Origin of the sequence: Salinicola halophyticus (genome assembly GCF_003206695.1) — a bacterium.
GTDB classification, from domain to species: domain Bacteria; phylum Pseudomonadota; class Gammaproteobacteria; order Pseudomonadales; family Halomonadaceae; genus Salinicola; species Salinicola halophyticus.
Map to the genome: position 1 here is coordinate 689,699 of NZ_PZJN01000006.1, position 57,671 is coordinate 747,369.

A 57,671-nucleotide genomic window follows, 5' to 3' on the forward strand; every position below is an offset into this window, starting at 1 on the left:
TCGCAGTCGGCCGCTTCGGCGGCGTCCTTGATCGACTGCAGCACGCAGCCGCCGTCGACGCTCATGGAGAAGTTGATGGGATCGACCTGGCGCACCGACGCCATTCGCTCGAGACTGACGACCAGTTCCGGATAGTCCGCGTCGGGTAGCGCCCCGCCCACCAGACCGCTGTGACCGCCCTGGGGGACCAGCGGAATGTCATGGCGATGACAATATCCCACCACGTCGGCCACCTGGCGGGTCGTTGTGGGGCGGGCTACTGCAAGCGGCTCGGCGCCGCGGTAACCCGGCCAGTCGATACGGTAGCGCTCCATGTCGTCGCCATGGGTCAGCAGCCCGCCCTTGCCCAGCAAAGCTGCCAGATCGTCGAGCACCGCGTTGTGCGTGGTCATGAGCCACCTCTCGAGACGTGATCGCGGCAGGCGTACTCGTCACGCGCACCATCGCGAGAGATCTCGCCACAAGAGGTGTCATCACAACGGGCGCCGGCGCAGGGGAGATTGTCGAAACCCTTCAGCATCATCGAAACACCTCGTCTCAGCGATACCACAGCACGATCTGCGGGAAGAGCAGGAACAGCGCCAGCAGCGCGATCAGCGTGAAATAGAAAGGCAGCAGGCTCTTGACCAGGCTCTCCATACCGACCTTGCCCACGCCGCAGCCGACATAAAGTACCGTCCCGACGGGGGGCGTGATCAGCCCGATCCCCAGCACGAACGACATCAGCACACCGAAATAGACCGGATCGATGCCCAGTTTGACCACGACCGGGGTCATCAGCGGGGCCAGAATTACCATCGCCGGGGTCAGGTCCATGAAGAAACCCACGACCAGCAGAAATGCGGTCAGTATCAGCAACAGCAGCAGCCGGTTCTCAGTGATGGTCGACAGGCTCACCACTAGCTGTTGCGGAATCATGTTGGCCGTCAGCAGCCAGGCCAGCACGCTCGCAAAAGCCAGCAGCAGCATCACGACGCCGGTGAGTTTGCCGGTAGCGATGCAGAGTTCGAAGAAGCGTTTCAGCGTCAGGCTACGGTAGATGAAGAACGACACCGCGAAGGCGTAGACCAGCGCGATCGCCGCGCTTTCGGTCGGTGTGAACACGCCCGACAGAATGCCGCCGACGATGATCACCGGCAGCAGCAGGGCCAGCAGCGATTCCTTCAGTGCGGCAAACAGTTCCGGCACGGAAAACGGCTGGCCGCGGCCGTTCTTGCGCGACTGTACATAGGTGGTGATCGCCAGGCCCAGCGTGATCAGGATGCCAGGCACGATACCCGCCATGAACAGCTGCGAGATCGAGGTATTGGTCACCACGCCGAACAGAATCATCGGGATCGACGGCGGGATGATGATGCCGACCACCGAGGCGGCGACCACGATGGCGGTTGCCAGCGGCGCGCTATAACGGTGCTGCTTCATCGGTTCGATCATCATGCTGCCCACGGCCGAGGCATCGGCCACGGCGGAGCCGCTGATGCCGCCGAAGAACATCGAGGTCAACACCGCGACCTGGCCCAGACCGCCGGCGACGAATCCGACCAGGGCGCTGGCGAGACGTACCAGCCGTGTGGCGATACCTCCGGCACTCATCACCTCGCCGACCAGAATGAACAGCGGGATCGCCAGCAGCGGGAAGGAATCCAGACCGTTGACCGCCTGAGAGACGATCGGCGACAGCGAGTAGCCGGATTCGAAGAAGATAAACAGGCTGATGGCCGCCAGACCGAACGAGATCGGCATGCCAATGACGATACAGACCGCCAGCCCTATCAGAATGCTCCACAGGATCATGGCGTCTTGCTCCGAAACAGGCCAACCAGGGCAATGGTGTTGGCGATCATGGTCAGAATCGCCATTACCGGCATGGCGCTATAGAGGAAAGTCTGCGGAATGCCCAGCATCGGGGTGGCGCTGGTGTAGCCCGAGATGACTTCATTGAACCCGAGCAGGATGCAGATGCAGACGATGTAGATGATGGCGATGCTCAGCAGCACGGCCGCCTTGCGCAGCCCGGCAGGGGCCTTGTCGCGGAAGAAGGTGACTGCCACGTGTTCGTTGCCGAGACTGCCGACACCGGCGCCCAGCAGCACCAGCCAGATGAACAGTACCCGGGACAGCTCTTCGGCCCAGGTATAGGAATAGTTGAGAACGAAACGGCCAAAGACGTTGGCCGTGACGCAAAAGACGACGCCCAGCACGAGAAGCCCGGCAGCGATTTCCAGCGTTTGACGCAGCCAGCCCAGGAGACCCCGGGTAGCAGGGGAGTCGGCACTCATCATGACCTCCGTCATCACACAAGGTTCGCCGCCAGCGCCCATGCGCCGGCGGCGAAGCGACACTTACTTCGAGTCGACCTTCGACTCGGCGCGGATGCGGTCGATCAAGTCGCCGCCGATCTTTTCACGCCAGTCGTCGTAGACCGGGGCCAGATCCTTCTGGAAGACAGCGACCTGTTCCGGCGTCAGCTCGGTGATCTTCATGCCGTCATCCTTCAGTTCCTGCTTGATCTGATCGTTCATGACGCGGCTGACGTGGCGCTCGTAGTCGCCCATCTGCTTGGCGGCATCACGCAGCAGCTGCTGATAACTCTCCGGTAGCCGCTTCCAGGTGCGCTCGGAGACCAGCGTAATGAATGGCGTGTAGACGTGGTTCGTCTCGGTGGCGTACGGCTGCACTTCGTTGAACTTGGAAGACTCGATGGTGATCCACGGGTTTTCCTGGCCGTCGACTACGCCCTGCTCCAGCGCGGTGAACAGCTCGGCGAACGACATCGGTGTCGGGTTGGCCCCGAGCGTACGCCAGATATCCAGATGGATCGGATTCTGCATGGTGCGGACTTTCAGGCCATCGAGATCGGCGGGTGAGGTCACGGCATGTTCGCTGTTGGTCAGCTGGCGATAACCGTTTTCTGACCAGCCGATAGCCACCAGCCCTTTGGTCGAAGCGTCCTTGAGCATCTGCTGGCCGATATCGCCATCGAGCACCTTGTCGGCGATCTCGGGCGTCGGGAACAGGAACGGCAGATCGAACACCGCGAACTGCGGGAACATGCTGACCATGGGTGAAGTGGAAGGCGCCGTCATGTCCAGCGTACCGGCCTGCAGTGCGCTGACCGACTGGAGATCGTCGCCAAGCTGGGCACTGTGGAATGTCTGGACCTTGATATGGTTGTCGCTGCGCTGCTCGACGATCTTCTTGAAATACTCCAGACCACGATACTGGGCACTGGACTGCGTCAAACCGATGTTGAACTTGATGTTGTAGTCGTTGCCATCGCCTTTGACGACATCACCGGTGACGTCCGGGAACGGAGGCATCTCGGTGGCAGCCACCGCCGACAGGCTGGTCAAGCTCAGCACCGCGGCTGCCATCAGCGTTGTCAGCGAGGAACGAGCGCGGGGGCGCGTACTGCGATGGGAAGGTGTGATTGTTGTCATCTTCAACTCCAGAGCGTGAATGGCGTGAAAAGCCTGTATGGCCTGCGAAAGGGCGCTGCCGTTTGTCGGCGGCGCCCCAATGCTCGGGGTGGCGGCGTGAGCGGCACCAAGGGTCGATCTTCAGGTGCCCGTGCCAGCAGTGCCTGAACCGCTATTGCCAGGCACTACCGCCGGGAAACTGGTGTGCGCTCAGCGATTCCGGCTTCATGGTGACGCCGTAGCCCGGGGCCTGCGGAACGAGATAGTGTCCGCGGCGCATCTGTACCGGATCGACGAAGTGCTCATGCAGATGGTCGACGTACTCGAGCAGCCGGCCTTCCAGCGAGCCGGACACCGCGATGTAGTCGAACATCGAGATATGCTGGGTGTATTCGCACAGGCCGACGCCGCCGCCGTGCGGGCAAACCGGAATGTCATACTTGGCGGCCAGCAGTAGCACTACGATCACTTCGTTGAGCCCGCCCAGACGGGCGGCATCGAGCTGGCAGAAGTCGATCGCATCGGCCTGAAACAGCTGCTTGAACATCACCCGGTTATGGCAGTGCTCGCCAGTGGCCACGCCAATCGGGGCCAGGCGATGACGAATCTCGGCGTGCCCCAGGATGTCGTCGGGGCTGGTCGGCTCCTCGATCCAGTGGGGGCGAAACTCGGCCAATCGGCGCATGTTGACGATCGCCTCGTCGACATCCCACATCTGGTTGGCGTCCATCATCAGCAAGCGCTCCTCGCCGATCTCCTCGCGCAGAATGCGCGCTCGTCGGCGGTCCTCCTCGATATCGCCACCGACTTTCTGCTTGAAGTGCTCCCAGCCCTCGGCGATGGCCTCGCGGCAGAGCACGCGCATCTTCTCTTCGGAGTAGCCCAGCCAGCCGGCGGATGTGGTATAGGCGGGATAGCCGTGCTCGCGCATGGCGGCTTCGCGCTCGGCCTTGCCCGCTTCACGACCCTTGAGCAGGCCGATCGCTTCCTCCGGCGTCAACGCATCGGTGACGAAACGGAAGTCGAGACAGCGCACCAGTTCCTCGGGGCTCATGTCGGCCAGCAGCTTCCAGACCGGCTTGCCTTCGCACTTGGCCCATAGATCCCAGACGGCATTGATCATCGCGGCACTGGCCAGGTGAATGACGCCTTTTTCCGGCCCCAGCCAGCGCAGTTGGCTATCGCCGCTGGTCAGTTCGCGCCAGTAGGCGCCCATATTGGCGGTGATATCCGATAGCGAGCGCCCTTCCAAGCGAGAAGCCAGCGACTCGACGGCCGCCACACAGATCTCGTTGCCGCGACCGATGGTGAAGGTCAGGCCATGGCCGGTGACGTCATCGCCGGCGTCGGTATGCAGGATGACGTAGGTGGCCGAATAGTCCGGGGCGGCGTTCATCGCGTCCGAGCCGTCCAGCTCGCGGGAGGTCGGGAAGCGAATATCTTGAACCTCGACCCGCTGGATCTTGGGCATGCTGAGAATATTCCTTGAAAATCATTACCGAATTGTAGAAAAAACAGGACGATCTGTTGGCGACGTAGTTAACGATAATACGTCCCGTATTGTTTGCTGATTTTCTCGTGATTCGGGATGAGTGCGCCGTTTTATCGCCAGCGATCGACGTCTGTTTTCTGATATATCGCTAGCGTAATTGGCGGTATAGTCCGGTGGCTAATCTTTTTTTATGTTACCCCGATAACCGGGGGTTATTATTTTAGACTAAAGCCTTATGCGGGTGATCACGATGTCCGACGATAGTCGTATACACGTCAAGGGTTGGATGCGTATCAAGCATCTGGTGCTGCTGGTAACGCTGGATGAAAGTCGAAATCTCCACGCCACGTCGCGCCACATGAATATGAGCCAGCCCGCGGCCAGCAAGATGCTCAAGGATATCGAGACGTTCTTCGGCATGACGCTTTTCTATCGGCTGCCCCGCAGCATGGAGATCACCGATTCAGGCCGCCTGTTGGTGCGCTATGCCCGCAGCATTCTCAATGATACCGACCGCCTGATCGACGAGCTGGTATCAATGCGGGAAGGGGGATACGGCAAGTTGGTCATCGGCGCGGTACCGGGGGCAGCGCCGCTGCTGTTGCCCAAGGCGATCAACACGATCAAGTCACGGCGGCCGCAACTGGCGGTGAGTCTGTTCGAGAACTCCAGCGATCGGCTGCTGGCGGACCTGGAATACAAGCGCCTGGATGTGGTGATCGGTCGCGTGACGGAAAACGCTCAGCACCAGCTATTCGATTTTCTGCCGCTGCAGGCGGAACCGGTCTCGATCGTGGTGAGAGCCGGTCACCCACTCTGTGAACGTTCGCCGGGGCTGAGCGAAGTCGTGCGCTGGCCATGGGTTCTGCATCCGATGAACAGCCCGATGCGGGGGCTGTTCGAGATCGCGCTGGCAGAGGAGGGAATATCGACACCGCGCAACGTGGTGGAAACCACCTCGACACAGACGACGCTGCAGCTGGTCAGCTCATCGGATGCTATCGCGTTGCTGCCGACATCGGTGCTCAAGACGGCCGTCTCGGCGGGGAAGTTCACGGCGCTGCCGCTGGTGATCGGTGAGCCGTTGGGCTACTACGGCGTGTTGACCCGAAAGGAAGAGGAAATTTCCGACGTGGTCGAAGAGTTCATCGACACGTTGCTGATGCGAGACCGCTCATGAATGGCGATCACCGTCACCGCTGTCATCGAGGAGCGGCGACGGTGATCTTGCTGCAGGTTTCCCGGAAGTCTTGCCTCAGCGCTGACTGAGATGGGCCAGCAGCGCGCGGATGCCGAAAGTCCAGGGGGGCAGGCGGTCGCTGCGATCGACGACGTTGGTCAGCGCTCCCAGCTTGGGCGTGGCGATGGTCACGCGGTCGCCGAGATGATGGGTAAAGCCCTGACCTTCGCCGTCGCGATCCTGGATCGGCGAGAACATGGTGCCGAGAAACAGCATGAAACCATCCGGATACTGGTGATGGGCGCCGTAGGTCTGCGCCACCAGATCCAGCGGGTCGCGGCTGATCTCGCGCATGTCGCTCTTTCCTTCCAGCACGAAGTCGTCGTCGCTGCCTTCGATGCGTAGCGAGACCTGGGCACTGCGCACGTCATCGATCCCGAAGTGATCATCGAAAAGGCGGATGAACGGGCCGATCGAGCACGACGCGTTGTTGTCCTTGGCCTTGCCCAGCAGCAGGGCGCTGCGACCCTCGACATCGCGCAGATTGACGTCGTTGCCGAGCGTGGCCCCGCGGACATGCCCTTCGGCATCCACCGCCAGCACGATTTCCGGCTCCGGGTTGTTCCATTCGGAAGCCGGGTGCAACCCGACGCGGGCGCCGTGGCCGACGGCCGACAGCGGCTGCGCCTTGGAAAAGACTTCGGCGTCGGGGCCGATGCCGACTTCCATGTACTGCGACCAGCCACCGCGCGCCTGCAGTTCTGCCTTGAGCGCCATCGCCTCGTCCGAGCCGGGCTTGATCCGCGACAGATCGCCACCGATCAGCGACTGGATCTCCTGACGCAGTTCGCCGGCGCGCTTGAGATCACCGCCAGCCTGCTCCTCGATCACCCGCTCCAGCAGGCTGACCGCGAAGGTGACGCCGCACGCCTTGATCGCCTGCACGTCGCACGGTGCCAGCAGGTAGGGCGCTCGTGGCGTATCGCCGTGACCATTGGCCAGCACCTCGTCAAGCGTGCCGATTGTCTTGCCCGGTGCCTCGCGAACCAGATAGGCGGCATCGTCGCGTTCCAGCAGATCGGCCATGGTCGAGACGTGGTCGGAGAGATCGATCAGCTCGTCGCCGCGCACTGCCACCACGGCGGGGCCGGCGCGGCCGATGGTGGACTCTGCGCCATCGGCGAGCCAGGCTCTCCCGACCAGCAGCGCTCGTTCGGCATCGTCGGGAAGGCAATGATCGTGAGTGGTTGAAGCCATGAAAAAACGAACTCCTTGGGAAAAGGGAAGGGATGGACGCTGAGCGGTCAGCCGAACGGTGTCGTTCCCGCCAGGGACGAGTCTGCCACGGCTTCGCGCATGGCATCGACAACATCCGTCGGCAACGGAATACCGTTGTCGAGATAGTCTCGGCGTCGGGCCAGGCCTGCCTGGCCAGGCAGGCGAACCGGCTTTTCGGGGTCGCGCGGGCGGCTGTCGAGGCAACGTCTGGCCACGTGATCGGTCTCGTCGAGAAAGGACTCCACGCCGCCGAAGCGTGCCGGATCGATCACCATGACCATCACCGACGCGCCCCAGCCGTCGGGTGAATCCTTGCGACCGAAGCCCGAGAGCGCCGAGGTCAATGCCTCGACCATCAACCCCAGTGCGAAGCCCTTGTGGCCGAACGCCAGCTCACCCAAGGGCAGGATACTCCCTTCGGGAGAAGCGAAGTAATCCTCGGGATCGTCGCTGACCGCGCCGTGGCCGGTCAGGATAGCCGGATGCTCGAGCCGGTCGCCAGCGGCGCGGGTCTTGCCGACGGTGCCGTTGGTGATGGTCGACATGCTGACATCGATCAGCAGCGGCTGCTCGCGTCCGGGGATGCCGATCGCCAACGGATTGGGCGTGTACACGCGATCCAGGCCGCCGTAGGGCGCCACCGAAGCGACCGCCGGGTCCGAGGTCAGGATCAACGGAATCAGATTGGCCTCGACCAGCGGCTGCAGATACGCGGCCAGACACGCGATGTGATGCGAGCGCTTGAGACTGACCATGCCGATGCCGAACGCGCTGGCGGCTTCCCGGCACTGGTCCAGGGCGCGCTGGACCAGATAGGGGCCCAGCAGGTAGTGGCCGTCGAACAGTGCCGCAACCGGGCTGTTCTGGTGAATCTCGATCCGCGTGTGGTCGCCACTGGCATGCCCCGCCTTGAGATCCTTGAGATAGCCGCTGGCCAGTTTCACCCCGTGGGTGTGATGCCCGAGCAGGTCTCCCTCGACCAGAATGCGCGCGGTGGTGTCCGCGACCTCGGGACTCGCCCCGTTTTCCGTGAACAGCGTGGTCAGTGTGGAGCGCAGATTGGCGGCGTCATAACGTGTCATGAAGACCTCGGCTAGCATTATTTTTCGGGACGGGCTTGCGGCGTGCCGCGCCGTCGGCGAAACAGCTTGATCAGAGACGGCAGCACCCAGATCAGAATGACCAACGCACCCAGCGCCGCACTGATCGGGCGCTCGAAGAAGGCCAGCAGATCGCCGTTGGATTTCAGCATCGAACTCATGAAGCTGTTCTCCAACGTACCGCCGAGTACCAGCCCGAGAATGGCGGGCGCCATGGGAAAGTCGTTGCGCGCCAGCACGAAGGCCACCATCCCGATGATCAGCATGATCCAGATATCGGTGACCGAATTGTTGATGGCAAAAGCGCCGACGATGCAGAAGCTCAGGATCACCGGCATCAACAGCTTGCGCGGGGTCAGGATGAAGACCTTCGAGGCGCGGATGGCGAGGTAGCCGATCGGCAGCATGATCAGGTTGGCGACGAAGAACACCGTGAACAGGGCGTAGACCTGGCCGCCGCCGTTCATGAAGATGGTCGGGCCGGGATTCATGCCCTTCATGTAGAGCACCCCGATCACGATGGCAGTGATGGTATCGCCGGGGATGCCGAACACCAGCGCCGGGACCCAGGCGCCGCTGATGCCGGAGTTGTTGGCCGAGCTGGCGTCGACGATCCCTTCGATATGGCCCGTGCCGTACTTCTCTTTTTCCTTGGAGCGACTCTTGCCTGCCGCGTAGGCGATCCAGGCGGCGATGTCCGCCCCGGCGCCGGGGAGCGCGCCGATCAGCGTACCCAGCGAGCTGCCGCGCAGAATATTGCGCCAGTAGGTTCTGATGTGCCCCGGCGCGCTGGCGAAGACGCTGTCCTTGGCCATCACCGGGACGCTGCGCGCTTCGGCCCGCGAGCCGTAGAACATCATGATCTCGTTGAGCGCGAACATGCCGATCATTACCGGAATGAAATTGACCCCGGCCATCAGGTCGGGCACGCCAAAGGTGAAGCGCGGCGCGCCGCTCATCATGTCTAGCCCCACGGTCGATAGCAGCAGCCCCACCGTCAACGACAGGAACGCTTTGACCCGAGAGCCGATGGCAATGAAGATCGAACTGCTCAGGCCCAGCAGCGCGAGCCAGAAGTATTCGAACGAACTGAAATTGAGCGCCATTTCGGCTAGCGAAGGCGAGACGAAGACCAGGACCAGCGTGCCGAACAGCCCGCCGATGACCGAGCACACCAGATTGGTGCCAAGTGTCTCGCGAGCGCGGCCTTTCTGGGCGAGGCGATAGGATTCCCCGACATAGGCCGCCGAGGCCGGCGTGCCGGGTATGTTGAGATAGGTGCCGGGGATGTCACCGGCAAAGATGGCCATCGCCGAAGTGGCCACGATGGCGGCAATGGCCGGGGTCGCATCCATGTAGAACGTGATCGGTACCAGCAGGGCGACCGCCATGGTGGCGGTCAGACCGGGAATGGCGCCGACGAACAGGCCGAACACGGACGCCGCGACAATGACCAGCATCGTCTGGGCGTTGAACACCATTGCCAGGCCTTGTAGAAAATCGTCCATGGGCGGTCACCAGGCTAAGGTAGGAGTTGGGAGAGCAGAATGCCTTCCGGCAACGGGATCAGCAGGTAGCGTGAAAACAGCAGATAGATCGCCGCCGCGATGACGATCGAGACGAGCAACGACAGCCATAGTTTGGCGCCTCGAAGCAGCATCAGAACCAGCATGCTCAGGGCCATGCAGGGCGCCGCGCCCAGCCACTCGCTGGTCAGGATATAGAAGACGATCAGCGCGCAGGGCAGCAGGGAAATCAGCAGGCCGCGGTAATCGTATTTCGAGGCCTGGGATCGGGGACCGGCGAACGCGCTTTTGAGCGCACCTACCCGGGTCAGGGTCAATACCAGCCCACCGATCACCATTCCCCCGCCGATCAGCGAGGGGAATAGTGACGGGCCGAACTGCAGCGCAGGCATGGTCGGGTAGGTCTGGGCGACGGCGATGACCACGCCGCCGCCGATCACGAACGCCAGCCCGAGCAGGAAATCTCTCATGAAGTCGTCTCCCGGTCGGGTCGTCGGGTCACTTGGCCAGGCCTACCTGTTCGACGATCTTGCCGAAGCGCTCGTCCTGTTCGGCCATGAGCTTGCCGAAGTCGTCCGCGTCGCGCCATTCGGTGCCGAAACCCTGCTTGGCCATGAAGTTCTGGTAGGTGTCGCTGTTATAGGCCGCTTCGACGGCTTTCTCGAGCGTGTCGACAACGGCCGGGTCCATCCCTTTGGGCCCTGCGATACCGCGCCACTCACCAATGGTGTAGTCGCTGCCGATAGCCTCTTTCAGCGTGGGAACGTTGGGGAAGCTGTCGAGGCGCTCCGGCGCCATGATCGCCAGGCTCCGCGCCTTGCCGGCATCGACCATCGAGCGGCCCTCGGGAACCGAACTGGGCACGATATCGATACTGCCGGCCGCCATTTCGGTCATGGCCGGTGCCGCGCCCTGGCTGGGGATCCAGGAGACGCGATCGGCTTCCAGGCCCTGATCGAGCAGGAAGCCGGCGAAGGCAAGATGCCACACGCCGCCCTGGCCGGTGCCGGAGGCGGTATAGGTTCGCGCGGGCTCGCTCTTGACCTTGTCGACCAACGACTGAACCGAGTCGAAAGGACCGTCGGCAGCCACTTGAATGCCGGCATAGTCGTAGTTGATCTGGGCGATGGGGGTGTAATCCTGGTAGGTCAACTGCGTCAGCCCCTGCCAATGCATCATGTTGATCTCGCCGGTGATCAGGCCAAGCGTATAGCCGTCGGGCTTGGCCATCGCCATGGCGGTGTGTCCCACCACACCGCTGCCACCGGTACGGTTGACCACGTTGACCGTCTGACCGAGTTCCTCTTCCAGTGCCGCGGCGATGGTTCGGGCGGTGGCATCGGTTCCGCCGCCGGCCGCCCACGGCACGATCAAGGTGATCGGCTTTTCGGGATAATCCGCCATTGCCGGCAGGGGAAGCAGCAACGACAAACCCAGCAATCCTGCGAGATGAGTACGGGTGATCGACGTCTTCATGGCGTGTCTCCTGAGGAGCGATATTTTATGTGGTTATTGGCAGGCTTTTCGCTCAATGAAGCTATGTTTTATGACTATTGAATGCAATAAGCGTATTGGCTAGACATTGGTATTACGCTTGAAGGCTTATCGGAACGATTTACCTGAAGAGATCCCTGGAATGCTTGCCGATAAATGGGTATTTGGCCTGATTTTTCAACGGTATTCGGTCGGGTTTCCGATAAGGGGCGGGCGCCGCAGATCGCTGTGATGTCTAGATTACGCCGGTTCGCGCCGGGCGTATTTGCTCCGAAAGTCTATGTTGTACTTATCTGCCATATGTTCAACATAGGCGCTAGTGTCGTCATGGGTGGTTGTTGCGCCGCATCCATCGGACGCGTTCGGTGACCGTGGCCACTGAACAGGAATGCCGCCGAGGGCTGTCAGCGACGGTGGCGAGAATCGTAGTCAACTCGAGGAGGTAGGTAATGCGCCTGATACAGTGTCTGAACGATGATCGGCTGACCGTGGCGATGGTCCTGAGCGAACGGGAGGTTCAGGTCGTCAATGCTGATGAAGGCGTCTACGGCCTGGCCAAGCGCGCCATCGACGAAGACCTGCCGCTGACGTCGGTGGTCGAAGCCGCGCTGACCGAAACCCGGCTCGACTACGCCAAGCTCATTGATGAGCGGCGTCTGCTGCCGCCACTGACGCACCCGGATCCGGCGCACTGTCTGGTGACGGGGACGGGGCTGACCCATCTCGGCAGTGCCGATACACGTTCGGCGATGCATTCGGCCGACAAGGTCGATGAGAGTGAACTCACCGATTCCATGCGCATGTTCCGCATGGGTGTCGAGGCCGGCAAGCCAAAGGCGGGAGAGGTCGGGCCACAGCCGGAGTGGTTCTACAAGGGAGACGGCGACTGCGTGGTGGCACCGGAAACCGAGATTCCGTCCCCGGCTTTTGCTCAGGATGCCGGCGAAGAACCGGAACTCGCCGGCCTCTACGTGATCGGCAGAAACGGCCAACCGTGGCGAGTCGGTTACGCCGTCGGCAACGAGTTCTCCGATCATGTCACCGAGCGTTTCAACTACCTGTGGCTGGCGCACTCCAAGCTACGCGCCTGCAGCTTCGGCCCGGAACTGTTCATCGGCGAACTGCCGGAAAATCTGGAAGGCACCAGCCGGATCGTGCGCGACGGGCGCACACTATGGGAAAAACCGTTCCTGACCGGCGAGGGCAACATGGCCCACAGTCTGGCCAACCTCGAGCATCACCACTTCAAGTACCGCAACTTTCGCCGGCCGGGCGACGTGCATGTGCATTTCTTCGGTACCGCCACGCTGAGCTTCGCCGACAAGATCGTGGTCGAGCCGGGTGATCGCTACGAGATCGACCTGCCGGCGCTGGGCAGACCCTTGCGCAACACCCTGGGTAGCGAAGCGGACTTCGGCTATTCAGCGGCGAAAGCGCTGTAACCCCGGCCCATCGGCGCCCCTGGCTGGCAGCTTCCACCGTTGCATTCACGTTACAGCGGGCCAGAGGGCGACTTTGCAGCTTCCACGACCATCAATTTGCTTGAGAGAGTTTCGAACATGCCCCAACGTCCCCGCCGAACCCCCGACCAGCTGCGGTCGCGCTGGTGGTTCGACAACCCCGAGCACGCCGGTACCACGGCGCTGTGTCTCGAGCGTTACATGAACTACGGCATTACCCTGGAAGAGCTTTCTTCGGGCAAGCCGATCATCGGTATCGCCCAGTCGGGCTCCGATCTGACACCCTGCAACCGCCATCACATTCAACTGGTGGAGCGGGTCAAGGCCGGCATCCGGGCAGCCGGTGGCGTGCCGTTCGAATTTCCGCTGCATCCGATTCACGAGAACGTGCGCCGGCCCACCGCCGCGCTGGATCGCAACCTCGCCTATCTGGGCCTGGTCGAAGTGCTCCACGGCTATCCGCTCGATGGCGTACTGCTGACCACCGGCTGCGACAAGACCACGCCGGCCTGTCTGATGGCCGCCGCCACTGCCGATATTCCGGCGATCGTGCTGTCCGGTGGGCCGATGCTCAACGGCTGGCGAGGCAAGGACCGCGTCGGCTCCGGCACCATCGTCTGGGAATTGCGCAAGCGGATGGCCACCGGCGAGATCGACTATCCCGAATTCCTGGCTCGGATCGCGGACTCGGCACCCTCGGTGGGGCACTGCAACACCATGGGAACGGCCTCGACCATGAACTCGATGGCCGAAGCACTGGGCATGAGCCTGCCGGGTTCGGCGATGATTCCCGCGCCCTACAAGGAGCGGCCGATGGTCGCCTACGCCACCGGCGCGCGCATCGTCGAGATGGTATGGGAGGATCTGCGTCCGAGCGACATCATGACGCGTGAGGCGTTCGAGAACGCCATCGTGGTCTGCTCGGCGCTGGGCGGCTCGAGCAATGCGCCCGTCCATATCAACGCGATTGCCCGCCATGCCGGAATCGAACTGACCAACGACGACTGGCAGCGACTCGGCCACGATATCCCGCTGCTGGCCAATGTGATGCCGGCGGGCGCTTATCTGGGCGAGGAGTTCTTCCGGGCGGGCGGTGTTCCGGCCGTGGTGCATGAGTTGCTGACGGCGGGGCGGCTTCACGGCGATGCGCTGACCGTCAACGGCCAAACGCTACACACCAACTGTTTCGGCCAGGAGACGCAGGACGAGGACGTCATCCTGCGCTACGACCAGCCGCTGGTGGAATCGGCGGGCTTCCTCAATCTCAAGGGCAATCTGTTCGACTCGGCGCTGATGAAGACCAGCGTGATCTCGGACGATTTCCGTCGTCGTTATCTCTCCAACCCCGGCGATCTCGACGCCTTCGAGGGCAAGGTCGCGGTGTTCGATGGCTCCGAGGACTACCACGCGCGCATCGACGATCCGGCGCTCGGGATCGACGCGAACACCATTCTGGTGATGCGCGGCGCCGGTCCGGTGGGCCATCCCGGTGGCGCCGAGGTGGTCAACATGCAGCCGCCGGAAGCGCTGATCAAGCAGGGTATCGAATCGCTGCCATGTCTGGGCGACGGCCGTCAGTCGGGAACTTCTGGCTCGCCGTCGATTCTCAACGCCTCGCCGGAAGCGGCAACCGGCGGTGGTCTGGCATTGCTGGAGAGTGGTGACCGGATTCGGATCGACCTCAAGCGGGGCGAAGCCAATCTGCTGATCGGCGACGACGAACTGGCGGCGCGGCGCGCGAAGCTCGAGGCCGAAGGCGGCTATCCCTATCGCGATCATCAGACGCCGTGGCAGGAGATCCAGCGCTCGATGGTCGAGCAGCTCGATCGCGGCATGNNAGCCACGAGCCACGAGCTGCCTGCAGCTGGCATTCGAAAAATCGACAACGCCGGGCTTTCGAGTCCGGCGTTTTGGGTACCGCAGCGCGGTGCGCAGAGGCTGGCCCCGAGGATCTGGACTTCAGCGCGCAGTGGATGGGCGATTTGGACGATGGCGCGGCTTCGGGCGCCCTAGAAGGTCCCCGGATAAGCGCCGCCGTCGAGCAGCACGTTCTGACCGATCATGTAGGCGGCCTGCTGGCTGCAGAGAAAGGCGCAGACCTGGCCGAATTCTTCGGGCGTGCCGAAGCGCCCGGCGGGAATGGCCTCCATGCGGGCTTGGGCCATCTCCTCGTGGGAGCGACCGCTGTTGCTGGCGGCCTTGTCGATGCCGCCTCTCAGCCGCTGGGTATCGAAGGCGCCGGGCAGCAGATTGTTGAGGGTCACATTGCGGCTGGCCAGACTCGATTGGCGCGCGGTGCCGGCGACGAACCCGGTCAACCCGCTGCGGGCGCCGTTGGAGAGCCCCAGCACATCGATCGGCGCTTTCACCGCCGAAGAGGTGATGTTGACGACACGTCCGAAACCGCGCTCGGCCATGCCATCGACGCAGGCCTGAATCAGCGCGATGGGGGTAAGCATGTTGGCTTCCACCGCCGCGAGCCAGTCCTGCCGGGTCCACTCGCGGAAATCCCCGGGCGGCGGCCCGCCGTTGTTGTTGATCAGAATGTCGACCTGGGGGCAGGCGGCGAGCAGGGCTTGCTGCACGGCCGGCGTACCGATATCACCGGCAACCGACCGCACTTCGATTGCGGGATCGAGTGCACGCAGCTCCTCGGCGACCGCCTCGAGCGTTTCCTCGCGACGGGAGTTGATGACCAGATTGACGCCTTCTTTCGCCAGCGCAATCGCGCAGCCCTTACCCAGCCCTTGGCTGGCGGCACAGACGATGGCCCAGCGGCCGCGAATACCGAAATCCATGGTGTTTTCCTCTCGTGAGATCAGGGCGGACATCGCGGGTGAGGCGTGCGAGTTCCACGGCGTACAGGATTTGGGCGATGGGTTCAGCGGGCGAGCGCCGCCGGCACCTCGCCCAGCAAGGTTTCCGGCATCTCCATCCCCAGTGCGTCGGCGGTGCCTTCCAGCACGGCTACCGACGCGAAGAAGGCGTCTCGAGGCCGCCGGGTGCGAATGCACTCCATCAAGTGGCGATGGCGTTCCAGGCTCTGCTCGGGATCGCTGGCGCTGACATTGGATGTCTGCACCAGCAGATGAATCGAGGGACGCAGAATATGCGACAGCTGGGTCCAGACGATATTGTGCGTCGCCTTGAAGATGGCGACATGGAACGCGACGTCATGGTCGCTTTGCAGTCGCCCCCGGTTGGCCGACGCCGGATTGTGGAAATCGTGGCCCATGCCTTCGAAAGCTTCTTCTATCGCCACCAGGTCCCGCGCCGTGGCGCGCTTGGCCGCCGTCATCGCCACATAGGGTTCGACGTCGAGCCGGAAGGTCAGGATCTCGCGCTGGATACCGGGGTTAGGCGTGGCGAACTGAACCATCCACTCGGTCACCTGCGGATCGAGAATATTCCATTTGGAGTAGGCACGGACCCGCGAGCCGTAGCCGGAGATACGCTCGATGATGCCGGCATCCACCAGCCGACGTAGATCGCTGCGCACCGCCGAACGGTTGAGCGCGAACTGTTCGCACAGATCGATCTCCTTGGGCACGAAATCGCCGGGCTGGTAGAGCCCGGCGAAGATCTCCTTGGCCAGCGCTTCAGCAACGCTGGGGCGTTGAGGGGAACGGGATGTTGGCGCGTCCTTCACGAAAATCGGTTCTCGGCAGTCGAAGTCGGTTGAGCCGTATGGTCAACATTGGCTGTCTCAACTCCATCTTACCCATCCCCTCACGCGCTTTGCGAACGGCAAAGGTCGACATACGCCCATGGTCGTACGCGAACGACTTCATTCGAGGCACCGCGTCGGGGTCAGAACACCCAGTTGGGCAGCGTCAGCGACACCGCGGGTACGAACGTCACGACCAGCAGCAGGGCGACCAGCAGCAGCCAGTAGGGCACGATCGCGCGAATGAAGGCGCCTATCGAAACACCGGTGATACTGCAGGTCGTGAACATCACCGTTCCCAGTGGCGGTGTGATCGTGCCGATCGAAGCGTTGAGGATAAACACGATGCCGAAGTGCACCGGATCGATGCCGAACTGGGCCGCCACGGGTGCCAGCAGCGGCGACAGCACGATCAGGATCGCGTTGCCCTCCAGAAACATGCCCAGGATCAGCAGCAGCGCGTTGGCGATCAGCAGAAACGCCACGGCGCTGCCGACGCTCGACGACAGCATCAGCGCGATCTGCTGGGGAATCTGCTCCCAGGTCAACACGCGCGCGAAGCCCGAGGCGACCGCGATGATGAACAGCACGTTGACCGAGGCCATCAGCGATTCCTGGGTTGCCACGGCGATACTGCCCAGCCCCATCTGCCGATACACGAATAGCCCGACGATCAGAGCGTAAAGCACTGCCATCGCGCCCGCTTCGGTCGGCGTGAAGACACCGACGCGGATGCCGCCGATCACCACCACGGGCAGCAGCAGGGCGATGATCCCGGCACGGGTGACGCTGATCCATTCGTGGCGCGATACGCGTTCGCGACGCGGCTTCTGATAGCCAAGACGGCGGCACTGGATCGAGACCAGCACCATCATCGCGACCGCCATCAGCACGCCGGGCACCACACCGGCGAGAAACAGCCGGCCGATGGAGACATTGTTGACGTAGCCGTAGACGATCAGCGCGATCCCCGGCGGAATGGTCGAGGTGATCAGCGACGACGAGGCCGTGATTGCACTCGAAAACGCCTTGGGATAGCCGGCGGCCGTCATGCTCGGTACCAGTAGCTTGGCGTTCATGGCCGCGTCGGCGATGTTGGAGCCGGAAAGACCGCCCATGAAGGTGCTCAGCAACACGTTGGCCTGGGCCAGGCCGCCATGCATGCGACGAGTCATCAGCTCGGCCAGCGTCAGCAGGCGCTCGGTGATGCCGGAGTGGTTCATGAACACCCCGGCCATGATGAAGAACGGAATCGCCAGCAGCGAAATCGACTCGAGCCCGCCGGCAAGGCGCTGGATCAGCGTCACCATCGGCTGGTCGGCGCCGATCAGAAAATAGGCCAGGCTCGACGCGAACAGGGCGAAGGCCACCGGCGTACCCAGGCAGAACAGAACGAAGAGCGCGACGAGCGCGATTCCAACGGCCATTGTTATCACTCCTTGGTGGCGGCGGTCTCGGGAATCGCTGCCGGGGACGCCATGTTTTGGTCACTGGTAACCAGCCGATCATTGGTGATCAGGCGTACCAGCCCGTGGTAGAGCATCATGGCGGCACTGATCGGGATGGCGACGTGAATCCAGTAGTAGGGAATCTGCAGCATCGGCGTGCTGCGGAAACGCGAGAACGGTAGTAGTTCCAGCCCCCAGAACAGCATCGCGGCGGCGCACAGCATGACGATGCCGACGTTGAAAATGCGGGTGTTCCAGCGCGCGACGGGTGCCGGCAATCGCTCGTTGAGCAGGCCGATCAGCACGTGTTCGTTACGCCGAACCAGCGCGCTTGCGCCGAGGAACGTCGCCCACACCATTAGCAGCTGCAGGATCTCCTCGCTCCAGGCCAGCGGCGACGAGAACAGGTAGCGCATGAAGACATTGGCGATGGCCACCACGAACAGCCCGAACAGCGCCAGGCTGGCGACGACCTCATCGAGCCGCATCACGCGGTCGATCGCCCTGAAAAGCGTTTGCATGGTCAACTCCATGGCGCCCCCGCTCGGCGTGGAGCGGGGGCGCTGTCATGCGAGGTTGGAGGCTCGATCAGCCGTTGATGATGTCGCTGACCTCTTGATAAAGCCCCTCGCTCCACTGCGGGAACTCCGCCGGGATCTCCTTCTGGGCGCGTTCGCGGAACGGGGCGGTGTCGACCTCGTGAACCTGAACGCCGGCATCCTTCAACTGCTGCAGCGACTTGTCGGTCTCTTTCTCGACCAGGCCACGCAGGTTCTTGGCCATCTCCTGGCCGGTCTCGGTGAGGATCTGCTGATCTTCCGGACTCAGTTGCTGCCAGAACGCTTGACCGGTGACGAACGGCGCGACGGTATGCATGTGCGCGGTCAGGTTGAGGTTCTTGACGACTTCGTAGAACTTGCCGCCATAAAGAACCGGCAGCGGATTCTCGACGCCGTCCACCAGCCCTTGGGCCAGCGCCGGATAGACATCGCCCAGTGACATTGGGGTCGGCACCGCGCCCATCGCCTTGATGGCGGCGACGTACATCGGCGAGTTCTGCACCCGAATCTTGACCCCGGCTAGATCTTCCGGCGTCGAGACCGCTTCCCGCGAGAGCAGATGACGGACGCCGTAGACGCTGTTGGGAATCACGATGTGGTAGCCGGATTCCTCGACTTTTTTCTCCTGGTCGGCGAACCAGTCGGAGTCGAACACCTTGAGCTTGCTGTCGAAATCGTCGGCCAGGTAGGGCGCATCGAGTACGGCGAGATCCGGCACCGAGCTCATGAAGTTGGAGTAGGCGGTGATGGTGATCAACGGCGAGCCGAACCGGGCCTGCTCCATCACCTCGGTCTCGCCACCGAGCTGGCTGGCGGGGAAGGCCTTCAGAGTCAGCTCACCGTCGCTGGCTTTCTCGACGCTTTTCGCCCACGCCTTGACCGCGACGTCGACCGGCTCGCCGGGCTGATTGCCATAGGCAACGCGAATCTCGGTGGCTGCCTGGGCCATGCCCGTCAGCGCAAGGGTGCTCAGACCCGCCAGGGTAAGCGAGGCGGTCAAGCGGAAGAATCGTTGGGTGATCATTGGCGTGCTCCGGATGTTGTCGTCTTGGATGCTTCGTGTTGTCGCCATCAGCTCAACGCCTCGTCGAGCCTGGGTGTGGCGCGCCCTTGAAGGCGTGCTTTATCCACCACCGGTTGCAGGCGTCGCTGTCGCTTGGCGGTGTGATTCTGGGCAATATCGCTGAGGCGATGATCGAGAAAAGGGTTGGCGAAGCGCTCCAGCGTCACGCCCAGATAGTCCTGCAGTCGGGCCATCGATATCTCGGCAGAGAGTGTTGGCAGGACTTCGTCTTCGAGCACGGCATGCAGTGGGTCGATCAGCGCGGCGTTCTCCATTGCCTCACGCACGAACTCGACCGGCTGGCCGGCGCGCTGCCATCGATCGACCAGATAGGTGTGGGCGAGATTGAGAATCTGCAGTTTGCACATCGCCTGCGGGCCCAGGTCATCGACTATCTCGACATCCGGGTGGACGCAGGGGATTGCCATGCCCGGCTGGCGCTGGATGGCCCATAGCGCATAGGGTTCGGCGATCGCGCCGAGCGGCTCGAGCGGGGCCGAGACGATGCGGTCGACCAGCGTGTCGGCCCACACGCATCGGTTGTCCAGCCAGTCGAGAAACGCCGCGTTATCGGCCATCGCCTCACCGTCGCGGCGGGCCATGGTCGTCACCAGCGATTTAAGCTTCAGGGCGTTCTGCTCGATCAGCTCGCAGGGCAGGATCGTCAGGCCGTCGTTGCCGGCCTCGAAGCGTGCGCGCAGCAGTTGCGTCACTTTGCCGGGAAAGCTCGTCGGCACTGGCGCGAGACTCGAGTCGTCGCCAGTCTCGTAGCCGTTGTCGGCGGTATTGGAAACGATGATGCGGGCGTGCTCGACCACGTGGCGCTTGAGCGCGTCCCACTGTTCGGCGGCAATCAGGCAGCCGGCGATGCTGTCGACGGTCTGCTCGCGATCGACCGTCTGGCCGTCGCGCCGGCCGCGAATCCGAACGGGATAGCGGCGCTGCTCGGCCAGCAGCCGCGCCTTGCGCTTGCCCTCTTCGCGAGTCGAACTCTGGACCACCAGAATGCGCTCGTCGCTGTCGCCATTTGCCAGCGATTCGGACACCAGCGCATCGACATGGGCGAGCAGAAAACGTCCGGTGCCGAACTGGACGATCCCGGCATCGCGGAAGTCGTTCGTGGGCTTCGAGAGACTCATAACGACACCCCGCGCTTCCACGGAATGAAGTCGTGCTGGGAGAGGCGCTGGGCGTGTGACCGGTGACGTCCTGAGGCGACCTCGATGCACAGCGCCAGCAGTTCCTCGGCCAGCTCGTCGATGCTGCGCTCGCCGCGCACGATGGGACCGGCATCGAAATCGATGATGTCGCGCATGCGCGTGGCCAGTTCGCTGTTGCTGGCGATCTTGAGCACCGGCGTCACCGGGTTGCCGGTGGGCGTGCCGAGCCCGGTGGTGAAGACGATCAGATTGGCGCCGGAGCCGGCCAGGGCGGTGGTCGATTCCACATCGTTGCCCGGGGTGCAGAGCAGGCTCAGGCCGGGGCGACGATGCGGCTCGGTGTAGTCGAGCACGTCGACCACCGGGCCATCGCCGCCTTTCTTGGCCGCGCCGGCGGATTTCATCGCGTCGGTGATCAGGCCATCGCGAATGTTGCCGGGCGAGGGATTCATGGAGAAATCGGCCCCCACGGCGGCGGCGTGGCGCTGGTAAGCCTGCATCAGATCGCGGAAGCGTCCGGCGACATCTGCGTCGGTACAGCGGGCGACCAGCTCGTGCTCGACTCCGCAGAGCTCCGGGAACTCAGCGAGAATGCCGCTACCGCCCAGCGCGACCAGGCGATCGACCACGCCGCCCACCAGCGGATTGGCGGAGATGCCGGAGAAACCGTCGGAGCCTCCGCACTCGACGCCGAGGGTGAGCTTGGCCAGCGGTGCCGGTTGACGCGGGATTCGGTCGGCGGCCGCCAGACCGTCGAAGATCGACTGCAGCGCATTGCGAATCAGCGCCTCCTCGCTCGGTGAAGACTGCTGGTCGAAATAGTCCACCGTTCGCAGCTGCTGCGGGTCGCGCGCGGCCACCGCCGCCTTGAGCATCTGAATCTGCGCCTTCTGGCAGCCAAGGCTCAGCACCGTCGCACCGGCCACGTTGGAGTGACAGATGTAGCCGGCGAGCAGCTGGCACAGTGCCTCGGCATCGTCGTCGGTGCCGCCGCAGCCCAGGGTGTGGGTCAGAAAGCGCACGCCGTCGACGTTGGGGAAGCGTGTTGGCGCGGCGGCGGCGAGCGGATCGCTCGCGTCGCGCTGCTCAGTATCTCCGAGACCGTCCAGCATCTGCCGCGCCATGCGCTTGTAGTCACGATAAGGGTCATCGCCCAGCGCATCGGCGACGCACTGGCGCAGCACCTCGATATTGCGGTTTTCGCAGAACACCAGCGGAATCACCAGCCAGAGGTTGGCGGTGCCGACGCTGCCGTCGGGTCGATGGAAGCCGTCGAACGTGGTGCCCTGGAAGCGGGTCACGTCCGGCGGTGTCCAGGGCTTGCTGCCGGGCTGGACGTCGTCGCTTTCGGTAGCATGGGCGACATTGTCGACGCTGATGACGCCGCCGACGGGAATGGCGCGTGTCGCCTTGCCGACGGTGACGCCGTACATGGTGACGATCTCCCCCGGCGACAGCGCCTCGAGCGTGAACTTGTGCTTGTGGCGAACGTTGTCGGCCAACGCGATCTCGCGATCGTCGACGACCACCTGGCGACCGGCGGGCAGGTCGGTCAGCGCCACCGCCACGTTGTCGTGCGGGTGGATGCGCAGGGTGATGCGAGCCGGGCTATCGGTGCCGATGGTGGCGCTCATGACTGGCCCTCCAGCGCGTCGGCGTGTTTCGTGCTTTCGAGCGTCACCATCGCCTTGACCACGTCGCTGCCGGGCGCGCACCACTGCGGCATCAACGCTGGCAGATCCTCGAGCCGACCCCGGTGGGTGATCAGCGGCTCGGTGAGAATGTCGCCACTGGCCATCAGCCGGGTGACGGTCTCGAAATCTTCCCGCGTGGCGTTGCGGCTGCCCAGCAGCGTCAGCTCCTTCTTGTGGAAATCCGGATCGCTGAAGGTGATGTCGGCCTTGACCACGCTGACCAGCACGTAGCGGCCGCCGTGGCCGGCGAAATCGAAGCCGCGGTTCATCGCACTGGGATTGCCGGTGGCATCGAATACCACATCGGCCAGGGCGCCGTCGTTGATCGCCTCGATCTCGGCCACCACATCGTCTTCGACGGCATGCCAGACGGCATCGGCGCCGAGTTCGTCACGACACAGCGCCAGCCGATCACGATTGGTATCGATCATCGCCACCCGCGCGCCGCGGCTCTTGGCCACCTGCAGCACGCCGATACCGATCGGCCCGGCACCCACCACCACGACCAGCTCATTCTTCTCGACCTGACCGCGACGGACGGCATGCGCGCCGATGGCCTGACATTCGACCAGCGCCAAAGCTTCCGCCGACAGACCCGGCACCGGCATGAGATGCGAAGCCGGCACGTTGAGCCACTCCGCCATGCCGCCGTCGCGATGGACGCCGATCACCTCCAACTTCTGACAGCAGTTGGTACGACCCTGACGGCACGCCCGGCATTCGCCGCAGTGCAGATAGGGAATGACGTAGACCGACTGGCCGACAAGGCCGGGATCGACATCCTCGGCAGTGGCCGCCACCTCGCCGCTTAGCTCATGACCCAGCACGCGCGGGTAGACGAAGTAGGGCTGATTACCGCCGAAGGCGTGAATGTCGGTACCGCAGATACCGATGCGGCGGATCGCCACCAGCGCCTCACCGGGCGCGCAATCGGGCACCGGCCGGTCGATGACGGCCATCTCGTTCGGTTTCGAACAGACGACGACTTGCATGAAAGCGCTCCAGTATGGCGATATCGAAAATTGACTATAGGCCCAATGGTCAGGCCAATTATGTTGTACCACCCCCTTCCGACACGGTCGGCAGCGGGTGGCGTCCTGCGTGTCAGCTCTCGACGCAGCGCTGCTGCTGTTCGCCGAGCCCTTCGATTCCCAGACGCATGGTCTGACCCGGCTTGAGGAAGACTTTCGGGTTCTGGCCCATACCGACGCCCGGCGGGGTGCCGGTGGAGATCACGTCGCCGGGCTGCAGGCTCATGAAGCGGCTGAGATAGGCGACCAGGTGCGGGACCTGGAACACCATGGTCTGGGTCGAGCCGTTCTGATAGCGCTTGCCGTCGACCTCGAGCCACATGTCCAGATTCTGCGGATCGTCGATCTCATCGCGGGTGACAAACCACGGGCCGAGCGGGCCGAAAGTGTCGCAGCCCTTGCCCTTGTCCCAGGTGCCGGAACGTTCGAGCTGATACTCGCGCTCGGAAACATCGTTGACGACGCAAAAGCCGGCGACGTGGCTCATGGCGTCGGCTTCTTCGATGTAGCGGCCGCCCTTGCCGATGACCACGCCGAGTTCCACTTCCCAGTCGGTCTTCTGGGAGCCGCGGGGGATCTCGACGTCGTCGTTGGGGCCGCAGATGGCGCTGGTCCACTTGTTGAAGATCACCGGCTCGGCGGGCACTTCGGCGCCGGTTTCCGCGGCGTGATCGGAATAATTGAGCCCGATGCAGATGAACTTGCCGACGCGGCCGACGCAGGGGCCGAGGCGCGCCCCTGCTGCCACTTCAGGAAGACTGTCGATGTCGATCGTGGTCAACTGGGCCAGGCCCGCATCGGAGAGCACGTCGCCAGCGATATCGTCGATCTTGCCGGACAGATCGCGGACGGTGCCATTGGCATCGACGATACCGGGCTTTTCCTGACCCTTGGGGCCGTGGCGTAGCAGTTTCATGCGTTTTCCTTTTCTGTATGCATTAGCGAATAGACTCTAGTTGGGAGCTACGAGCTACGAGCTACGAGCTACGAGCTACGAGCTACGAGCTACGAGCTAGGAACTACGAGAACTCAAGAGATCAATTGGACCAGCCCCCATCGATCATCTGCACCGTGCCGGTAATGAACGAGGCTTCGTCGCTGGCCAGATGTGTCGCCAACGCGGCAATCTCCTCGACCTTGCCCAGCCGACCCATGGGCTGACGGGCGATGAATTCGGCAAAGACTTCATCCGTGGTGCGGCCCTGCTGGCGCGCCTGCTCGGCGACGCGCTCGCGCAGGGAGGGGGAGTCGACCGTGCCCGGGCAAATCGCGTTACAGCGAATACCCCGGGTCATGTAATCGGCGGCGACGGATTTTGTCAGCCCGACCACGGCCGCCTTGGTGGTGCCGTAGGCGAAGCGATTGACCACGCCCTTGGCGCTGGAAGCGAGCGACGCCATGTTGATGATGCTGCCGCCGCCGTTGTCCAGCATCGCCGGCAGCGCCGCGCGAATGGTGTAGAACATCGAGTCGACGTTGAGCCGTTGGGCGAAGGCCCATTGGTCATCGTCGCACTCAAGGATCGAACCGCTCGGCACCGTGCCAGCGCAGTTGAACAGGATGTCCAGCGGCGGCAGCGACTCGATCAGCGTGCGCACGGCCTCGGCATCGGTGACATCGAGGGCGTGGCACTGAGCGTCTTCCAGCCCCTCGAGCTTGGCCGCATCGATATCGGTGGCAATGACTCGAGCCCCCTCGGCCAAGAATCGCTCGACGGTGGCACGGCCGATGCCCTGACCGGCGGCGGTGATCAAAGCGGTTTTGTTGGCGAGTCGCATGACCGATGGCTCCTGAAAGCGGTTTTGATCTGCACTTTTCTGCTTCTGGGCTTTTTGCTTCTCAGCACAGGTTTGGTTCTAATGTCTAAAGGCCTGACCTTTGATCCAAGTATTATCCTTTGTGGAAACGGCTCGCAAATCGCCAAACGTCTAATAGCCCCGGCCAGGCCGGTGAAAACGTTCGAATTTGCGACCAATGTCTAACTCGTCCTGCTCATGAAACCGGGAGATCGATGGATGCCGATCCAGACTATTCGCGCGCAGCGGCTCTATCGACAGATTGCCGATCAGCTATTGGTATTGATTCAACAGGGTGAGTTCCCGCCCGGCAGCCTGCTACCGCCGGAACGGGATCTGGCCCAGCAGCTTGGCGTCAGCCGGGCATCGGTGCGCGAGGCGCTGATCGCGCTGGAGGTAGTGGGGCAGGTCGAGGTTCGCGTCGGCCATGGCGTGCTGGTGCTGGAGCGTTCGGGCGAGGTCGAGTCGTCAGTGATGAGTGCGGCACGGCGCCTGGAGGGGTGGGCGCTGGACCCGGAGTTCGCCAGCGAGATCGAGCTGGATCTGGATCAGGAAATCCCGCCGTTCTCACTGCTGCAGGCGAGACGCTATCTGGAACCCGAAACCGCGGCGCTGGCGGCGATCAACGCCAGCGAGGACGATCTCGCGGCGATGCGTGCCGCCTACGCGCGCAACGTCGAGGACAACCGCCACGGCGGTCGCAACCAGGCGGGCGACCGGTTGCTGCATATTCGGATTGCCGAGGCTTCGGGCAATGCCGCTTATGCCATGACCATCAAGCATCTGCTCGGTCACCAGTACGGCAAGATGTTTCGTCGTCTGCAGGAGCTGTTCATGGAGACCGACATGCCGCGTCAGTCACAGAACGATCATCAACGTATTCTCGACGCGATCGAAAATCGCGATCCCGACGCGGCAAGACAAGCGATGGAAGTTCACATGGACCACGTGCTGAAAGTGTTCTTCGATGCGTGACTGCTGGTGGCGGGAAAAACCCGGGATCTACGCCACCATAGGCCAGCCGCCCTGGCGGATTACCGGGCAGCCCGCGACGTCGCGATTGTACAAGTAGAGCCAGGCGGGGCCGAACGCGGTGTCGTGAACGGCGCGATCGTAGTCGCCGGATTTCGGGCGGCGTACTCGATAGTCTTCCAGCCGGTCCAGTCCCTTCAGGCAGACCGCGTCGACGCGGAAGACTTCGATCTCGATGCCCCGTGACGGTTCGGCCTTGGCGCCTGGATAAGGGCCGATATCGTAGAGCGTCGCGGTGGTGATGACATCGCTACCGACGAACTCGGCGCCATCGAGCCAGTGATGATTGCGCAAGCCGCGCTTCAAGGTCCCGTAGACGGCAACCAGTGCGGTGCGGCGAACGGCGAGGGCGGGCGTGAGCATGAATCAGGGTCTCCGTTGGTCGATGAAAACGAGAGGCGGCAGCACTTATCTCGACAGCCGTTCGCCCAGTCGCTGCATGAATCGGTCGCCGGCCTCGAGCTGGCTGATCTCAATGTACTCGTTCGGCTGATGGGCCTGTTCGATACTGCCAGGGCCGCAGACGAGGGTCGGCAGGCCGACGCGCTGGAACTGGCCGCCTTCGGTCGCGTAGGCGACGCCGCCGGTCTCTAGGTTCGGGTCACCGAGGCATTCACGACACAGTTCGACGGCTGCGGCGTTGTCCCGATCGGCCAGCGCCGGCACGGTGTCGACCATTTGCTCGGTGACGATGCGAATCTCCGGCGCGCGCTGCTGGAGTTCGGCCTCGAGTGCTCTGGCGTAGCGCTCGAAACGCGCGAAGACGACGTCGAAGCCGTCGCTGGGCAGATGACGGATCTCCCAGTCGAACTGGCAGTGGCGCGCCATGATATTGATCGCGGTGCCGCCTTCGATCAGACCCACGTGCAGGCTCGAATGCTGGACGTTGAAGACGGATTCCAGGGCACCTTCGTCGACCAGTTCCTGCATGATCGCTTCGATCTGAGTCACCAGTCTCGCGGCGACGTGGATCGCCGATACGCCCTGGTTGATCTGGCTCGAATGCGACTCCTTGCCGGTCACCGTGGTGCGCATCGTGGTGATCCCTTTCTGCGCTACCACCGGCTGCATCGAGGTTGGCTCGCCGATGATGACCGCGCCGGGCAGCGGCTCGTCCGCCATCAGCCGTTCGATCATCGAAGGCGCGCCGAGGCAGCCGATCTCCTCGTCGAACGAGAACGCCAGATAGATTGGCCGCTTCAGATCCAGCGCCTGCCAGGCGGGTACTTGCGCCAGGGCACAGGCGAGGAACCCCTTCATGTCGCAGCTGCCGCGACCATACAGACGACCGTCGCCCTTGTCCGTGAGGGTGAACGGATCGCTGCTCCAGGGCTGGCCGTCCACCGGGACCACGTCGGTATGACCGGAAAGCACCACACCGCCTTCGACCGCCGGCCCGATGCGGGCCAATAGATTCGCTTTGCTGCCATCGGCGTTGCTGATGCGCTGTGACGCGACTTGGTGAGACGCGAGGTAGCGCTCGACGAAGTCGATCAGCTCGAGGTTCGAATGGCGGGAGACGGTATCGAAGCCGATCAGGCTCGTCAGCAGGTCGCGGGAAGTCGTCATCACTGGCTCCGATCCACCAACGTGGACCACTTTTGGGTGGGTGTGCCGACAGAATAGCGGCTAATCCTGTCTGCCAACAATCGGCTGAACCGACGGGCGTGGCGGGTGGAGTAGTGATCCCATGCTCGGAAAGCGTTCGATATCTTCGCGGGTTCCGGCGCAAAAAATGCAGTGGCCCGGTGATGGCATCGCCTCATCGCGCGGGCTAGCCTGAGAGGCGGTTCGTCGTAAAAACCCGATCTCTTCAGGAGAACTCCTATGAGCAAAGTGCTGGTGTTGTACTACTCGAGCTACGGCCACATCGAGACCATGGCCAAGGCTGTCGCGCAGGGCGCCGAAGGTGTCAGCGGTACACAGGTCGACATCCGTCGCGTGCCTGAATTGGTGCCGGAAGAGGTGGCGGTGAAATCCGGCTACAAGGTCGATCAGGAGGCGGCGCTGATCGAAGGGCCCGATGCCCTGGCACAATACGACGCCATCATTGTCGGCACCCCGACCCGTTTCGGAAACATGACTTCCCAGATGCGCAACTTCTGGGACATGACTGGCGGCCCCTGGGCGCAGGGTAAGCTGATCGGCAAGATCGGCAGCGCGTTTGCCTCGACGGCGACCCAGCACGGCGGCCAGGAAACCACGTTGACCTCGATTCACACCACGCTGATGCATCACGGCATGGTGATCGTCGGCGTGCCCTACAGTTGCCCTGAACTTTCCAACATGAACGAGATCACCGGCGGCACGCCCTACGGCGCGACGACGCTGGCCAACGCCGACGGCAGTCGTACCCCGAGCGAGAATGAACTGACGATCGCTCGGTTCCAGGGCAAACACGTGGCCGAAATCGCCGCGAAGATGGCGGGATGAGGAGATAGAGTCCAGGGTTCCCAGCGTGACTGTCGCCGTTCGAAGTGCTGTTCCCTAGAGAAGGTATGGGAAGACGGCTCAGGAAGGGTATAGAGAGAACCTCGAGAACGGGCTAGGAGACAGCGTCCCAAAAAGAAGGCCCGCGCCATCCGGCGCGGGCCTTGCTCGTTGCAAGCTACGTGACGCTTAGATCACGGCGTATTGGCCGCTCACTCGTACGCCATATCTTCGAGTTCCTTGCCGTTGGTCTCGCGCACGAAGCGAGCGACGAAGATGACCGAGAGCAGGGCGCAGATCGCGTAGAAGCCATACGCGCCGGTGAGGCCGATCGACGCCAGCATGATCGGAAAGGTCATGGTGATGGCGAAGTTGGCGACCCACTGGAACAGCCCGGCAACAGCCAGTCCCGACCCGCGCACCTGGTTGGGGTACATCTCCCCGAGCATGACCCACATTACCGGGCCCCAGGAGACGTTGAAGAAGAAGACGTAGGCATTGGCCGCCAGCAGGGCGAGGATGCCGTTGCCCGAGGAGAGTGCCAGGCTGCCGTTGACGATCTCTGCGGTAGAGAATGCGTAGACCAGAATTGCCAGGGTGACCGTCATGCCCACCGAGCCGGCCCACAGCAGCGGCTTGCGACCGATACGATCGATCAGGCCGATCGTGACCAGGCAGGCCGCGATGCTGACCGCGCCGCTGATGACGTTGATCATCAGGGCATCGCTTTCGGAGAAACCGACCGCCTGCCACAGTACCGCACCGTAGTAGAACACCACGTTGATCCCGACCAGCTGCTGGAACACCGCCAGGCCGATGCCGATCCAGACCAGTTTCAGCAGCTTGCCGGTAGCGGGGTTGATCAGGTCCGACAGGCGCGGTTTATGACGGTTGGAAAGCGAGGCGTGAATGTCTGCCAGGCGCTTTTCGGTTCCGGCTTCGTCGTAGACGAGGCGAAGAACGCGTTTGGCCTTGTCGTCATGTCCGGCACTGACCAGAAAGCGCGGGCTTTCCGGGATGAACATCAGCGCGATCAGGAAGATGCCGGCCGGAATCAGTTCCATCCAGAACATGCAGCGCCAGGCTTCAAAACCGAACCACAGCTCGGCGGTGGAGCCGCCGGCGATATTGGCCAGGGCGTAGTTGTTGAGAAACGAGAAGAACAGTCCGCCGATGATCGCGACTTGCTGAATGGTCGCCAATCGGCCGCGCAGGTGCGAGGGGGCGATTTCACTGATGTAGGCCGGCGACATGACGCTGGCCGCACCCACTGCCAGACCGCCCAGTATCCGATAGATCACGAACTCGAACGATCCCCCGGCGATGCCTGAGCCCCAGGCGCTGATGATGAAGAACACGGCAGCGACCAGCAGCAGCGTACGGCGGCCGAATTTATCCGCCAGTCGGCCGGCGAAGAAGGCGCCGACGGCGCAGCCCAGCAGCATCGAGGCGACGTTGAAACCGGTGCCGACACTTTCCGACTGGAAAGCCTGCTGAAGGCCGTCGACGGTGCCGTTGATGACACCGCTATCGAAACCGAACAGGAAGCCGCCAATGGCGGCCACGCAGCAGATAAGTAGAACCACGACAGGATTTTGTGAAGTGCTTGATGTTGGCATTGTTGAACTCCAATGGTCTCTCGATGAGGGTTCCGAGGCAGCTTGCGATCAGAGCCAGCCGGCATCGACCCAATAGTTGTGAGCGGTACAGGCGGCCGCGGCGTCCGAGGAGAGGAAGAGCACCATGGAGGCCACGTGATGAGGATGGATACGGACCTTGAGCTTCTGTTCGGCGACGATCTGCTCTTCATCCTCGGGGCTGTACCAGCGCGACTGGCGTGGCGTCTTGACATTGCCGGGAATCACGCAGTTGACGCGGATGCCGTCGCTGCCAAGCTCGCTCGCCAACGCTCGCGTCAGCCCCTCGATGCCGGCCTTGGCAGTCTCGTAGAGCACCAGGCCGGGCTGCCCGAGATGCCAGCTGATCGAGCCCAGATTGATGATGACGCCCTCACCTCGACGGCGCATGGCAGGCGCCACTTCGCGAGCAGCCAGCACCAGATGGCGCAGATTGACCGCCATCCGATTTTCCCAATACTCGGGGGTAATATCCTCGAGGCGGTGGCGGTCGTCGTTTGCCGCGTTGTTGACCAGGATGTCGACATCGCCGATGGCGGTGAGCGTCGCGATCAGCGCCCCGGCATCGGTCAGGTCGCATTGATGGAAATGGACATTGCTCCCGAGCTCCTCGGCCAGCGCCTGGGCGTCATCGATAATATCGATGAAGTGGATCTCGGCGCCCTGCTCGGCGAAGGCACGTACCAGGCCCTCGCCGATGCCGGAACCGCCGCCGGTGATGACCACGCGCTTGCTTTCGAGACCGGGATAGATGGCTGACGGCATGAAGGCTCCTGAAGGTTAGTAAAACCTATTAACTAAGTTGAGGGCGATCATGCGCGCATGTGGTGCCGGCTGCCATTGACCATTGGTGTTAAGACCATTGTCTTTGAGACTAATGGATCTAAGACTTAAGGCTCATGATGGTGGTGCTTCTCGGTCGATCTCAGCGGGCTTTGGTATAGTCGCTGTATCCACCGCCACCCGACGCTGTCCTCTTTCCCATGCCCAACTCCTTCACCCCGCAAACTGCCGGTGATCTCAACTATCTGAAGAGCCTCAATCGCAGCACGATTCTGAGCACCGTGCGGCGCAGCCCGGGCTTGTCTCGGGCCGATATCGCGCTCGAGACAGGCCTGACCAAGGCGACGGTAGGCAGTGTGGTGCAAACGCTGGTCGAACGAGGCTGGCTACGCGAGGGAGAGTTGCACGCGCGCGGCGGTGGCCGGCCGGGGCGCGCGCTCTATCTGGATGGAGAGCGCCACTACATGCTGGGTGCCGAAGTCGGGGTCAAGGGGCTGCGGCTAGTTGCCTGCAATCTCGTCGGGGAGATTCTGGCAAGCAGCCATCAGGAAGCGCCGCCCGCCGATCCTGTTTCCACCGCGACGCGTCTGGCGAAACTGCTGAATCAGCTACGCGAAGCGCCCGCCATCGCGGGGCGGCGCTGTCTGGGGTTGGGCGTCGCGGTGCCCGGCCCCGTCTCTCCCACCGCGCCGATCCTCAGCCTGGCGCCCAATCTGGGCTGGATCGACGTCGATTTTCTGGCGCTGCTGCGGGAAGAGCCGGATCTACCGGACGGGGTCTGGCTACTGGACAACGAGGCCAACGCGGCGGCGTTCGGCGAGTTCTATTTTTTCGAGGGCATGCCGCCCGAGTCGCTCGCCTACATCAGCGCCGATATCGGTATCGGCTGCGGCGTGGTCAGCGGTGAACATTTCCCCGTAGTGCCACGCGGCTATCAAGGCCTGGTCGGTGAGATCGGCCATACCGTGATTCAGCCGGGCGGGGCGCTTTGCCATTGCGGCAACCGCGGCTGTGCCGAAACCCTGGTCAGCGGTTGGGCGCTGCGCGAGTCGCTGGGACTCGATATCGATGACAGCCTCAGCGCCTCGGTACAGGCCCGGGCCGGTGAGGCGGACGTGCAAGCCTTGATTCAGCGCGCCGGAGAAGCGCTGGGGCTGCTGATGCTCAATCTGCATCACACGCTCAACCCGTCGATGCTGATTCTGGGCGGGTCGTTGATGTGGCTGAAAGGGCCTCTGATCGAGCCGGCCCTGGCCTACTTCGAGGCCCATCAAAACGATCTGCTCAGGCAGTCGCAATCCGTTCCGATCAAGATCATCGAAGACAGCACGTTCACCGCCGCCAGAGGTGCCGCCGCTCAGGTCATGGCCCGGGCGGCGATCGAGGTGTGACTCATGGCGTCGACTTCGCGCGCGCAGCTTGCGGGCGATAGCCGGCCGTCAACGGCGCTGAATCACCAGCCGGCTGGCCCCGTTGCCGCTGGGTTCGACCCGAATCTGTAGCGGAATCCGCTCGTGCATCTCCTGGACGTGAGAGATTACCCCCACGCGGCGCCCCTGGGCCTGCAGGCCGTCGAGCGCGTCCATCGCCAACGCCAGCGATTCGGGGTCGAGACTGCCGAATCCTTCATCGATGAACAGCGATTCGATCGCCAGCTGGTGAGACGCCATCGACGCCAGCCCCAGCGCCAACGCCAGCGACACCAGAAAGGTTTCGCCGCCGGAGAGCGAGTGGACCGAGCGGCGCTCGTCGGCCATGTCGCCATCGATCACCAGAATGCCGAGCTCGCTGCCGCCACGTATCAATCGGTAGCGTGGCGTCAGCGCGCGCAGATGCTGATTGGCGTGGGTCAGTAGATGGTCGAGGTTGTAGGCCTGGGCGATGCGCCGGAAACGTTTGCCATCGGCACTGCCGATCAGGCCGTTCAGGCGTTCCCAGCGATTGACTTCGTGCTGGGCCGATTCGCGCTCCTGGGCGCCATCGCGCTGCGCCTGACGACGACGGTCGTCTTCACGAAGCTGATGCTGGGCGGCGTCGCGGGTTTCCTGACGCTCGTCTCGCTGGCGGGTCAGGGCTTCAGCGGTCTCGCGCTGATGGGTCAATCGTGCCGCCAGTTCGCGGGTAGCCGCGTCATCGAGCAACTGGTTTTCGTCTCGGGTCGGAAGGAGCGCGCGGCGCTGCTCGCGTAGCGCCTGCTGACGTTCCTCGCGCTTGACGGTGACGGCGGCGAGGTCGCGCTCGGATTGCGCGCTGCGCTCCCGGCGGCGGCGGTGATCCGCCTCGCTGACCGCCAGCAGGGTGTCGATCGTGTCGTCGTCCAGCGCCGGACGCTCGCGGCGCCAGGCTTGCCAGTCGCCGTCGAGCTCGTCGAATTCCGTCTGCGCCTCTCGCTGGCGCTGCTCGAGATCCGTCAGTCGCTGCGTCAACTGGGTCCGGGTCTGGGCCAGCGTCTGCCAGCGCGTTCGATGTTCCTCGAGCGTCGCTTCCGCCTGCTGGCGTCGCTGCTCCAGTGCCGCCTGCCAGGCCGGAACGGAGTCGTGACTGCCGAGCCGGGCTGCAAGTCGTGATCCGGTGTCGTCCACCTGCTGTTGCAACGAGGGCAGTGACGCCTCGAGCGTGTGCAGACGCTCGCGGTTCAGGGAATGGCGCTCCTCCAGCTTGCCCAGTTCGAGTGACAGGTGCTGCCATTCGGCCTCCAGCGGCTGCAGCAGACGTTCCGCCTCGTCGAGCGCGGAGAGCTGGTCGCTGGCCTGACGCCATTGCTGGTTCAGCCGTTCGCGCCGCGCCTCGAACCAGCCGCCGGCCGCCTCGCTCTGACGCAGGGTCGGGGCCGCGGCGTGAGCGTCGATGGCGCTCTCGGCCTGATCGAGCTGCTGGGACAGCGTCTCGAGCTGGCGCTCGCGTTCGAGCAGGCCCTGGCGGCAGGTGCGGTAATCGGCGCTGCACTGGTGATAGACGTGGTGGGCGTTTTCCACCTGTTCGCGCTGGTTGTCGAGCTGTTGTCGTTCCTGACCCTCGATCGCCTCGATCATGGCAGCGCCGGGGTGTGCCGGTGGCGCGTGTCGGTAGGGGTGAGCCGTCGCCCCACAGACCGGACAAGGTTCGTCGTCACTCAGGTGCTGGCGCAGCTGTTCGACGCTGTCGCTTCGCGCAGCCCGGGCGCCTTCGATCTGCTGGCGGATCAGCGTCTCTTCGGATTCCGCCGCCTTGAGCCGCTGTGCGGCCTGCTTGCCCTGAGTTTCCAGCTCCTGGAGCCGGCGGCGCTCGCTGTCGAGCTGTCGGCGCGTCTCGGTCTGCTCCTGGCGTAGCCGTTCTCCTTCACGCCAGTCCTGCTGCAGATCCTGCAGTGCCTGCAACTCACCTTGCGCCAGATCGCGCCGGCGATTCAGGGTCGAGCGCAGTTCATGGGCGCTTGGACGCTCGCCCGCCTCGCCAGCGCCTTTCAGCAGCCCTTCGAGGGTCGCCTGCTGCTCGCCAAGGCGTGTCTCGAGTGGCTGGCGTGCTTCCTGCAACTGCGTTCGGCGCTGCGCGTCGGCCTGCGTTGCCTCGGCGAGCTGGCGGTGCTCGCGCTGCTGCTGGATGAGCTGTTGGCGCTGGTGCTCGAGATCGGCGGCCAGCTGGCGGGCCTCGTCCAGTTGCGGCTGGGCTTCCCGATCGTCGAGTCGGGCTTGTTCGTGGGCTTGCCGGGCGCTAGCGAGCTGCGGCTCGAGTGCCTCGCGCTCCCGATCGCAATCCTCGGACTGGCGACGCTCCCTGGCCAGCGTCTGGCGATGCCCGGCAAGTGTACTTTCGAGCGTCTGACGGCGCTTTGCCCGCTCCCGCCAGGGTGCCAGCTCATCGAGCTGGGCGAGCTGCTCGCGTTCCCCCCGATTTTGTTGCCATTCGCGATCGGCCTGGCGCCAGCTGTCATCGGCCTGCTGCCAGGCCTGCGCCAGTTGGGACTCGCGCTCGAGTTCGATGCCCTGTGTCTGATGGCGCGATAGCTCGGTCTGGAGGTCGGCCAGCGCCTGCTCCTCGGCCTGAGCCTGTCGTTCATAGGCCGCGCGCGTCTCGGCGTCTACCGGCAACGCGTCGGCGAGCCTGACCTCGATGGCATCGAGAATGGCTTTGGCATCTCGAGCGCGGTGGTAGGCAGCTCTGGAGATTTCCGAGTAGTGCTGTGTGTCGGTCAGACGCTCCAGCAGTTCACTGCGCTCGTTGTCGTCGGCCTTGAGGAAGGCGGCGAACTCGCTCTGGGCCAGCAGCACGGCTCGGGTGAACTGGTCAAACTTGAGTCCCAGCCGCTCGGGCAGCAGCTTCTCGAACTCCCGCGTCTGTGCGGTGAGCAGCTGGTTGGCATCCAGGTCGGTCAATGACTGTTCGATCTTCTGCAGGCTGCCATCGATCTTGTTGCGGGCGCGGCGCACCGCCCAGCGTGCCCGATAGCGGCGCCCGTCGCGGCCGACGAAATCGACTTCGGCGAAGCCACTGGCGCAGCCTCGACGCAGCAAGGTGCGCGCGTCTGCGGTGGTCAAGGTGTCGTCATTGACGTCGGCGATCTGAGAGTCCCGTTTCGGTGCCTGGCGCAGGCGCGGTGTGCTGCCGTAGAGCGCCAGGCACAGGGCGTCCAGCAGGGTGCTCTTGCCGGCGCCGGTGGGGCCGGTGATGGCGAACAGACCCTGGTCGGCCAGCGGTGAGGCGGTGAAGTCGACCTCGTGATGGCCGGCCAGCGAGGCGAGGTTTTCCAGACGGATGGCGAGGATTTTCATGTCTCGCTCCCCTCATGGCGGCTTTCCGCGTCCTGGACCTGCTGCAGCAGACTGGCAAAATCCGCCATGACGTCATCCGGCGGCGCATCGCCGTAGCGCGTCTGCCAGGTGCGGGTGAAAATCTCCTGCGGGGTCAGGCTGTCGAGGTCGACGTTGGCGTCCGCATCGTCGCGCCCGCTGGCGTTGGGGTAGCGGCTGTGAATGCGCAACAGACGTAGCGGCTTGTCCGCCATCGCGGCCTCGATGCGGGCGCGCAGATCGGGGCGAGGGGCGTCGAGATCGACCCGGATCTCCAGCCACGGCCAGCGTTCACGAGGAAGATCGGCATCCGTCTCCAGTTCGCCAAGCGTCTGCTCGATCTCTTCGATACTGCCCGGGCCCACGCGTATCAGTGCCACGTGACGCGGGATCGGCAGCGTCTCGATCTCGCCCAGCGTTTCGCCGTCGAGGGTGAGTTCGACCACCTGGTGCGGATAGTGGCTCTCGCTGAAATCGAGCGGCAGCGGCGAGCCGCTGTAGCGAATGCGTGGCTCGCCGACCTGCTGGGGCCGATGCAGGTGGCCGAGCGCGACATAGGCGATCGAATCGGGAAACAGCGTCGCCGGGACCGACTCCTCGCCACCGATGACGATGGGGCGCTCGCTCGCCTCGGAGACCGCGGCACCCTGCAGATGCGCGTGACTCATCGCCACCAGCGCCTGACCCGGCTGGCGGCACGCCTCGGCCGCGGCGATCAGCTCTGCGTGGACGCGAGCGATGCCCTGGCGATAGTCATCGATCTCGCCGCCGGTCACCTCGGCGGGGCGCAGGAAGGGCAGCGCCAGACACCAGGCCTTGAGCGTGCCATCGGCGTCATGCAGCGGGATCAGCAGATGGTCGCTGTCGAGACGACCGTCGTCGAGCCAGTGCACGCGGCCCAGAGCATGGGTCTTGAGGCTCTTCATCAACGGTGCCGGCAGCTCGATACGCGAACCGCTGTCGTGGTTGCCGGCGATCATCACGATCTCCAGGTCCGGCAGGGCGGCGTGGGCGGCGACGATGAAGTCGTAGAGCAGTTCCTGGGCGCGCAGCGAAGGGTTGACCACATCGAAGATATCGCCGGCGATCAGCAAGGCATCGGGGCGGCGCTCGACGAGTGTCGCCAGCAGCCAGTCAAGAAAGGCGCGATGTTCGACATGGCGTTCCTGACCATGGAAAGACTGGCCCAGATGCCAGTCGGCGGTATGGATCAATTTCACGGCGCGGCGCCCTGTTGCAACGAAGAGAGAGTGAAGAGGCAAAAGCGTCGCCAAGTGTAACGTGGCGGGCGTGGGGGAAAAGACCCAATGCGCGCTTCCTTATGGCCGCGCACCGCCACGACCGCGCCTCAATATTGCCTCGGCCGTTGGAGAGACGCGCGACCTGGGACTAGTCTTTCGGACTCATGGAGACAACCGGGAGAGCCCAGGATGGCGCTACACGAATGGAATCTGACGCCCGAGGCGGCGATCGCGCTGCAGAAGCAGCTGGCGCCAGCAATCATACGCGAGGATACGCTGGGTGAGGTCGACCTGATCGCAGGCATGGATATCGGCTTCGAGGATGGCGGCGAGACGACGCGGGCGGCCCTGGTGCTGCTCGAATGGCCATCGCTCACGCTGGTCGAGCAGGTGGTGCACCGCGAGCCGACGCGGATGCCGTACGTGCCGGGCCTGCTCTCGTTTCGCGAAATTCCGGCGGCGCTGGGCGCGTTCGAGCAGCTGTCGCAGCGCCCGGATCTGATCATGGTCGACGGGCAAGGCATCGCGCATCCGCGTCGACTGGGAATCGCCTCCCATCTGGGGCTGTGGCTCGATCTGCCGACCATCGGCGTGGGCAAGAGCCGGCTGTGCGGGCAGTTCGGCGAGGTACCGTCGGTCAAAGGCGAATGGACGCCGCTAACCGATCGCCGACGTGAACAGGACCCGAGCGACGTTGCCGTCGACGAACGCGGCCGCGTCACCATCGGCGTCGTTCTGCGCTCGAGAGAAGGCGTCAAACCGCTGTTCGTGTCACCGGGGCATCGGATGTCCCTCGATAGCGCGGTCAATTGGGTCGTGCGCTGCCTGGGCAAGACCAAGCTGCCGGAGCCGACCCGGCTGGCGGATCGGCTGGCGTCCCGACGCGGCTCGGTCGCGACTACCGGGCAGCTATCGCTGTAGCGTTCGGTTTAGAGGATCGCCCGCCGAGCTCAGGAGTCGTCGAGGCGCTTCAGGCCGTCGAGCAGCGCCTCGTGAAATCGCTCGGGCTGCTGAATATGCGGCGAGTGACCGAGCTCGGGAAATTCGACCAGCTCGGCGTCGGGAATACGTTCAGCGGCGCGCTCGCCCAGCACATCGTAGTGGCCCAGGGTTTTCTTGACCTCATCGGAGGCGAACCCCTTGCCGATCGCCGTGTTGTCCTTTTCGCCGATCAGCAGCAGCGTCGGGACCCTGATTTCGCCAAACTCGTGAATGACCGGCTGGGTGAAGACCATGTCGGAGGTCAGCGCCTGATCCCAGGCAACGAGATCGCCACCATCCCCGGCGTACATGCCGGCCAGCATGTCGACCCAACGATCGTAGCGCGGCTCCCACTCGCCGACGTAGTAGGTCGACTGCTGATAGCGGCGAATCCCCTCGGCGTCTTTCTTCTGCTCGCTGGCGTAGGCCTCGTCGATCGGCTGATAGGGCACGCCCATGGCCTTCCAGTCTTCGAGCCCGATCGGGTTGACCAAGACCAGTTGCTCGGTCTGTTCGGGATACATCAGCGCGTAGCGGCTCGCCAGCATGCCGCCCATGGAATGGCCCATGATCGTGACGTCGTCGAGATCGAGGCTTTCGAGCAGGGCATGCGTGTTGGTCGCCAGCTGATGAAAGCTGAACTGATACGCCTCGGGCTTGCTCGACTTGCAGAAACCGATCTGATCCGGCGCGATCACGCGGTAGCCGGCCTCGTTGAGACGCTTGATGGAGTCTTCCCAGGTTGCGGCGCAGAAATTCTTGCCGTGGAGCAGCACGATGGTATGGCCATTGGGCTCGTCGGCAGGGACGTCCAGATATGCCATCTGCATCTTTTGACGCTGGGAGGTAAAGCGAAAGCGTTCCACCGGGTATGGATAGTCGAAGCCTTCCAGTTCGGCGCCGTAGCGCGGCGTTGTCTTGCGATCTGGCTCGGCAGCGTCGGCTTCCTGGGCCTCGGCACTCACCGGTGCGCCAGCCAGCGTGGTGCCCAGGGCGAGGCTCAAGGCCGGTAGCCAACGGCGGTAGTGAGAGGCCGGGGTCGCTGACATCGCTTGCATGCGTCGCTCCTGATGGGGCTGAGTGGGGAAAGTGCTGAGTGGGAGAGTGCTGAGTGAGAAAGTGCTGAATGAGAAAGTGCGCTGATACGGTTTTAGACGACGGCCTCGCCGATAGTTCAGACGATATCCAGCGATACCGGCTCCTTGGGTGCCGGAAAGGCGTCATCGAGCTGGGTGAGGTCCTCGCTGTCGAGTTCGATTTCGAGCGCCTTCGCATTGGCCTCGACGTGGGCGAGATTCGACGCCTTGGGAATCGCAATGACCCCACGCATGCCGTCCTGACTCACGCAGGTGGGGCGAATCACCCAGGCCAGCAGGATCTGCGCGGCGCTGGCACCGTGTTTGTCGGCGATCTCGTTGACCACGCTCGACGAAAGCAGTTTGGATCGCAGCCGGCCGCCCTGGGCCAGCGGGCAGTACGCCATCACGGGAATGTGGTGGTCCTGCATCCACGGGATGATGTCGACTTCGACACCGCGGGAGCCGAGATGGTAGAGCACCTGGTCGGTTGCGCATTCGGTGGCGGCAGGAATGGCGTCCAGGGCCCTGAGATTGTCGGCATCGAAATTGGAGACGCCGAAGCGTCGGATCTTGCCCTGATCACGTAACCGCTCGAAGGCCTCGAACGTCTCTTCGAGGGGTATATTGCCCGGCCAGTGCAGCAGGTAGAGATCCAGGCAATCGATCCCCAGGCGTTCGAGGCTGCGCTCGCAGGCGGCGATGGCGCTATCCCGGCCAGCATTCCAGGGATAAACCTTGGAGACGACGAAGGCGTCGTCACGGCGACCGCGTATCGCCTCGCCTACGACCCGCTCGGCACCGCCGTCGCCATACATCTCGGCGGTATCGATCAGGCTCATGCCGAGATCCAGGCCATAACGCAGGGCGTCGATCTCCTGCTGACGGGGAACGAGATCCTCTCCCATGTACCAGGTGCCCTGACCCATGGCCGGGAGGGCAAGTGACGGTGCCCCGAGGCTTTCGGGCAGGACGATATGCGGCGGCGTATCTGGCATCGGAAACTCCCGTTCCATGAAGGTGTTACTGTTATGCTGGCCGCCGCTCGCGGGTTTCGCAAATCACTTTCGCGGTAACTGCGTAACATTACTCGACTTGTGTGGCGCGTACGTTCGCTTTACGTGAATCGATTTGCGATTTGTGTGAAGACGCCACCCGGGTGACCCACCGAATTCAGGAGTTCCGTCATCGAATCCTCTTCGATCAGCCTCACCCGAGCCTGGCTCGAATCCTTCGTCGTGGCCCACGATATCTGTCCTTTTGCCGGGCGCGAGATGCGCCGGGATGCCATTCGTTATGCGCTGGCCGAGTCCGCAGAACTGGAAGGGTTGCTGCACGAACTGGTGGACGAATGTCGCCGACTGGACGCGGAGCCTTCGATTGCCACCACGCTGCTGATTGCGCCCGCCGGCATGGACGATTTCGATGATTATCTGGATTGGCTCGAGCTGGCCGAGCGGCTGTTCGACGATCTGGGCTATCGCGGGATCTATCAGCTGGCGAGTTTTCATCCGGACTATGTCTTCGATGGCGTCGAGGCGACCGATGCGGCCAATGCCACCAACCGTTCGCCTTACCCGATGCTGCATATCCTGCGCGAAGCCGAGCTCGAACGAGCACTCGCAAGTCACGCCGACCCCGAGGCCATCCCCGAGCGCAACATGACGTTATTACGCGCCTCGGATTCGAAGGCCCTGGCGGCATCGCGGGAACTGCTGACGCGATCGTCCGGCAAGGCCGAGGGATAGGCTATGCTGGTCTGGAATGGCGCGCCGCGAGGCACGCCACCTCTCTAGTTCCTTTGATCTCTGAATCATTCCAGCGGGAGTAGACAATCATGCAAAGCGTGACGCGAGGCGGGGTGCCCGTCGAAGTGGGTGGTGAATTTCCCGTCGTTGGCGATACGGCGCCCGCCTTTACCCTGACCGACGCCGAACTCGGGGAGCGCTCGCTTTCCGACTTTGCCGATCAGCGCAAGGTGCTCAATATCATTCCCAGCGTCGACACCAAGACCTGCGCGATGTCCACGCGCAAGTTCAACGAGTATGCCAGCGGCCTCGACAATACCGCGGTGCTGATCGTGTCGGCGGATCTCCCTTTCGCCCAGAGCCGTTTCTGCGGCGCCGAGGGTCTGGACCGCGTGATCACGCTGTCGTGCTTTCGTCATCCCGAGTTTCGTCAACGCTACGGCGTCGCCTTGCAGAGCGGCGTCATGGCCGGGCTCTGCGCGCGGGCGGTCATCGTGATCGACGAGCAGGACAAGATCTTGCATGCCGAACTGGTCAGCGAGATCAAGAACGAGCCTGACTACGACTCCGCGTTGGCAGCACTCAAGGCCTAAAACAGGATTTCCATTTCGAATCGGCTTGTTGGAGAGCGATTGGGATGACGTCTGGCGCAGGTGGTCTACACTGACTGCCACTCCATCCGCTGTGATGGCAGTAGCCTCGAACGGTTACATCGAACCAGAAGGAGTTGATGATGACGATCAAGAAATCCGGATCCGCCGAATGGAAAGGTAGTCTCAAGAAAGGCAAGGGTGTCGTATCCACCGAGAGCGGCGCGCTCAAGCAAAACCCCTACGGTTTCAATACCCGTTTCGAGGGCGAGCCGGGCACCAACCCGGAAGAGCTGATAGCGTCCGCGCACGCCAGCTGCTTTTCGATGGCGCTGTCCATGATGCTGGGTGAAGAGGGCATCGAGCCGGAGAGCATCAAGACCGACGCGACGGTGATCATGGAGCAGGACGACAGCGGCTTCACCATTACCGAAGTCCAGCTCAAGACGGTAGCCAAGATCCCCGGCGCCGATCAGTCGACCTTCGACAGCGCCGCGCAGAAGGCCAAGGAAGGCTGCCCGATCTCCAAGCTGCTGAACGCCAAGATTTCGCTGGATGCCAAGCTGGAAAGCTGAACATCCGTCGATGATGAAAAACCGGCCCTCGGAGGCCGGTTTTTTTATGTCTGGGTATTAGGCGTTCTGTCGCGGGGCTAGGAGCACCAGCCGCCCTTGTGGTGCGATCCAGTTCCGCCGTGAGGATGCTGGCCTTTGGGACATGCATGGACGGTCAATACGCCCAGCGCGGAGACGAGGAGCAACAGGATGAGCAAGGGTTTCATGACCTGGGCCTGTGATTGGAGCGGACGAAAGAGACTCTAGCGCAAGCCTCTTTGTATCGGTATCTGGATCTTGCGCGGAAGCCAACCAAGGACCCGTCGGCCACACTGACGGAACTTATAAAGTCTGATAATGTCATGACCCCTTCGTGCGGCGGATGACACCCTCTGTCGAGCTTCCGTGAAGCACGTTGGCTACTGGACACGTACGTTTCAACGCCTCAGAAAAAAGAACACGGCCATGGCTAACGCACCCCAATACGATGCGGCTCCGTCGCGTCCGCTGTCACGCGGTGACATCAAGATCCTGTCGCTCTCCGCCCTGGGCGGCGCGCTGGAATTCTACGATTTCATCATTTTCGTCTATTTCGCCACGGTCATCGGGCATCTGTTCTTTCCACCGGACATGCCGGAGTGGCTGCGGATGATCCAGACCTACGGCATATTCGCCGCCGGTTATCTGGCCCGCCCGCTGGGCGGCATCATCATGGCGCACTTCGGTGATCTGCTGGGTCGCAAGCGCATGTTCACGCTGTCGATCTTCCTGATGTCGGTGCCGACGCTGCTGATCGGCTGCCTGCCCACCTACGAAACCATCGGCTATCTGGCACCGCTGCTGCTGGTGTTGATGCGCATCCTGCAGGGCGCGGCGGTGGGCGGCGAAGTCCCGGGCGCCTGGGTCTTCGTCACCGAGCACGTCTCGCGCAAGGACGTGGGTCTCGCCTGCGGCACGCTGGCCTCGGGCCTGGTCGCCGGCATCCTGATCGGCTCGATCATCTCGGCGTTTCTGAAGTCCTACTACACCCCCGAAGAGATGAGCGCCTACGGCTGGCGCGTGCCGTTCCTGATCGGCGGTGTATTCGGATTCCTGGCGGTCTATCTGCGTCGTTACCTGGAAGAGACCCCGGTGTTCGCCGAGATGCGCGCCAAGAAAGCGCTTTCCGACGGGCTGCCGGTCAAACGTGTGCTGAGTCGGCATCTGGACAGCGTGGTGCTGTCGATGGCGGTGACCTGGATTCTCACCGGTGCGGTGGTAGTGGTCGTGCTGATGACGCCGAGCCTGCTGCAGTCGGTCTACGGTATCGATGCCTCGCTGGCCAACGTCTGGGCGATCGTCTGCGTGATCATCGGCTGCGTGGTGTCGGGGTGGTGCTGCGATCGCATCGGCAGCGGTATCACGATCATTCTGTGGAGCCTGCTGCTGGGAATCACCTACTGGGTCATGATGCACACCGTGCCGACCCATCCCGACCAGCTGATGCTGCTCTACTGCCTGGCCGGCTTCGGCGTGGGTATCGTCGGCGTCGTGCCGACCATCGCGGTCAAGTCGTTTCCCGCAGCGGTGCGTTTTTCGGGCCTGTCGTTCTCCTACAACGTGGCCTATGCGATCTTCGGCGGGTTCACGCCGGTGGTGGTCTCGACGCTGATGGCGAGCCATCCCGCGGCCCCGGCGTACTATATCGCCGCGTTGTCGGCGCTCGGCGTCGTCATCGGGATCTTCCTGCTGCGCGCGCCGAACGGACAGCGTCTGGCCTTGATGCAACAATGAGCCGCGTCTCGAGTTACGAACCGCGCTGGCGGGCGAGTTCCGATCTCGGCAGTTCCGCTATGGAATGATCGCGACGGCACCTTTGGGTGCCGTCCTTTTTGGAAGATCACTATGTCTCACGACCCCACCTCGTCCGAGTCGTCGCGTCCGCTCTCCCGTGGCGACGTCAAGACGCTGTCGCTGTCCGCCCTCGGCGGCGCGCTGGAATTCTACGACTTCATCATCTTCGTCTACTTCGCCACGGTCATCGGGCAGCTGTTCTTCCCGTCGGACATGCCGGAGTGGCTGCGCCAGATCCAGACGTTCGGCATCTTCGCCGCCGGCTACCTGGTGCGGCCGCTGGGTGGCATCGTGATGGCGCACTTCGGCGACCTGCTGGGGCGCAAGCGCATGTTCACGCTGTCGATCCTGCTGATGGCGCTGCCCACGTTGGCGATCGGCTGTCTGCCCACCTACGAGTCGATCGGCTATCTGGCACCGCTGTTGCTCGTGCTGCTGCGCATGCTGCAGGGCGCTGCCGTGGGCGGCGAGGTACCCGGCGCCTGGGTGTTCGTCACCGAGCATGTCCAGCGCCGTCATGTCGGCTTGGCCTGCGGTACGCTATCGGCCGGGCTGGCAGCGGGAATTCTGATCGGCTCGCTGGTGGCGGCGGTGATGAAATCGCACTTCTCTGCGCCAGAACTGGCGAGCGGCGCCTGGCGCATACCGTTTCTGCTCGGTGGCGCGTTCGGACTCATCGCGGTCTACCTGCGCCGCTGGCTGAGTGAGACGCCGGTCTTCGCCGAAATGCGCGAACGCCGCGCCCTGGCGGCCGAACTGCCGGTCAAGAAAGTTCTCCGCGATCACTTGGGCGGGGTACTGCTGGCCATGGCGGTGAGCTGGATTCTGACCGCAGCCATCGTCGTCGTCATGCTGATGACGCCGCCGCTGCTGGCGGCGCAGTACGCCGGGCTCGACGCCTCGCTCGCCAACGTGGTGGCGATTCTGTGTCTAATAGTCGGCTGCGTGGTCGCCGGCTGGTGCGCCGATCGTTTCGGTAGCGGGGCGACGCTGGTGGGGTGGAGTGCGCTGCTGGGGTCGAGCTATTGGCTGATGATGAGCGTGGTCGGCCAGCGCCCGGAGCAGTTGATGCCGCTCTACGCGCTGGCCGGTTTCTCGGTGGGTATCACCGGGGCGATACCGGCGATTGCGGTCAAGGCCTTCCCCGCGGCAGTGCGTTTCAGCGGGCTCTCGTTCTCCTACAACGTCGCCTACGCACTCTTCGGTGGTTTCACGCCAATCATCGTCACTACGCTGATGCGCTGGTATCCCATGTCGCCGGCGATCTACGTCGCGGCGCTATCGGTGATGGGCATCGTCATCGGCCTGTTTCTGTTGCGCTCGCCGGCGGGAAGACGGCTGGCAGTGATGCCGTCCTAATGGCTCGGTGATAGCAACCTGGTGCGGCCAGGGATACGGCAAGGAATGCGGCGGTGCGGTCAGTCTTCATCCACCGGCCGCTGTCGCTCGCCGGTTTCAACCGGCACCTGGCGCTGCTGTCGAGCCGCCTCCACCAGCGCTCGAATCAGGCGCTGCTGGGAGCGACTGAAGAGCAGGAATTCCGGATGCCACTGCACACCGATCAGGAACGGGTGGCGTTCACTCTCGATGGCTTGAACGAGATCGTCGCGATCGTGAGCGACCACTTTCAGGCCGTCCCCCGGCCGGTCGACGGCCTGATGATGGAGGCTGTTCACGTTGCAGTAGCGGCGGTTGAGAATGTCGGCCAACTGGCTGAACGGCTCGATCTCGATTCGCTTGCGAGGCAGAACCATGCGCCGATTCTTGATGTGGCTGTAGGTCGTCTGAATATCTTCGATCAGGCTGCCGCCGCAGTGAATGTTGATGATCTGGGCGCCGCGGCAGATGCCCAGGATCGGCAGACTCGACGGCAGGTAGTGGCCGAGCAGATCGAGTTCGAGTTCATCGCGAGCCGGATCGATACGAACGTCAAGCTGCACTTCGCCACCGTAGCGCTGGGCGCCGATGTCGTCACCGCCGCCGATGACCAGGCCATCCACTGGCTGCGTCAGAGGCCGTGACGGCGAGATACGTAGTGGTTTCCCCCCCGCGCGCCAGACCGAGAGCCAGTCGCACCACCAGGCCAGAAGGCTCTTGTGGTCCGAGGTGGTGATGCCGATCACCGGGCGAGTCTGGCGCGATCTGGCTTCCGTTTCCGGACGTTTCGCTGAATTCATCAATGACGCATCCAGTGTCGAAGGGAGTCGAGCCAGCGGCTGAGCGTCGGCTGGGCGAGATGTTCGCGGTAGGCGGCGCCGCGCTCGGCCAGTCGATCGGGATCGGCGGCGAGCCGCTCGACTTCCGCCCAGCGGTTCCACTCCACGACCACGCCCCATTCCGGGTCGGATAGCGCCGCGTTGGGCAGCCGGTAATGATAGGTCGGGCGCGGCTTGACCAGCGTCTCGCGCAGCAGTTCGTTGGGGTGATCCGGCATCAGCCACGAGAACAGTGGCAGCAGATCCAGCTCACGGTTGCGCGTCGGATTGGCGAGCAGGTAGTCGTCGATCAACGTCTTCAAGGAGGGATGGTAGTCCGGTGCCAGTACCTTCCGCGTGTAGTCGCTGTGAAAGGGCTGGGTATGCGGCAGCATGTCCCGCGTCACGTCGACCACGATCTCGTCGCGTAGCCAGTCTGCCAGAATCAGATACGCGCGAAGATGGGCCAGCACGCTCTCGACCCTCGGCGAGGGGATCTCCGGATTGAGATGAAGCCCGAAACCGTAGAGCAGACTGGCATCGGTACCCTGGGCGCCATGGCTGCGTAGGGCAACGAACAGCTCATCCAGCCGTTCCAGCTCGTCCCAGGGGATCGGCGGGCAGACGATTTCGGTCGGCACCAGACCTGCCACCATGTCGCCTAGCCATTCGCGGGTGCGACTGTGCACGCTGGCACGAAGGTGTTCGCCGATCCCCGGGGGTTGACCATCGCTGGCACGAATGCGGTCGAGTATCTGCTCATCGGGGTGGACATACTTGCTGTCCAGCTCGACATGAAAATGGCCCCATGGGGTGCCGGTTACCGTTAGCCGATGGGCGCTGTGCTGCTCGACGTGACCGCCGAAGGTCATTTCGACCAGGCGCGCGGCCTGAATCGGGCCGACACCGGCAAATTCGAGTTCGACACCGACCTTGCGCGGCTGGCCGTCGGCATTGGTGGCGTGGGGTGGAGCGATAAGAGACAAAATGGGCTCCTTGCCGATCGCTGTCGCCTGGATGGCTTTCGTCTTAGTGAGCGTCGATGCGCGCCGCAAGACGGTTGAACGGCGTTGGCAGGGCAGTGGCTCAGTATCGTTAAGCCTAGCAGTCTTGCCGTGGTATGGCAGTCATCCCCAATGCGTCAGAATGACGCCACCCAGAATCAGACCGGCAGCCAGCAGGCGTTCACGGCGTAGCGGTTCCTTCAGCCAGACCACGCCGATGGCGATGGCGAAAAGAACGCTGGTTTCGCGCAGCGCGGCGACCAGCGCGATCGGGGCCTGAGTCATGGCCCAGATCGTGATGCCGTAAGCGCCGATGGAGAGCGCGCCGCCGATCAGGCCGACTCGCCAATGGCGCGTCAGTTCGGGAAGAACGCGAACCCCACGCATGGCGATCAGGACCAGCAGCATGCCGAAACCGTCGAGCAGGAACAGCCAGATCACATAGCCGATGGCATCGCCGTTGGTGCGAGCGCCGCTGCCATCGGCCAGGGTGTAGCCCGCGATGAAAGCCGAGGTCGTCAGCGCATTGATCAGCGACGCGCGTTCCAGGCGCGGCCCTTTCCCCCCGCGGAACGCCATGCACAAGATGCCCAGCACCAGCACCACGATGCCGAGATAACCGAGCCAGGAAGGGTGCTCGCTGAGCGCGAAGACACTGATCGCGGTGACCAGCAACGGCGCGCAGCCGCGGGCGATCGGGTAGATTTGGCCGAGATCGCCAACCCGGTAGGCGCGTGCCAGGAACACGTTGTAGCCGATATGCAGGACGGCCGAACCGGCAAGCCATGGCCAGGCGGCCGGTTGCGGCAGCGGCACGAAGGTCACGCCAGCGAGAGCAATGAGCGCGCAGGCGGCCTGGATCAACGAGATGCTCAGCAGCCGATCGAGGCCCACCTTGACCAGCGCGTTCCAGCTAGCATGCATGAGGGCGCCGGCGAGTACGGCGAGGAAGACGGGCGTCGTCAACGTGAATCCTTTTTTATTCGGCTTTGGCTTGTTCGGGGTTTTACTTATTCGGGGTTTTACTTATTCGCAGTTTTGTCTCGGCAGCGACGAGGCGTCGATGATAGCGCCGTCATGAGATCGTCATATCTTGCCACAGGCTCTGGATGATCGTCGCCCTGCGCCACGGTAGGATGGCACGATCGTTACCGATATCTCATCGACTCCACAACTCGGGAGAGCGGATGTTCAGCGTCCTGCACGCCAATCACCTCGAAGACCTGCACGATCTGGCCCTGGCGCTGATCAAGCGTCACCGCATGCCGCCGCTGACGCCGGAAACCTTCCTGGTGCAGTCCAACGGCATGGCGCAATGGCTGCGGCTGTCACTGGCGGAAGCGGACGGCATCGCGGCGTCGGTGGATTTCCCGCTGCCATCGAGCTTCGTCTGGCGGGCCTACCGTGCGGTGCTCGAGCAGGCCGGGCCGGAAAACGAGCGTCAATCGATTCCGCTGCATTCGCCGTTCGACAAACGCCCGCTGGCGTGGCGCATTCTGCGTCTGCTGGAGGGCGAGATCGTGCGGGATCCGGTCACCTTCGCGCCGCTGGCCCACTATCTGGATACTGAACGTGAGGATGCAAGCCCTGGACGGGCGTCGCCGACGCATGGGTTGATGCAGCGCCAGGCCGCCGAGCAGGCCGAGCGCAAACGTTGGCAACTGGCGGTGCGACTGGCCGACCTGTTCGATCAGTACCTCAACTACCGCCCCGACTGGCTGGCGGCCTGGGAGGCGGGAGAGGACTCGCCGAAAGATCTGCCTGCCGATCAGCGCTGGCAGCCGGCGCTCTGGCGCGCTTTGATCAACGATGCCGACCCCGACGAACGGGCCTTCCATCGCGCCAATCTGCACGGGCGTTTCCTGTGTGCTGCCAGGGCGTTAGAAAGCTGCCCCAAGGCATTACCGCCAAGAGTTTTCGTGTTCGGTATTTCGACGCTGCCGGCACAGACGCTCGAAGCACTGCACGCGCTCTCCGGGGTCATCGACGTGTTCCTGATGATCACCAATCCCTGTCGCCACTACTGGGGCGACATCATCTCCGACCGTGAGGCGATCAAACGCGCCGGGCGGCTCTCGGCCGACGCCGTGGCACGGCAGCAATCCCGTCACCCGGAGGCCCCATGGCTCGAGGCACTGGACGAGGAGGCGCTGCATCTTCAGGCCAACCCGCTGCTGGCGGCGTGGGGCGCCCAGGGGCGGGATTTCATCGTCGGTCTCTACGAGTTCGAGAGCCAGGATGGCGGCTTCGATGTCGAAACCGACCTGTTCCGCGATCCCGCGCCGGACGACGAATCCCCCGCCGAGCAGGCGCCGCTGCTCAATCAGTTGCAGCAGGACATCCTGGATCTCAAGCATCCCGGCGAGCGAACCCGCGAAACCGGCGGCAAGCGAGAGATCGCCGAAGACGATGCCTCGCTGTCGCTCTACAGCGTGCACTCGCCGCTGCGTGAAGTGGAAGTGCTGCACGATCGGCTGCTGGCGGCGTTCGAGGAAGCCAGTGGCCAGGGCGCGCCGCTTCGGCCGCGGGACATTCTGGTCATGGTGCCGGAAATCGACGTTTACGCGCCGTATATCGAAGCCGTCTTTGGCCAGGTGCCGCCGAACGACCCCCGCCATATTCCGTTCACCATCGCCGATCAGGTCGCCAGCGAGGCGCATCCGATGATGGTGCTGATACTGTCGTTGCTGGAGCTCCCCGAACGGCGGCTGGGGGTCAGCGAGCTGCTCGATGCGCTCGACGTGCCGGCATTCCGGTCGCGCTTTGCCATCGAGGAGTCGGAATTGTCGCGCCTGCGGCAGTGGCTGGCGGAAAGCGGCGTGCGCTGGGGGCTGTCCGGCGCGCACCGCGAGTCGCTCGGTTTCCCCGGGCTGCATGAGAACAGCTGGGCCTTCGGGCTCGAGCGCATGCTGCTGGGGTATGCCACCGGGGCGCTGCCATCCACCGGAGCTTTGCCATCTTCCGGCCCGATGCCGCCGGGGCAATCCACCGGGTCCATCCACCGGTCCGATGCCGCCGGGCCGCAAGACCCGAACGAAACGTCTGCCGACAGCGCGTGGCAGTTCGACGGTATCGTGCCCTACGACGAGGTCGGCGGGCTGGAAGCGGATCTGGCCGGGCGCCTGGCCGAGCTGATGCAGGTGATGGCTGCCCAGTGCGAAGCGTTGAGCCATGACGGCACGCCGGAAGCGTGGCTGACGCGACTGCGCGAGCTGATGGATGCACTGTTTGCGCCCACGGCGCTGGATGAGCACGACGTGCTGGCGCGGGTGGATCAATCGCTCAGTCGCTGGCAGCAGAGCTGTGAGCTGGCATCCTTCACCCAGCCGATCGGCCTCGCCGTGGTGCGCGATGCGCTCCGCGCCGAACTCGACGATGGCGGGCTGGCCCAGCGATTCCTAGCGGGCAAGGTCAACTTCGCCACGCTGATGCCGATGCGTGCCATTCCCTTCCGGCAGGTCTATCTGCTGGGGATGAACGACGGTGCCTACCCGCGAACACGCCAGCCTCAGGATTTCGATCTGATGGCGCAGCGGCCGCGGCCGGGAGACCGCTCGCGCCGCGACGACGACCGCTATCTGCTGCTCGAGGCGCTGCTCTCCGCCCGTGAACGGCTGACGCTCTCCTGGGTCGGGTTCGATCAACGCGACAACACGCCGCGACCGCCCTCGGTGCTGATCGGCGAACTGCTCGATACGCTGGAGCAGGGCTGGCGGCCGGCCTCCACGTCAGGTGAGGCTGGCGCAACGACGCCGAGCGACGAAGCGGCGCTGGTGAAGCGACTGATCGAGACGCACCCGTTGCAGCCGTTCTCGCGGCGTTATTTCCAGGCCGAGGATTCACGTTTCACCTTCGATACCAGTTGGGAGGCGCTGCACCTCTCTACGAAGGACGAAGAACAGGCTGCCACGTGCGAAGAGCAGGCCAAAGAGGGCGCAGAACAGGCTGCTTCGTCCGCGGGGTCCGACTCCGTCGCGCTGCCGGCGGAGGCGCTGGGGCTGGCCGATCTGCAGCGGCTGCTGCGGCGGCCCTGGAGCGTCTACCTCGGCCGGTTGGGCGTGCGCTTTCAGGATCCGGAGGTGCCTGACGAGGATAGCGAACCGTTCATTCTGGACGCTCTCGAGGACCACACGCTCAAGCGCGAGCTGCTCGATGCCGGCCGCCGTGGCGAGCCGCTGCTGCAGGTCGCCGATCGGCTACGGCTGGCCGGGCGTCTGCCCGCCGCGGGCTTCGGTCTGGCGCTGATCGAGCCCCCGCTCAAGCGACTGCAGATCCAGCTGGAGAGCTGGCATCGGCGAATCGCCGACAGAGAACCGATCTCGCCGCCGATGCTGCGTTTCTCGATCGACGACACTGACGACTGTCCGGCGCTGGCGCTGGAATCCCGCGTCGATGGGCTACACCGGGAGCAGGATGGCAGCCTGAGCCTGGTAACCCTGGAAGTGAGCCATTTCGGCCACTTCGACAGTCAGGGCCAGAATGCGGGAAACGGCCCGTGGAAAAAACTGGGCAAACCGCATCGACTGTTCTCCGGTTACGGCCGCTGGTTGCTGGCCAACGCTCGCGGCGAGTCCCCGTGCCGCTGGACGGCGATCTTCGAGGACCGCTGGCTCGAGTTCCCGGCATTGACCCCGCTCGAGGCTCGCGAGTCGCTGGAAGCGTGGCTGCGGACCTGGTGGCGAGCCTGGTGCGCACCGTTGCCCGCCAGCGGTGCGCTGGCCAGGATGCTATGGGGCCTGGGGGATCGCCAGGCGCTTGCGGGGCTGGCGGCGGGTGAATCGCTCGACGCCGGCTGGCGAGATCGGCTGGCGGAGGAGTACGAGGAGGGCGGCTTCGGGATGTCGTCGCTGATTCAGCGCGAAGGCAGTCTGGGTCAGCTATGGCCGGATTTCGACGCCTTCGAAGCGGCGGGCGGCGTCCGCGAGAGCGTGGCGCACTATCAGCCGATTCTGGAGGCGCTGCTGCGGGCCTCCCAGCAGGTTCACGCGCACGCGACGCCGAAGCGATCTGCGGAGGCAAAAGCATGAACGACTCGAATGAGCCAGCGACCGAGGGCATGGTCGAGTCAATGAGTGACCCGCGAATGCCTGATGAGACCGTACCGCTCGAACTGACTGGCCTGCCGCTGACCGGCCATCATCTGATCGAAGCCAGTGCCGGCACCGGCAAGACGTTTACGCTGGCCGCGCTCTACGTGAGGCTGGTACTGGGGCCGTTGCCCGGGCGTGAAACGGTCGATTTTCCACGCCCGCTGACACCGCCGGAAATTCTGGTCGTCACCTTCACCGAGGCCGCCACCGCCGAGCTGCGCGGGCGTATTCGGGCGCGTCTCAAGCAGGCCCGCGACTGGCTGCTGGCGAGTCCCGAGACGCGACAGGATGCGGTATTGGCGGACCTGCTCGAACCACTGGTCACGGCGGGCGAGGCAGCCTGCCGCAGTGGCGCCAGACGACTGGACCAGGCCGCGAGGCTGATGGACGAGGCGGCGATCTTCACCATTCATGGTTTTTGTCAGCGGATGCTGACTCGTCACGCCTTCGATGCCGGCGCGCGGTTTTCCGCCGAACTGCTGCAGGATGGTCAGACACTGCTGAATCAGGCCGTCGAGGACTACTGGCGGCGCGAATTCTATCCGCTCGACGAACGCTGGCAGCGCCAGATTCGCGCCCAGTGGAGCGGGCCGGAGGCGCTTGCGGGGGCGCTGCGGCCGTTGCTGAAGGATGGCCAGCCGCAGCCGCTCTGGGTCGCGGGAGAAGAGGTCGAAGCACCGCGCGCGCTGGGCCCGCTGTTCGCCGAGTTGGAAAGCGGCCTGGACGAGCGGGCGACGCTCGAGAACGGATTGACGGCCGCCTGGGATCGCGAGGCCATCGCGGAGCTCATGGCGGAAGCGTTTCGCAACCAGACGCTCAACAAGTCCAGCTACAAGAGCCACGAGCTGGAAGATCGGCTGGCGGCGTTCGAGACCTGGCTGGCCCAGGGGGATTTCGGCGCGGGAGACGGCATCACCGATAGCAGCGGGCGATTCTGGCTGAGCCAGGAGAAGCTCGACGGGGCGCTGGTCAAGGCCGCCGCCAGCAAAGGGCAGACCGCGCCAACGCACCCTTTCTTCGCGCTGCTCGATCGCCTCGCTGCCATCGGTCAACCTTTCGCCACGATTGCCAGGCAGGTTCTCGTTCACGCCCGTGACCAGGTCGCGGTGAGCTTTGCCGCCGACAAGCGTCGCCGGGGGCTGTGGGAGTTCTCGGATCTGCTCAACGATCTCGACGCCGCGCTGGCTCGCCCGCAATCGGCGGCGGTGACCGACAGTCCGGCGCTGCGGCTGGCGGCGCGCATCCGCCATGAGCTGCCGGTGGCGCTGATCGACGAGTTCCAGGACACCGATCCGGTCCAGTATCGAATTTTCTCGCACATCTACCGCGCGCCGGAGAGCGATCCGGCCGCGACCGCGCTGTTGATGATCGGCGATCCCAAGCAGGCGATTTACGCCTTCCGCGGCGCGGATATCCATACCTATCTCGATGCGCGCCGGGCGACGCCCAGTCGTTTCACGCTGATGCGCAACTTCCGCTCTACGCACGCCATGGTCGACGCCACCAACGCGCTGTTCCTGCGTCATCCGCAGCCGTTCGGCAGCGACGAAATTCCTTTCGTCGCCGTCGAGTCGAACCCCAAGGCGACGCGCCTGGTCGACCGCGAAGGCCAGCCGGTCGAGGCGCTCGGGGTGTGGTGGCCGGATACCGAGCGCTACGCCAGAAACGACTATCAGAACGTGATGGCCGCCGCGACCCGTGCCGAGGTGCAGCGGCTGCTGGAGGGCGAGTGGCGCTTCGTCGGTGAGACCGGCGAGCGCGCGGTGAAACCCGCCGATATCGCCATTCTGGTCCGTCACGGCGGCGAGGCGCTCAAGGTGCGCGCCGCGCTCGCCGACGGCGGCATTCGCAGCGTCTATCTGAGCGAGCGTTCGAGCGTGTTCGATACGCCCCAGGCGTTCGAGCTGCTGCAGCTGTTCGAAGCCGTGGCACAGCCGCGTCAGGACTCGCGGCTCAAGGCGGCGCTGGCGACCAAACTGCTGAACGAGTCGCCGCAGGCGCTGGAGCCGCTGCTGGCCGACGAGCTGGCCTGGGAGCGAGAGGTCGAACGCTTTAGCGATTATCATCGCCAGTGGCAGCGGCGTGGCGTGCTCCCCATGCTGCGCGCGGTGATGCGGGATTTCCGGATCGCCGAGCGACTCGCCCAACGCGCCGACGGCGAACGCGCGCTGACCGATCTGCTGCATCTCGGCGAACTGGCACAGAATGCCCAGCAACGTCTCGATGGCGAGCAGGCGCTGCTGCGTTGGTGGCACCGCGCGCTGCAGGAAGGCGTCGAGACGCTGGATAGTCAGGCGCTCAGCCAGCGCCTGGAGAGCGACGAAGACCTTGTGCGGGTGATCACGGTGCACAAGTCCAAGGGCCTCGAATATCCCATCGTGCTGCTGCCGTTCATCTGTTCGCACCGCCCGGCGGAACCCGATAGAAATACCAAGCTGCTGGCGCTGCGGCCGGCCGAGGGCGAAGGCAGCGTGATGGTGGCTTCGCCTGATGACGCGCAGACGCGCGAGGCCGACCTGGCCCGCCTGGACGAGGATGTGCGCCTGCTCTACGTCGCCTTGACCCGCGCGGCCTACGCCTGCCGGATGGGTGTGGCGCACGTGGGGCGTGGCCGGGGGAAGAGCGGATGCCTGCACGAAACGGCCCTGGGGCGACTGCTGGGCAGCGAGAAGGACGACGACGGCGCGGCGCTGCTGGAACGGCTGCGACAGGGCGAGCGGGCGGGCTGGCTGGCGATCGAGCCTCCGCCGGCACCGCCGGATCATCGGCTGCGTCTGGCTAGCGTCGTGCCGCAGACCAAGCCGGCGCGGCGCTTTCAGGGCCGGATCGATGACGACTGGTGGATCGCCTCCTATACCGCGCTGATCGCCGACGCCCGTCAGGATACGGGGCGAAGCCAGCGAGGCGAGGGCGAGGGTATCGGCGAGGATGAGGGCGAAGGTATCGGCGAGGACGACGCCGCGGCCAGCGAGGATCTGCCAGCGACGCTGGACGTCGAGGTCAGCCGCGAGCGCGACCCCGTGCCTCGGCCCAGGATTCGTTCGCTGTTCGATTTCCCCCGTGGCCCGCGCCCTGGGACCTTTCTTCACGGGCTGCTCGAGATGCTCGATTTCGACCGCCTGGCGGATCCCGCCTACGCGGATACGCTGCGCCGGGATGTCGAGCGCCGGCTGGTGACGAGTGGTTTCGACGTGGCGTGGGCGCCACTGCTGCTTGAGTGGCTGCTGGAGCGACTGCGACAGCCGTTGATCCACCTCGACGGGCAGCCGGTGCAGCTCGATCGGCTCGAGGCATGGCGCACCGAGCTGGAATTCTGGCTCCCGGCGACAGCGGCCTGGAGCGAACCGCTGGATCGGCTCGTCACTCGGCTCGAGCCGCTGCCGGGTCCGCGTCCTCGGCTCGCACCGCGCAAACTCAACGGCATGCTCAAGGGCTATATCGATCTGGTCTTTCAGGCGCACGGGCGCTGGTACGTGCTCGACTGGAAGTCCAACCATCTGGGCGATGATCCGGATGATTATCAGGGCGCGCGGTTGGCCGCGGCGATGGTGGATCACCGCTATGATCTGCAGTACGTGCTCTACGTGCTGGCGCTGCATCGGCTGCTCAAGTCCCGGCTGGAAGACTACGACTACGACCGCCACGTCGGCGGCGCCTGCTATGTTTTTCTGCGCGGGCTTTCCAAGGCGTCCGAGCCGCCGCTTTCTACGGAGCCCGAAGATGCGCCAGTTTCTATGGCGTCGGAGGGCGTCGTGGGTTCGTCGGCGAACGGGGTGTTTTATCGTCGCCCGTCCCGGGCGTTGATCGAGGCGCTGGATGCGTGGCTCGACGGCGATGCCGAGCCGGCGCGGGCGCTGATCCAGCAAACCCGACGGCAGCCAGCGGAGGCCGATTCATGAGTCGAACCGGACACAACGATCAGTTCTCGCTGGCGCTCGATACGGCGCAGCCATCACCGTCATTGCTCGATCGCGAGACGCTGTTCGCGACTCTGGCGCTGTGGGTCGAACTCGGCTGGCTGCGACAGCTCGATCGCCATTTCGCGACCTTCCTGGCCGCGCGCGATGACGATGTCGGAACGCCCAGCGATCCGCTGGTGTGGCTGGCGGCGGCTCTGGTCAGCCATCAGGTCGGGCGGGGTCATGTGTGCCTGTCGCTACCGCGGGCTCTCGCCGCACCCAGGTCCGCACTGTCGTTGCCGCCCCTGGATGGCGGCTTCGAGACGGACGTGCCGGTGACGCTACCGGAATCGCTACTCGAGGGCGTGACGCTGGCGCACTGGATCGAGGCGCTGCGCGGGTCCTCCACCGTGGCTGCCGGCGATGCCGCCGCAGGCCTCGCCACGCCGCTGGTGCTCGAAGGCGATCGGCTCTACCTGCGCCGCTACTGGCAGGCCGAAAGCGGGGTCGCGGCGCATCTTCGCCTACGGCTGGGCGAGCCGTTGCCGGTTGCCGCCGACCTGGCGGATCGTCTGCAGGCATTGTTCGCCGGCAACCAGCGTGAGGGTGACGAACCCGACTGGCAGCGCGTGGCCTGTGCGTTGGCACTTCGTCAGCGATTGACGATCATCTCCGGCGGCCCGGGAACCGGCAAGACCACGACGGTGACGCGGCTGCTGGCGCTGCTGCAGCAGCAGTCGCTGGCCGGCGGTGGCGCGGCGCTGCGTATCCGGCTGGCGGCGCCCACCGGCAAGGCCGCAGCTCGCTTGTCAGAATCGATTGCCGGCGCCGTGGGCCGGTTGGACATCGACGAGGCCGTGCGTGAGGCGATACCGCAGCAGGCGTTGACGCTCCATCGGCTATTGGGCGCGCGACCGGATACCCGTCATTTTCGTCACAACGCCGAGGAGCCGCTGAGCTTGGATCTGCTGGTGGTCGACGAGGCATCGATGGTCGATCTGGAGATGATGGCGGCGCTGCTCGATGCGCTGCCGGCGGACGCACGCTTGATCCTGCTCGGCGACAAGGATCAACTGGCGTCGGTGGAGGCGGGTTCGGTACTCGGCGATCTGTGTGCCGGGGCCAATGTTTTCGACGCGGCCGCCTCGGCTGCCACTAGCTCGATTGCCACTAGCTCGGCTGCCGGAACGCTTGGGTACTCGGAAGCGACCCGCGACTATCTGCAGACGATGACCGGTGAATCGCTTCCGGCAGCCGGCGACGCCAATCTGCTGGCCGACCATGTCGCCATGCTGCGTAAGAGTTTCCGTTTCCACGCTGACAGCGGCATCGGCGAGCTCGCCCGCGCTGCCAATGCCGGCGACGGGCGGGCATTTACCCAGGCGCTGGCAGCAGGTTTTGCCGACGTCTCGACGCTGGATATCGATGCATCGGCGTTCGAACG

45 protein-coding genes and 1 pseudogene (2 of these 46 running past the window's edge) are annotated in these 57,671 nt (G+C 63.9%); 15 read left to right on the top strand and 31 right to left on the bottom strand.

From position 1 onward, the window contains the following. From DOM58_RS10900 to DOM58_RS10920, 5 genes are all read right to left on the bottom strand, one after another. On the bottom strand, window positions 1-392 hold the 5' portion of the coding sequence (locus DOM58_RS10900) for an FAD-binding oxidoreductase (RefSeq protein WP_110692840.1). The gene continues 1,036 nt to the left of window position 1, outside the view; the window shows 392 of its 1,428 coding nt (coding positions 1-392); the start codon lies at window positions 390-392; its stop codon lies off the left edge, out of view. Between the two features lie 145 nt (window positions 393-537). Next, window positions 538-1,794, bottom strand: a complete 1,257-nt coding sequence (locus DOM58_RS10905; RefSeq protein WP_110692841.1) for a TRAP transporter large permease — start codon at window positions 1,792-1,794, stop codon at window positions 538-540. Beyond that, window positions 1,791-2,279 (bottom strand): TRAP transporter small permease, encoded by a 489-nt coding sequence (locus tag DOM58_RS10910; protein WP_075563501.1) that lies wholly within the window; start codon window positions 2,277-2,279, stop codon window positions 1,791-1,793. Before DOM58_RS10910 ends, DOM58_RS10905 begins: the two co-directional genes overlap by 4 nt. 63 nt (window positions 2,280-2,342) lie before the next feature. Continuing rightward, window positions 2,343-3,440 carry a TRAP transporter substrate-binding protein gene (locus DOM58_RS10915; protein WP_075563502.1) on the bottom strand — a complete coding sequence of 366 codons (1,098 nt, stop codon included), beginning with the start codon at window positions 3,438-3,440 and terminating at the stop codon, window positions 2,343-2,345. A 151-nt stretch (window positions 3,441-3,591) separates the two neighbouring features. Further along, window positions 3,592-4,890 carry an L-fuconate dehydratase gene (locus DOM58_RS10920; protein ID WP_110692842.1) on the bottom strand — a complete coding sequence of 433 codons (1,299 nt, stop codon included), beginning with the start codon at window positions 4,888-4,890 and terminating at the stop codon, window positions 3,592-3,594. 271 nt (window positions 4,891-5,161) lie between these two features. Between DOM58_RS10920 and DOM58_RS10925 the strand changes: the two genes are divergently transcribed. Continuing rightward, window positions 5,162-6,091: a LysR substrate-binding domain-containing protein gene (locus tag DOM58_RS10925; protein ID WP_110692949.1), complete on the top strand. Its 930-nt coding sequence runs from the start codon at window positions 5,162-5,164 to the stop codon at window positions 6,089-6,091. A 75-nt stretch (window positions 6,092-6,166) separates the two neighbouring features. On the opposite strand, the gene DOM58_RS10930 is transcribed toward DOM58_RS10925, so the two are convergent. From DOM58_RS10930 to DOM58_RS10950, 5 genes are read right to left on the bottom strand one after another with little or no spacing between them, the layout of a single operon-like run. Continuing rightward, a complete protein-coding gene (locus tag DOM58_RS10930; protein ID WP_110692843.1) occupies window positions 6,167-7,348 on the bottom strand; it encodes a fumarylacetoacetate hydrolase family protein in 1,182 nt (393 codons plus the stop codon). A gap of 47 nt (window positions 7,349-7,395) precedes the next feature. After that, window positions 7,396-8,451 (bottom strand): Ldh family oxidoreductase, encoded by a 1,056-nt coding sequence (locus tag DOM58_RS10935; RefSeq protein ID WP_110692950.1) that lies wholly within the window; start codon window positions 8,449-8,451, stop codon window positions 7,396-7,398. Window positions 8,452-8,468: 17 nt separating this feature from the next. Beyond that, window positions 8,469-9,977, bottom strand: coding sequence for a tripartite tricarboxylate transporter permease (locus DOM58_RS10940; protein ID WP_110692844.1), 1,509 nt, complete (start codon window positions 9,975-9,977; stop codon window positions 8,469-8,471). Window positions 9,978-9,991: 14 nt separating this feature from the next. Further along, window positions 9,992-10,465 (bottom strand): tripartite tricarboxylate transporter TctB family protein, encoded by a 474-nt coding sequence (locus tag DOM58_RS10945; protein ID WP_110692845.1) that lies wholly within the window; start codon window positions 10,463-10,465, stop codon window positions 9,992-9,994. Window positions 10,466-10,493: 28 nt separating this feature from the next. Then, window positions 10,494-11,471: a tripartite tricarboxylate transporter substrate binding protein gene (locus DOM58_RS10950; RefSeq protein ID WP_110692846.1), complete on the bottom strand. Its 978-nt coding sequence runs from the start codon at window positions 11,469-11,471 to the stop codon at window positions 10,494-10,496. Between the two features lie 467 nt (window positions 11,472-11,938). Between DOM58_RS10950 and araD1 the strand changes: the two genes are divergently transcribed. Together araD1 and DOM58_RS10960 are read left to right on the top strand one after the other, a co-directional pair. Next, entirely contained in the window at window positions 11,939-12,931 is a 993-nt protein-coding gene (araD1, locus tag DOM58_RS10955) for an AraD1 family protein (protein ID WP_110692847.1), read from the top strand. A gap of 117 nt (window positions 12,932-13,048) precedes the next feature. Continuing rightward, a pseudogene (locus DOM58_RS10960) lies at window positions 13,049-14,785 on the top strand (IlvD/Edd family dehydratase); the annotation flags it as partial. A 173-nt stretch (window positions 14,786-14,958) separates the two neighbouring features. Here DOM58_RS10960 and DOM58_RS10965 read toward each other — a convergent pair. The 10 genes from DOM58_RS10965 to DOM58_RS11010 all read right to left on the bottom strand — a co-directional run bounded on the left by DOM58_RS10965 (window position 14,959) and on the right by DOM58_RS11010 (window position 25,350). Then, window positions 14,959-15,747 (bottom strand): SDR family oxidoreductase, encoded by a 789-nt coding sequence (locus DOM58_RS10965; RefSeq protein WP_110692849.1) that lies wholly within the window; start codon window positions 15,745-15,747, stop codon window positions 14,959-14,961. Between the two features lie 83 nt (window positions 15,748-15,830). After that, window positions 15,831-16,598 carry a FadR/GntR family transcriptional regulator gene (locus DOM58_RS10970; protein WP_110692850.1) on the bottom strand — a complete coding sequence of 256 codons (768 nt, stop codon included), beginning with the start codon at window positions 16,596-16,598 and terminating at the stop codon, window positions 15,831-15,833. 161 nt (window positions 16,599-16,759) lie between these two features. Continuing rightward, the gene (locus DOM58_RS10975; protein ID WP_110692851.1) at window positions 16,760-18,043 is read right to left on the bottom strand and encodes a TRAP transporter large permease; all 1,284 of its coding nucleotides are present in this window, start codon (window positions 18,041-18,043) and stop codon (window positions 16,760-16,762) included. Between the two features lie 5 nt (window positions 18,044-18,048). After that, window positions 18,049-18,585: a TRAP transporter small permease gene (locus DOM58_RS10980; protein WP_110692852.1), complete on the bottom strand. Its 537-nt coding sequence runs from the start codon at window positions 18,583-18,585 to the stop codon at window positions 18,049-18,051. Between the two features lie 67 nt (window positions 18,586-18,652). After that, window positions 18,653-19,648 (bottom strand): C4-dicarboxylate TRAP transporter substrate-binding protein, encoded by a 996-nt coding sequence (locus tag DOM58_RS10985; protein ID WP_110692853.1) that lies wholly within the window; start codon window positions 19,646-19,648, stop codon window positions 18,653-18,655. A 47-nt stretch (window positions 19,649-19,695) separates the two neighbouring features. Next, on the bottom strand, window positions 19,696-20,826 hold the full coding sequence (locus tag DOM58_RS10990) for a mannitol dehydrogenase family protein (protein WP_110692854.1): 1,131 nt from the start codon (window positions 20,824-20,826) through the stop codon (window positions 19,696-19,698). Beyond that, window positions 20,823-22,481 (bottom strand): UxaA family hydrolase, encoded by a 1,659-nt coding sequence (locus DOM58_RS10995; RefSeq protein ID WP_110692855.1) that lies wholly within the window; start codon window positions 22,479-22,481, stop codon window positions 20,823-20,825. The genes DOM58_RS10990 and DOM58_RS10995 overlap by 4 nt, the downstream gene beginning before the upstream one ends. Further along, window positions 22,478-23,533 carry a zinc-binding alcohol dehydrogenase family protein gene (locus DOM58_RS11000; RefSeq protein WP_110692856.1) on the bottom strand — a complete coding sequence of 352 codons (1,056 nt, stop codon included), beginning with the start codon at window positions 23,531-23,533 and terminating at the stop codon, window positions 22,478-22,480. The genes DOM58_RS10995 and DOM58_RS11000 overlap by 4 nt, the downstream gene beginning before the upstream one ends. Before the next feature lie 112 nt (window positions 23,534-23,645). Then, entirely contained in the window at window positions 23,646-24,488 is an 843-nt protein-coding gene (locus DOM58_RS11005) for a fumarylacetoacetate hydrolase family protein (protein WP_110692857.1), read from the bottom strand. Between the two features lie 121 nt (window positions 24,489-24,609). Then, on the bottom strand, window positions 24,610-25,350 hold the full coding sequence (locus DOM58_RS11010) for an SDR family oxidoreductase (protein ID WP_110692858.1): 741 nt from the start codon (window positions 25,348-25,350) through the stop codon (window positions 24,610-24,612). A gap of 237 nt (window positions 25,351-25,587) precedes the next feature. Here DOM58_RS11010 and DOM58_RS11015 point away from each other — a divergent pair, with 237 nt between their 5' ends. Next, window positions 25,588-26,343, top strand: coding sequence for a FadR/GntR family transcriptional regulator (locus DOM58_RS11015; protein WP_075563638.1), 756 nt, complete (start codon window positions 25,588-25,590; stop codon window positions 26,341-26,343). A gap of 27 nt (window positions 26,344-26,370) precedes the next feature. Here the strand turns inward: DOM58_RS11015 and DOM58_RS11020 are convergent, their stop codons facing one another. Both DOM58_RS11020 and argE read right to left on the bottom strand, forming a co-directional pair. Then, entirely contained in the window at window positions 26,371-26,763 is a 393-nt protein-coding gene (locus tag DOM58_RS11020) for a gamma-glutamylcyclotransferase family protein (protein WP_110692859.1), read from the bottom strand. 45 nt (window positions 26,764-26,808) lie between these two features. Then, complete coding sequence (gene argE / locus DOM58_RS11025; RefSeq protein ID WP_110692860.1) at window positions 26,809-27,969, bottom strand: acetylornithine deacetylase; 1,161 nt, start codon at window positions 27,967-27,969, stop codon at window positions 26,809-26,811. A 258-nt stretch (window positions 27,970-28,227) separates the two neighbouring features. Here argE and wrbA point away from each other — a divergent pair, with 258 nt between their 5' ends. Then, the gene (wrbA, locus tag DOM58_RS11030; RefSeq protein WP_110692861.1) at window positions 28,228-28,833 is read left to right on the top strand and encodes an NAD(P)H:quinone oxidoreductase; all 606 of its coding nucleotides are present in this window, start codon (window positions 28,228-28,230) and stop codon (window positions 28,831-28,833) included. Window positions 28,834-29,042: 209 nt separating this feature from the next. Here wrbA and DOM58_RS11035 read toward each other — a convergent pair whose 3' ends face one another. Further along, entirely contained in the window at window positions 29,043-30,449 is a 1,407-nt protein-coding gene (locus DOM58_RS11035; RefSeq protein ID WP_110692862.1) for a sugar porter family MFS transporter, read from the bottom strand. Between the two features lie 48 nt (window positions 30,450-30,497). After that, entirely contained in the window at window positions 30,498-31,232 is a 735-nt protein-coding gene (gene xylB, locus DOM58_RS11040; protein ID WP_075563633.1) for a D-xylose 1-dehydrogenase, read from the bottom strand. 218 nt (window positions 31,233-31,450) lie between these two features. On the opposite strand from xylB, the gene DOM58_RS11045 reads away from it, so the two are divergent. Beyond that, on the top strand, window positions 31,451-32,641 hold the full coding sequence (locus tag DOM58_RS11045) for an ROK family transcriptional regulator (RefSeq protein ID WP_075563632.1): 1,191 nt from the start codon (window positions 31,451-31,453) through the stop codon (window positions 32,639-32,641). Between the two features lie 48 nt (window positions 32,642-32,689). On the opposite strand, the gene DOM58_RS11050 is transcribed toward DOM58_RS11045, so the two are convergent. Then, window positions 32,690-35,998 (bottom strand): AAA family ATPase, encoded by a 3,309-nt coding sequence (locus tag DOM58_RS11050; RefSeq protein ID WP_110692863.1) that lies wholly within the window; start codon window positions 35,996-35,998, stop codon window positions 32,690-32,692. Next, complete coding sequence (locus DOM58_RS11055; protein WP_110692864.1) at window positions 35,995-37,236, bottom strand: exonuclease SbcCD subunit D C-terminal domain-containing protein; 1,242 nt, start codon at window positions 37,234-37,236, stop codon at window positions 35,995-35,997. Before DOM58_RS11055 ends, DOM58_RS11050 begins: the two co-directional genes overlap by 4 nt. A 210-nt stretch (window positions 37,237-37,446) precedes the next feature. On the opposite strand from DOM58_RS11055, the gene nfi reads away from it, so the two are divergent. Further along, the gene (gene nfi / locus DOM58_RS11060) at window positions 37,447-38,178 is read left to right on the top strand and encodes a deoxyribonuclease V (RefSeq protein WP_110692865.1); all 732 of its coding nucleotides are present in this window, start codon (window positions 37,447-37,449) and stop codon (window positions 38,176-38,178) included. A 29-nt stretch (window positions 38,179-38,207) separates the two neighbouring features. Here nfi and DOM58_RS11065 read toward each other — a convergent pair whose 3' ends face one another. Together DOM58_RS11065 and DOM58_RS11070 are read right to left on the bottom strand one after the other, a co-directional pair. Further along, window positions 38,208-39,296, bottom strand: a complete 1,089-nt coding sequence (locus tag DOM58_RS11065) for an alpha/beta fold hydrolase (RefSeq protein WP_245392237.1) — start codon at window positions 39,294-39,296, stop codon at window positions 38,208-38,210. Between the two features lie 116 nt (window positions 39,297-39,412). Continuing rightward, on the bottom strand, window positions 39,413-40,312 hold the full coding sequence (locus tag DOM58_RS11070) for an aldo/keto reductase (RefSeq protein ID WP_110692866.1): 900 nt from the start codon (window positions 40,310-40,312) through the stop codon (window positions 39,413-39,415). Between the two features lie 204 nt (window positions 40,313-40,516). Here DOM58_RS11070 and DOM58_RS11075 point away from each other — a divergent pair, with 204 nt between their 5' ends. The 5 genes from DOM58_RS11075 to DOM58_RS11095 all read left to right on the top strand — a co-directional run bounded on the left by DOM58_RS11075 (window position 40,517) and on the right by DOM58_RS11095 (window position 45,398). Next, entirely contained in the window at window positions 40,517-41,062 is a 546-nt protein-coding gene (locus DOM58_RS11075) for a DUF1415 domain-containing protein (protein ID WP_280951132.1), read from the top strand. A gap of 89 nt (window positions 41,063-41,151) precedes the next feature. Continuing rightward, entirely contained in the window at window positions 41,152-41,655 is a 504-nt protein-coding gene (gene tpx / locus DOM58_RS11080) for a thiol peroxidase (protein WP_110692868.1), read from the top strand. Between the two features lie 140 nt (window positions 41,656-41,795). Then, complete coding sequence (locus tag DOM58_RS11085; protein ID WP_075562899.1) at window positions 41,796-42,227, top strand: OsmC family protein; 432 nt, start codon at window positions 41,796-41,798, stop codon at window positions 42,225-42,227. Between the two features lie 444 nt (window positions 42,228-42,671). Beyond that, the gene (locus DOM58_RS11090) at window positions 42,672-43,979 is read left to right on the top strand and encodes an MFS transporter (protein ID WP_110692869.1); all 1,308 of its coding nucleotides are present in this window, start codon (window positions 42,672-42,674) and stop codon (window positions 43,977-43,979) included. A 111-nt stretch (window positions 43,980-44,090) separates the two neighbouring features. Next, complete coding sequence (locus DOM58_RS11095; protein ID WP_110692870.1) at window positions 44,091-45,398, top strand: MFS transporter; 1,308 nt, start codon at window positions 44,091-44,093, stop codon at window positions 45,396-45,398. 59 nt (window positions 45,399-45,457) lie between these two features. Here the strand turns inward: DOM58_RS11095 and DOM58_RS11100 are convergent, their stop codons facing one another. From DOM58_RS11100 to DOM58_RS11110, 3 genes are all read right to left on the bottom strand, one after another. Further along, window positions 45,458-46,216 (bottom strand): gamma-glutamyl-gamma-aminobutyrate hydrolase family protein, encoded by a 759-nt coding sequence (locus tag DOM58_RS11100; RefSeq protein ID WP_110692871.1) that lies wholly within the window; start codon window positions 46,214-46,216, stop codon window positions 45,458-45,460. Then, on the bottom strand, window positions 46,216-47,220 hold the full coding sequence (locus DOM58_RS11105) for an amidoligase family protein (protein WP_110692872.1): 1,005 nt from the start codon (window positions 47,218-47,220) through the stop codon (window positions 46,216-46,218). Before DOM58_RS11105 ends, DOM58_RS11100 begins: the two co-directional genes overlap by 1 nt. Before the next feature lie 141 nt (window positions 47,221-47,361). Beyond that, complete coding sequence (locus tag DOM58_RS11110) at window positions 47,362-48,204, bottom strand: EamA family transporter (protein ID WP_110692873.1); 843 nt, start codon at window positions 48,202-48,204, stop codon at window positions 47,362-47,364. 221 nt (window positions 48,205-48,425) lie between these two features. Between DOM58_RS11110 and DOM58_RS11115 the strand changes: the two genes are divergently transcribed. The 3 genes in view from DOM58_RS11115 to recD are tightly spaced (each overlapping or abutting the next) and all read left to right on the top strand, a layout consistent with a single transcriptional unit that may run on beyond the window. Continuing rightward, window positions 48,426-52,265 (top strand): exodeoxyribonuclease V subunit gamma, encoded by a 3,840-nt coding sequence (locus DOM58_RS11115; protein WP_188113808.1) that lies wholly within the window; start codon window positions 48,426-48,428, stop codon window positions 52,263-52,265. Continuing rightward, window positions 52,262-56,227 carry an exodeoxyribonuclease V subunit beta gene (gene recB, locus DOM58_RS11120; RefSeq protein ID WP_157957530.1) on the top strand — a complete coding sequence of 1,322 codons (3,966 nt, stop codon included), beginning with the start codon at window positions 52,262-52,264 and terminating at the stop codon, window positions 56,225-56,227. The genes DOM58_RS11115 and recB overlap by 4 nt, the downstream gene beginning before the upstream one ends. After that, window positions 56,224-57,671, top strand: the 5' portion of a protein-coding gene (gene recD, locus DOM58_RS11125; RefSeq protein ID WP_110692876.1) for an exodeoxyribonuclease V subunit alpha. 649 nt of this gene lie beyond the right edge of the window; only the first 1,448 of its 2,097 coding nucleotides appear in the window; it begins with the start codon at window positions 56,224-56,226; the stop codon falls past the right edge of the window. The genes recB and recD overlap by 4 nt, the downstream gene beginning before the upstream one ends.

Coding starts and splice junctions, on each gene's coding strand:
- DOM58_RS10950 (WP_110692846.1), bottom strand. CDS start 11,471: ATGAAGACGTCGATCACCCGTACTCATCTCGCAGGATTGCTGGGTTTG.
- nfi (WP_110692865.1), top strand. CDS start 37,447: ATGGCGCTACACGAATGGAATCTGACGCCCGAGGCGGCGATCGCGCTG.
- DOM58_RS10965 (WP_110692849.1), bottom strand. CDS start 15,747: ATGGATTTCGGTATTCGCGGCCGCTGGGCCATCGTCTGTGCCGCCAGC.
- DOM58_RS10990 (WP_110692854.1), bottom strand. CDS start 20,826: ATGAGTCTCTCGAAGCCCACGAACGACTTCCGCGATGCCGGGATCGTC.
- DOM58_RS11085 (WP_075562899.1), top strand. CDS start 41,796: ATGACGATCAAGAAATCCGGATCCGCCGAATGGAAAGGTAGTCTCAAG.
- DOM58_RS11090 (WP_110692869.1), top strand. CDS start 42,672: ATGGCTAACGCACCCCAATACGATGCGGCTCCGTCGCGTCCGCTGTCA.
- argE (WP_110692860.1), bottom strand. CDS start 27,969: ATGACGACTTCCCGCGACCTGCTGACGAGCCTGATCGGCTTCGATACC.
- DOM58_RS10995 (WP_110692855.1), bottom strand. CDS start 22,481: ATGAGCGCCACCATCGGCACCGATAGCCCGGCTCGCATCACCCTGCGC.
- DOM58_RS11015 (WP_075563638.1), top strand. CDS start 25,588: ATGCCGATCCAGACTATTCGCGCGCAGCGGCTCTATCGACAGATTGCC.
- DOM58_RS10930 (WP_110692843.1), bottom strand. CDS start 7,348: ATGGCTTCAACCACTCACGATCATTGCCTTCCCGACGATGCCGAACGA.
- DOM58_RS11005 (WP_110692857.1), bottom strand. CDS start 24,488: ATGAAACTGCTACGCCACGGCCCCAAGGGTCAGGAAAAGCCCGGTATC.
- DOM58_RS11070 (WP_110692866.1), bottom strand. CDS start 40,312: ATGCCAGATACGCCGCCGCATATCGTCCTGCCCGAAAGCCTCGGGGCA.
- DOM58_RS11050 (WP_110692863.1), bottom strand. CDS start 35,998: ATGAAAATCCTCGCCATCCGTCTGGAAAACCTCGCCTCGCTGGCCGGC.
- DOM58_RS11000 (WP_110692856.1), bottom strand. CDS start 23,533: ATGCAAGTCGTCGTCTGTTCGAAACCGAACGAGATGGCCGTCATCGAC.
- recB (WP_157957530.1), top strand. CDS start 52,262: ATGAACGACTCGAATGAGCCAGCGACCGAGGGCATGGTCGAGTCAATG.
- DOM58_RS11100 (WP_110692871.1), bottom strand. CDS start 46,216: ATGAATTCAGCGAAACGTCCGGAAACGGAAGCCAGATCGCGCCAGACT.
- DOM58_RS10925 (WP_110692949.1), top strand. CDS start 5,162: ATGTCCGACGATAGTCGTATACACGTCAAGGGTTGGATGCGTATCAAG.
- wrbA (WP_110692861.1), top strand. CDS start 28,228: ATGAGCAAAGTGCTGGTGTTGTACTACTCGAGCTACGGCCACATCGAG.
- DOM58_RS10975 (WP_110692851.1), bottom strand. CDS start 18,043: ATGGCCGTTGGAATCGCGCTCGTCGCGCTCTTCGTTCTGTTCTGCCTG.
- DOM58_RS10945 (WP_110692845.1), bottom strand. CDS start 10,465: ATGAGAGATTTCCTGCTCGGGCTGGCGTTCGTGATCGGCGGCGGCGTG.
- DOM58_RS11065 (WP_245392237.1), bottom strand. CDS start 39,296: ATGCAAGCGATGTCAGCGACCCCGGCCTCTCACTACCGCCGTTGGCTA.
- DOM58_RS10905 (WP_110692841.1), bottom strand. CDS start 1,794: ATGATCCTGTGGAGCATTCTGATAGGGCTGGCGGTCTGTATCGTCATT.
- DOM58_RS10915 (WP_075563502.1), bottom strand. CDS start 3,440: ATGACAACAATCACACCTTCCCATCGCAGTACGCGCCCCCGCGCTCGT.
- DOM58_RS10910 (WP_075563501.1), bottom strand. CDS start 2,279: ATGAGTGCCGACTCCCCTGCTACCCGGGGTCTCCTGGGCTGGCTGCGT.
- DOM58_RS10920 (WP_110692842.1), bottom strand. CDS start 4,890: ATGCCCAAGATCCAGCGGGTCGAGGTTCAAGATATTCGCTTCCCGACC.
- xylB (WP_075563633.1), bottom strand. CDS start 31,232: ATGCCGTCAGCCATCTATCCCGGTCTCGAAAGCAAGCGCGTGGTCATC.
- DOM58_RS10935 (WP_110692950.1), bottom strand. CDS start 8,451: ATGACACGTTATGACGCCGCCAATCTGCGCTCCACACTGACCACGCTG.
- DOM58_RS11010 (WP_110692858.1), bottom strand. CDS start 25,350: ATGCGACTCGCCAACAAAACCGCTTTGATCACCGCCGCCGGTCAGGGC.
- DOM58_RS11035 (WP_110692862.1), bottom strand. CDS start 30,449: ATGCCAACATCAAGCACTTCACAAAATCCTGTCGTGGTTCTACTTATC.
- DOM58_RS11045 (WP_075563632.1), top strand. CDS start 31,451: ATGCCCAACTCCTTCACCCCGCAAACTGCCGGTGATCTCAACTATCTG.
- DOM58_RS11020 (WP_110692859.1), bottom strand. CDS start 26,763: ATGCTCACGCCCGCCCTCGCCGTTCGCCGCACCGCACTGGTTGCCGTC.
- DOM58_RS10940 (WP_110692844.1), bottom strand. CDS start 9,977: ATGGACGATTTTCTACAAGGCCTGGCAATGGTGTTCAACGCCCAGACG.
- araD1 (WP_110692847.1), top strand. CDS start 11,939: ATGCGCCTGATACAGTGTCTGAACGATGATCGGCTGACCGTGGCGATG.
- tpx (WP_110692868.1), top strand. CDS start 41,152: ATGCAAAGCGTGACGCGAGGCGGGGTGCCCGTCGAAGTGGGTGGTGAA.
- DOM58_RS11115 (WP_188113808.1), top strand. CDS start 48,426: ATGTTCAGCGTCCTGCACGCCAATCACCTCGAAGACCTGCACGATCTG.
- DOM58_RS11095 (WP_110692870.1), top strand. CDS start 44,091: ATGTCTCACGACCCCACCTCGTCCGAGTCGTCGCGTCCGCTCTCCCGT.
- DOM58_RS10980 (WP_110692852.1), bottom strand. CDS start 18,585: ATGCAAACGCTTTTCAGGGCGATCGACCGCGTGATGCGGCTCGATGAG.
- DOM58_RS10985 (WP_110692853.1), bottom strand. CDS start 19,648: ATGATCACCCAACGATTCTTCCGCTTGACCGCCTCGCTTACCCTGGCG.